The organism is Nisaea sp. (assembly GCF_039990255.1).
Taxonomy (GTDB): Bacteria; Pseudomonadota; Alphaproteobacteria; order Thalassobaculales; family Thalassobaculaceae; genus Nisaea.
In genome coordinates this window covers 227,172-284,842 of record NZ_JBDXGG010000018.1, presented here as the reverse complement: position 1 = coordinate 284,842, position 57,671 = coordinate 227,172, and the positions used below count along the sequence as shown (strand labels likewise).

The window sequence follows — 57,671 nt, the reverse complement described above, 5'->3', positions numbered from 1 at the left end:
GAGATCGGTCAGCCGAATCACCGGCACGATGGCATAAAGAATAATGGCGATGCCGTAGAGCTTCGGCTCAGTGACCGAGAACAGGAAGATCAACGGGATCAGATAAACGAAAGGCGGCAGGGTTTGCAGCATGTCGAGCACAGGGATCGTCATGCGCTGCATGGTATCGTTGCGCGACATGGCAATGCCGATAGGGACTCCAAACAGAACGCACAAAAAGGCGCATACGAAGATGATCGCCAGCGTCTGCATCGCGTGGTCGTAGTGATCAATCAATGCCAGGAAACCAAGGCACAGGGTAACGAACCCGACCAGACGCCATGATTTTGAGGCGAAATAGACAACCAGCATCAGGACCGGGAACATTACCCACCAGGGCGCGACCTCGAAGACCGAGAGGGTGAATTCGAGGATCCAGCTCAAGGGCTGTGTCATCGGGTCGAGCACGACCCGCAAGGCGTCCTTGATCGCAAGGAAACCGTCTTCGACACCTTTGGTGACGACCCGGGACTGCGGAAAACTGGCACAAGCCTTGTTGAGGGCATCCAGGGACGGGAACGGGAGCTCCCACCATGGCGTCTCGGCAACCTCCCCGCCCTTGGCCTTGGCCAGCAGGTCGGCCATGGAAAGCGGACCGTCATCGGTCTTGTCCGCGTCGCACCAGTCCCTCAGACCAAGGCCGTTGAAAAGCCCATCATAGGTCGCCAATGCCAGATTCCCCCTAAACGCAAGGAGTGCAGTCCAAAAAACCGCTCTCAGCCAAAATGGTGCCGGAGAAGCCTACCCCCGGAGACCCGCGAGGCCAAACGGCCCCGCGGGATTTGGCATCACTTACTTGATCAGCGCAGAGAGTTTCGTACGCGCATCATCGCTCACCCACTTGCTCCAGACATCGGACTGGGTGGAGAGAAAACGGACCGCGGCCTCTTCAGCTGAAGCGCCTTTGGCTTTCTTCCAGGCAAGGACTTCGTTCATCACATTGACGTCGAAGCTCACCTTGCTCATGAGCTCCGCCACGGCCGGTTCACGTTTCTTGAAATTGGCGGTGACGACAGTCAGCACCGGCGCCGGCGGGAAATCGGAAACACCCGGGTTGGCGTTGTCCTTGTTCTGGTTCCCGGTGTGGATTTCCTGGTTGATGGCGCCGATCTCAACCTTGGCCATCTTGTACTGGCCAAGCACGGCTGTCGGGCCCCAGTAGTAGCCAAACCACGGCTTCTTGTCCTCGTAGGCCGCAGCGATGGAGGTCGCCAGTGTTTCGCCGGAACCGTGGTTGAAGACCTCGATACCATTTCCGGGCAGATCCAGCGCCTTGATCAGATTGTCATTGACGATCCGGCAACCCCAGCCGTCCGGGCAGTTGTTGAACTGCGCGCCGACCAGTTTCGGATTGGCGAGGACGCCCTTCATGGTCAGCAGCTCGGGATGCTTGTCGGCAAGATACTGCGGAATCCACCAGCCCTCGACGCCGCCGGGGGCGAGAACGTCCGCCAGTGCCTCAACCTTGCCCTGGCTTGCCATCTTGGCATAGGCATCGCCCGTTGAATTCAGCCAAAGCTCGGTAACAATATCCGGCTCGCCATTCTCGGCCAGCGACGCGACAGCTGTGGTCGTGGCGGACGGGACCTTCTCGACAGTGCAGCCATAGCCCTGTTCCAGCAGGAACTTCGACACTTCGGTGATGATCTGGGACGATGCCCAGTTCATTTCGGTGATCGAGACTTTGCCACAATCAGCAGAGGCCGTCGTCGCGGAGGTCATTGCAGTGGCGACCACCGCGCCGACCGCCAGCATTTTCAGCATTTTCATGATTTCAGTTTCCTCCCTGTGGGCGTCATTTCGTCCGATATTCTTTGCTCTCCGGCTCGTCACCCGACAAAGAGGCCACAGCCAAAGCTGGTCGATGATGTGGCGCCGGACCGCTTCAATCAAACAGGATTAACTGATCTTCAGTTCAACAGAACTGAAATGACCAGTTGAATCACGACGTCTCAGTCCCTGGATGCGGGTCCGAAGGAGGTGCGAAAGAAGTCGAGCCAGTTGCGTTGAGCGATGCAGTCGATTTCGTCAGCACCAAAACCAATATCGCGTAGACCATTCAGGATATTGCCGAAATCCGTATTGCCGTGGAACCATTCTGGTTGATCCGGGAAGCCCTGAGCCGCCGCTGAACCTTCACCGTAATCAAGATCCCGAGTCCAGGTTCCATTGCGCATCCAGGTGACAACTCTATCCGGCTGATCCTGACAAAGATCGCTGCCAAAACCGATATGACCGACCCCGATGAGCTCTGCCGTGCGGGCAATCATCTCGCAAAAACTCTCAATTGTGCAGTTTGACTTGTCTTTCAGATGGTGTGGATAAAGCGAGAACCCGAGCATCCCGCCGCTCTCTCCGAGAGCCTTCAGAACATCGTCTGATTTGTTGCGAAGCGCCGGCATCCAGTGCGACGGGTTGGCATGGGTGATGGCGATCGGACGTTCGGAAATCTCGATTGCCTGCAGCGTCGATTTCTCCGCCGAATGGCTCATGTCGATGACCATGCCGACCCGGTTCATCTCCAAAATCACCTGGCGCCCCATACGCGTGACACCCGTATCTTCCGACTCATAACAGCCGGTCGCCAGGAGACTCTGGTTGTTGTAGGTCAGCTGCATGAAGCGGATGCCGAGCTGGTGGCAGATTTCCACCAGACCGATGTCGCATTCAATGGGGGACGCGTTCTGACACCCGAAGATGATCGCGGTACGGCCCTCCGCGACAGCAGCCTCGACATCTTCAGCAGTGTGTGCGGGCCGGATCAGATCGGGATGCGTTTCAAAATGCCGGTTCCAGGTTTCGATATTGCGGACGGTCTCGCGAAAGTCCTCGTGATAACAGATGGTTACATGAACAGCCCCGACGCCACCCTCGTGCATCTGTCGAAAGATTTTCTCTGACCAGTTGGCGTATTGCAGCCCATCGATAACAGTTTGCTTGGTCATGTCGTGCCTCCGGACTGCCTGCACAGATGCAGGACGTCTTTTCCTGGGTGCAGACTTGGCTGCACCACGCGACGGCGACAGGATCGCCGAGAAGCGCCTAGCTAATTTCACGGTAGCAGTTCAGGCAATCCGAAATTATTGTTTTGAATTTCAGCATTCCTGAAGCGAGATTGCCATGATCAAGCTGGAAGCGCTGCGCGCCTTCATCGCCGTCGCCGAGGCGGGGAACATCAAGGACGCAGCCGCACAACTCTGCCGCACGCCGTCAGCCGTATCGATGGCCCTGAAAAACTTCGAGGACGAGCTCGGGAGCCCCCTGTTCGAAACGGACAGGAAGAACAGCCTGACCGCTCTTGGTGGCTTCATCCTCGAAACCGGCCGGCTCCAGGTTCAGAGCTTCGACCGAACAGTTGGCCATATCCGGGCCTTCGCCGACAACAAGATCGGCAGACTTTCCATAGCGTCCGTTCCGTCAGTAGCAATACATATCTTGCCTTCCATACTGCCCGAGTTCATACGAATCAGATCGACTGTGGATATAGAGCTCCATGATATGGACAGCGGAAACGTTGGGGCTTTCGTTGAATCCGGACAAGCGGATCTGGGTATTGCAGGCCGGCCCTCGTCGCCCGCACTGATTCATTTCGAGGCCCTGTTCAGAGACCCGTTCAAGGTTGTCTGCGGGTCCGATAGCGCGCTCGTTGCCCTTGGACGACCGGTGAGCTGGCAGGATCTGTCGAGCGAGGTCCTGATCAGAAATGGCGCTTCAGAATCTATTGACCTGCCCGGATACCGCGCGTTGAGCGAGCGGGCGACGATCACGGTGCGGAACGTGACTTCCTTGCTAGCCCTCGCCCGGTCAGGTCTTGGCGTCACGCTACTGCCCGCACTCGCGACCAGAGACCTGCCGGATGGCGTGGTGGCGCTTGAACTTGCCGGGACGGAGAGTATACGCGAGGTCGGGTTACTCTCCCGAAAAGGAACCGCACTGAACCCGGTCGCCCTGGCTTTCAGGCGACTTCTTCTGGAAAGCATGCCCGAGCCGGAGCGTGTCGAACCGATGCTCGAGCGCTGAGAAGACAAGCGTTGACCTGATGAAATTGGGCCCGGAGCCGGTCCGGGCCAGATCAGGCCAGACCCGCCAGGCCGAGGGTCTGTTGCCATACTGCCGGCTCCAGTTCCACAGGGTCCCGGTCCTGTTTTCCCTGCCCCGGCATCCGCGCTCCTTCATCCAGCGCGACGGCGTCCACGACTTGCTGCAAGCGGTCAAAGAAAGCATCGGAGGTCCCAGGATCCATCAGCAGATAGTATTGCCCGAGATCATGCGGAGCGCCTTCGGGAGCCTTCAGCGGCTTTACGTCCCGGCTGACAACGCCGCCGGTCATTCCGGCGGCCAGCAGCTCCGCCATCAGACCGAAACCCCACCCCTTGGGGCCGCCCAGACTGACCAGAGAGCCGCCGATCGCCGCCGCGGGATCGGTTGTGGGCCGGCCTTCGGCATCAATCGCCCAGCCCTCAGGAATCTGCTCGCCCGCTGCCTTGGCCATGGTGATCTTGCCAAGGGCTACCGTCGTGGTGGACTGATCGAACTGCATCGCCCGCCCGCCCGCGCCATCCGGCACGGAAAAGGCGATCGGGTTGGTCCCGATCACACGCGTATTGCCTCCCGGCGGGGCCACGATCGGTGAGGCATTGGTCATCCCAAGGCCGATCAGACCTTCACGGGCGATCTGCTCGGTGAAATAGCCGAGAGACGTACAGGTATGCGCGTGCCCGACAGCGAGACTGGCCACGCCGCATTCACGCGCCGCCGCAACGGCTTCTGGCAAGGCGCGCTCGAACGCCGGCTGCGCAAACCCGAAGAGCGCATCTACCACGACCGCACCCGGACGCGGACGGGACACGACCGGCTCGACGTCGCCTTTCACCCGCCCGCTGTGCAGCTGCCTGCAGTAGCTTTCGAGATAGTAGAGGCCGCAAATCCGGTTCCCGACCGCTTCGGCCTTACGCACGGCCCGCGCCACGCTCGCCGCGATCCAGGGCACGGCACCGTGCCGCTGCAATGCCGCCGCGACCGTTGCCTCGATCTCATTCAGAGCTATCTGCGGCATCGGGCTCCCTTCCCTCGAAACGCCTTCAGTCGGTAATCTCAGTTCCTGCAATGCCTGACGTTGAATTGACACGCCACAAGTTTTGACAGTGCTACCCTCCCGAAGATCGGAAGGCTCTATCCATGAAACGCGTTTTTCTGGCCCAGCTCCTGTCTCTCGTGGTGAATCTGCCGGTGCGGGAGACGCACGCAAAACCCGTCAGTCATCTGGCAGGCAGCACCTCGCCCTACCTGCTGCAACATGCGGACAATCCCGTCGATTGGTATCCGTGGGGGCCGGAGGCGCTTCAGAAGGCCAGGTCGGAAGACAAGCTGATCCTGATATCGGTAGGGTACGCCTCCTGCCATTGGTGCCATGTCATGGAGAAAGAGAGCTTCATGAACGAGGAGATCGCGGCCCTGCTGAACCGCGATTTCATCTCGGTCAAGATCGACCGGGAAAGCCGTCCGGATCTGGACGAGCAGTTCATGACGGCGACGCAACTCATGACCGGCAGCGGCGGCTGGTCGAACATCGTCTTTCTCACATCAGACGGCGACCCGTTTTTCGCGGCCACCTACCTGCCGCCGGACAAATTCCGGACCGCGATCTCCTTTGTACAGGATGCCTGGACGGACGATCGCCGCCGCGTCAGGCACGAGGCGGCCAGGGTGACCCGCGCCGTCTCCGCGCAGTTATCACAGAAAGCCGAGACGCAAGAGATTACGCCGTAGATCGTCGAGACGCTGATGGCCGGGATCATCGACAAACTGGACCCGTTCAATGGCGGCTATGGCATCACCCCGCAGTTTCCCCGTGAGACGCTGTTCCTGTTTCTTCTGGACCACGCCGAGCGCACCGGCGACCGGGAGACGCTCTCCGCCGTCACCGGGATGCTGGACGGCATGATCCTGGGCGGTATCCACGACCATGTCGGCGGCGGCTTTCACCGCACCCCCGCCATTCGACCAGCACAGACGAACGTCCGCTCCCCACCCATTGCGGACTTTCGCGGTTGATTGATCGGCTTCGGAGGCTTTGCCGAAAGCGGCCAGCGCCCCACGCCGTTTAATAAGTGCACGTCCTAGACTTCTTCAGAGAGTAGATCAAACGTCCGCACCGGCGGGATTGGCCAGAGGTCGGCGCCGGGTTGGTCGTTCCAGTGCTGGTGGTTCAGGACCTGTCCGGCCCTCCGCGCTTCGGCGACCAGATCGAGATTGATCTCGGCGAAGAGCAGCATGTCCTCGTCGAACCGGCCTTCGGCGACGATCCCGGTTTCCGGGAAGCCGATATCGGGCGGACCATAGACACCGGCGACGCCACGGTTGATATCGACGGATGGGGACCAGGGTGCCTTGCCGACGGTCGGGCTGACGATTGCATAGCACTGGTTCTCCAGCGCCCGGGCCATGGCGCCGACGCGGACCCGGCCATGGCCGCGCAAGGTGTCAGTGCAGCTCGGGATCAGGATCAGCTCGGCCCCGGCCTCCACCATGGTGCGGACCAGCAGCGGGAATTCGCAGTCGTAACAGATGGCAATGCCGATACAGCCGAGATCGGTTTCGAAGACGGACAGCCCGTCGCCGCCGCCGATTGCCCATTCCTCCCGCTCGAAACGGGTCATGATGATCTTGTCCTGATGCCCGTTTCTGCCGTTCGGCGCGAACAGGCGCGCCCGGTTCACCGGCAGCTCCCTGCCCGGCACCCGAACCGGCAGGGAAGCGGCGAGAAAATGCAGGCCGTGTGCCGCCGCAAGATCCTGATGCAGCGCGTCCACTTGCGGCGCCAGCTCGTCGAGCGCACCGATCTGCCCCTGCAGGTCCGCCTCAACCTTCTCGCCGAAGAGCGACGCCAGCTCCATCGCGCCATATTCCGGGAACATCAGTAACGACGCTCCACCATGCGCGGCCTCTTCCGCCTTGGCGGCGATGCGGTGCGCATAGTCCTCGAAACTCTTCGGTCTGCCGATGCCGTATTGGGCGGAGGCGACCGTGAACTTTCGTATCCGGCCCATCAGAGCTCCCGGACCCAGAACTGCATCAGCTTCTCGCTCTTCTCTTCCTCGTTCAGGTCTTTCCAGCTGAAGCCCGTCGTCAGGCCCTCGATGCGCCGGTAGCCGAGCCGTTCCCAGACCGCCTCCACCGGGCGGGCCTCGTGATCCCGGAGCGGGTGATCGGCGGGCCTGACGACACCGCAGAATGTCTCCCAGCGAAAACCGCCGAGCCGCCTCGCATGCTCTCGGCGGCGCTCCAGAAATTCCCGGTAGAGGCCACGGCCGCGATATTCAGGCAGCGTGACGGTTTCCGCGCCATAGAACACTTCGGCCGGATCGTAACCGTATTCACTGAAAGGACCGATCAGCTCCTCATGCTCGGAAAGCAGCGGCATCCCAGTGGAGACACCGATAACGGTATCCCCGTCCTTCGCGGCGACGATGATCGCCCCCTCGGCTTCCGAAAGCTTGGCGATGTACCAGCGCTCAAATTCGAGTGTTCCGTCATAGAGGTAAGGCCATTCCCGGAACACGGCGATGCGAAGCGCCGCGACCTGCTCGACCGCTTCCGCGAAGCCCGGGCTTCCGGGGGTCAGAACAGACAGCGCGATACTCATGCCGCCTTCCCGGTCACCTGTGCGATCCAGTCCTCAAGATTGTAGTAAGTGGTCACCCGCGAGATCTTGCCGTCCGTGATGTCGAGGAAAGTGCCGCCGGGCAGCCGGTAGGTCTGGCCGTTTGCGGCCGGCAACCCCTCGTCATCGGCCAGATAGGTGCCGCTGACCGTGAATTCGGCCGCCGCCCTGCCGCCGTCGTCCGAGACCATGATGACAATGTCCGTCAGCTGCTCTTTGTAAGAGCGCTCCATATGGCCACAGAATTCCCCGAACAGCGCCTTGCCACTGCGGCGACCGCCCTGATTGACGTCATGCGCGACATCGTCGGAGAGACAGGCCAGCATTCCCGGCACGTCTCCAGCGTTGAAGGCATCATAGTAACGCTGCACGAGCGCTGCGGCGGCTGACTGACTGTTGGCGGACATGGTGGCGGCCTCTGGTTTTCAGTGAGTAGTGTGCGGCGGTCCGGCACAGTAATGCCGCCCGCTGCTTCATGAATCAATGCTGGCCACTCTAGAAATGCGCCGCCCGGCGCGATCCTCAGGAATCGACACTATTTTCGCAACAGCGACGGCGCCGCTTGACCGCCCCCCTCCCCGGCTCTATCTCTGGCGCTGATCAGGCGGTTGGATGGCCGCTGGCGGCGCAAGCCGCTGGAGGAAAGTCCGGGCTCCACGGAGACACGGTGCCGGGTAACGCCCGGCGGGGGCGACCCTAGGGAAAGTGCCACAGAAAGCAAACCGCCCGTCCGCTTCGGCCGACGGGTAAGGGTGAAAGGGTGCGGTAAGAGCGCACCGCGCGGACGGCAACGGACGCGGCATGGTAAACCCCACCGGGAGCAAGACCAAATAGGGATGGCCGGTCGCGCCGCAAGGTGGCGACAGGTGTGTTTTCGCATCGTCATCCGGGTAGGTCGCGCGAGGCGGTCGGCAACGATCGCCCCAGAGGAATGGCCATACAGGCATCTTCGGATGCTGGACAGAACCCGGCTTATAGACCGCCTGATCCTTCCTAGCAGACCAGCGTTTCACTTTGCCCGACACCTCATCGTGTGTCTTCTCGTAAAGTACGCAAGTCAAAATTAACAAGAACAAATCACGAACATTAATGTTTTCCCGCTATTTCAAGTCATTTGAAGCATGCGCGTTAACCAAAGACCCACAGCTCATCCGCGAGTTCTGAAGCTTTGTTTTGAATTAGTTCGAAAACCTTAGCAAAAACGCCGGAACTGCGCGGTTTTCCCAGCTCATTCCCATTGCGCTCCACTTTCTCCCATGGTATCCCATGTAATCCCATTCGGGACCGCACCAGACCCATGCGCACTCCATTGCGACGGGGTCGGCGGGCCCGAAGGGGCGGACGCCCAACCAATGGAGGGTTCGGTGTCTTTCAGGTGGAACGGCAGTCCAGCGGGTGGGGTGTCGGTCGAGAACGGGGGAAGTCGTGGCAGTTTTTCTGTCCACATTTGCGAACAAGGTTGACCGGAAGGGGCGTGTGTCCGTTCCGGCATCGTTTCGCAGCGTTCTCGAGCGGCAGGCTTCCTCGGGCCTGATCCTCTACCCGTCCTTCAAACACCCCTGCATCGACGGCTGCGGTGACGAGCGCATTCAGGAAATGGTCGACTCCATCGACCGGCTCGATGCCTTCTCCGAAGAAGCAGAAGATCTTCAGACGATTCTGGCCGACGCGCGGCAGCTCACCATCGACGGCGATGGTCGGGTGATGATGCCGCAGGACCTGCTCGATTATGCGGGCATATCCGAAACCATCATGTTCGTTGGCCTCGGCAAGAGCTTCCAGCTCTGGCAGCCGGACGCCTACGAAGCGCACCGGACCGAAAAACGCCAGCGGGCCCGCGACCGAGGCATCACTCTGCCCATGGTCGGGCGCGGGAGAGACACTTGAGTGGAGTCGTCCATATCCCGGTCCTGCGCGATGAAGTCGTCGGCGCCCTGAACATTTCTGACGGCAAGACGTTTCTTGACGGCACCTTCGGCGCCGGTGGTTACACAACCGCGATCCTGGAGACAGCCGATTGCCGCGTGGTTGCAATCGACCGAGACCCTGACGCCATCAAGCGCGGCGCCGCGCTCAAGGAGCGTTTCGGCGACAGGCTGATGCTGCTTGAGGGCCGGTTCGGCGACATGGATACCCTGGTCCGCGAAGCCGGCATCGAGACGGTCGACGGGGTTGCCCTCGATATCGGTGTCTCCTCGCCGCAGATCGACGAAGCGGAACGCGGTTTCTCCTTCCGCGAGGACGGCCCGCTCGACATGCGGATGGAGCAATCCGGGCCGAGTGCGGCCGATGTCGTGAATAACGAGACCGAAGAGAATCTTGCAAACCTGATTTACCGACTTGGCGAAGAGCGGCTTTCCCGCCGTGTCGCCAAAGCCATCGTCCTGGCACGGACAGGCAGCGCCATCCTCCGGACGTCCCAGCTTGCTGAGATCGTCCGGGGGGTGGTGCCGCGCACCCGCGTCAAGGGCCGGGAAGGCATCGACCCCGCCACCCGGACTTTTCAGGCGCTGCGCATTCACGTGAATGACGAGTTGGGCGAGCTTGACCGCGGCCTCGAGGCCGCCGAGCGGTTGCTTCATCCCGGCGGGCGGCTTGCCGTTGTCTCCTTCCACAGTCTGGAAGACCGGCGGGTCAAAACCTTCATCCGGACCCGTGCCGGCAAGACCGCGCGGCCATCCCGTCACATCCCGGAAACCGGCCAGACCGGACCGGCACCTTCCTTCATCGAAATCACCCGCAAGCCGATCGGCCCCGGCGAAGACGAGGAGAAGCGCAATCCGCGCGCCCGTTCCGCACGTCTGCGCGTCGCCGAACGGACCGATGCTCCGGCCTGGGACCGGGAAGCGGCATGATGCGGCGCTCCATGACCCTCTGGCTGCTGCTCGCCACCTGCGCCGGAATCACGCTTTTCATCATCAAGCATGAAGTGCAGGAGCGGGAAGACCGTCTGAACACCCTGCACCGGGGCATCCTCGCGGATCAGGAAGCTATCCAGGTGTTGAACGCGGAATGGAGCTACCTCAACCGGCCGGACCGGCTGGAGCATCTCATCCGTGAATTCAGCGAACACCGCGTCGCCAATCATCTGCAGCTGACGTCAGTCGAATTGCTGCCGCAGTGGCTAAACGAGCCGGGCGACCAGCCAGACGTCAAGACAGATAGCAATGGCATCATTCTGCCGATGATCCGGCCGATCTCGATCAAAGCGGGAGCGCAGCGATGACCCATACACGGATCGAGATGACCGATATTCCGGCTCCGGAGAAAACCTTGAAGATCGAGGGCAGCGGCAAGCAGGCACTCGAGCAGGGTCGCACCCGCCTGCTGATCGCCGGTTCCGTCTTCGCCCTGGCATTTTCAGTGATCGCTGCGCGGGTGATCGATGTTTCCGTGTTCGAGCGGGCCGAAGAACCCCGGCTCGCCGAAGAACGCGGCACCCTGACCCACAAGACCGGGCGGGCGGACATCGTGGACCGCAACGGTATGTTGCTTGCAACCACGTTGAACGTGCCGTCGCTCTACGCCGATCCGAAATACATCATGAATCCGATGGAATCGGCAACGAAGCTCCGCACTGTTCTGCCTGAGCTGGAGCACGCCGATCTGGTCGCCAAATTCTCCGACAAAAAGCGTTTCACCTGGATCAAGCGCAGCCTGACGCCACGCCAGCAATACGCAGTCAACAAGCTCGGAATCCCTGGCCTGTATTTCCAGAACGAGTCGAAGCGAATCTACCCGCAAGGTCAACTGACCGCCCATATCGTCGGTCGCGCCGGTTTCGACGATGTCGGGCTTTCAGGTATCGAAAAGAGTTTCGATTCGATGCTGCGCGACGGCTCAGATCCGCTGCGTCTTTCTATCGACATCCGTATCCAGCACATCCTGCGTGAAGAGCTTCAGACCCAGATCGACGCCTTCGATGGCATCGGCGCCGCCGGTATCGTCATGGATGTCAACACCTCCGAGATCGTCGCCATGATCTCACTGCCCGATTTCGACCCGAACCGCCGGGACAGAATCTCCGACGACGCGGCTTTCAACCGGGCGACGCTCGGTGTTTACGAGATGGGCTCGACCTTCAAGATCTTTAACACCGCCATGGCGTTGGATTACGGCACCACCACGCTGCGCAACGGCTATGACGCCAGCAAGCCGATCCGGGTCGCCCGTTTCACCATCAATGACGACCATGCCAAGAACCGCTGGCTGTCAGTGCCTGAAATCTTCATGTACTCGTCGAATATCGGCTCGGTGAAGATGGCAATGGATGTCGGGAGCGAGCGGCAGAAAAGCTTCATGAAGAAGCTCGGCTTCCTCGACTCTTCGGCGATCGAACTGCCGGAGCGTGGCCGCCCGCTGGCCCCAAGCCCATGGCGTCCGATCAACACCATGACGATCTCCTTCGGACACGGCATCGCAGTCAGTCCGATCCAGCTGGCGAACGGCGTGGCCAGCATCGTCAATGGCGGTGTCCGCCACCCCGCGACGCTGCTTCGCAGAGATACAACGGAAATGCTGATCGGTGAGCGTGTGGTTTCCGAGAAAACCTCTCGCGCCATGCGCCGCCTGCTGCGGCTGGTGGTCGAGAAAGGCACAGGCCGGAACGCAAATGCCAAGGGCTATCTGGTCGGCGGCAAGACCGGCACTGCTGAGAAACCGGGACGCGGCGGTGGGTATCAGCGCAAGGCACTGCTCTCCTCATTCGTTGCCGCCTTCCCGGTCAACGACCCACAGTATGTCGTACTGGCCATGGTGGACGAGCCAAAGGGCAACAAGAGCTCCTATGGATACGCCACCGGCGGCTGGGTCGCCGCACCGGCAGTCAAACGTATCGTCGAGCGCGCAGCCCCATTCCTGAATGTGGCGCCCGTGGACGAAGAAGCGCCTGAAATTCGCCGCGCTTTGATGATCAAGATCCCTCAAACAAAGGGGAAAAAGGCACTTGCGTCTTTCTGAGCTGATAAATGGCGACCTGATCCGCCACAACCCACGCACCGCCGCTCTGCTGGCATCGGGCGCGCTGGAGTGTGACGTCTCGGGACTGACCGCCGACAGCCGCCAGGTCCAGCCCGGCTATCTCTTTGCCGCGCTGTCCGGCAGCACGCTCGATGGACGCAAGTTCATCGGCGATGCAGTGCGCCGCGGGGCCGTTGCTGTGCTTGCTGAAGATGGCATCGACGCTGGCGCAGACGACATCACCCTGATCGCCGACGACAATCCGCGCCGCCGTCTCGCGCTGATGGCAGCCCGATTCTATGGCAGGCAGCCGGAGACGGTCGCCGCCATCACCGGCACCAGCGGCAAAACCTCCACAGCCGAATTCACCCGCCGGATCTGGGCCGCCCTCGGCAAGAAAAGCGCCAGCCTCGGCACTCTCGGCATCACCACCGATGACAGCACGGACGGCCCCGGTCTGACCACGCCGGATCCGGTGCAGCTCCATGCCGCACTCGCAAACCTCGCGGATTGCGGCATCGACCATCTCGCCATGGAAGCCTCCAGCCACGGGCTCGACCAATTCCGCCTTGATGGCGTGAAGGTCGGCATTGCGGCCTTCCTCAATCTCAGCCATGAGCATCTCGACTATCACAATGACATGGCCGCCTACCTGAAGGCAAAAGCCGGTCTGTTCGAGCGGGTGCTGCAGGCAGACGGCACTGTCATCCTGAATGCGGATTCGCCGGAAAGCGCTAGTATCGCAGCAATTGCAACGAGGCGCGGCCTTAGAACAATCCGCTTCGGGACCGCCCCGGATGCCGATCTCAGGCTGATCCGACGGGAGCCGACCGCAACCGGCCAGCACCTGACCATCGCATTTGCCGACCAAGAGCGCACCGTCGGGCTACCGCTGATTGGCGCCTTTCAGGCCATAAACGCGCTGGCCGCCAGCGCTATCGTCATCGCCTCCGGTGTCGATGCCACAAAGGTTTTCGAGTGCCTGCCTGCCCTCGCCGGCGTGCGCGGACGGATGGAACTTGCTGTCCGGCACCCGAACGGCGCACCCATTTTTGTTGATTACGCCCACAAGGCCGAAGCACTTGAAACCGTGCTGACAGCGGTCCGCCCACACGTCTCCGGTGCCCTGCATGTAGCGTTCGGTTGCGGCGGTGACCGGGACAAAGGCAAGCGCCCGATTATGGGCCGGATCGCCGCCGACCTTGCCGATAACGTCTATGTGACAGACGACAATCCGCGGACGGAAGACCCGGCAAAGATCCGTGCCGAGATCATCGCCGCCTGCCCCGGCGCGACAGAAATCGGCGACCGGGCAGCGGCCATTTCGACTGCCATAAAGGCCCTGGAGCTCGGCGATGCCCTGATCATCGCCGGCAAGGGTCACGAAACCTATCAAATCGTTGGAACCGAAACCCGGCCCTTCGACGACAGAGACGCCGCGCGCGCCGTCGTATCAGCTCTCCTGGGGGAAGTTCGATGACCGCTTCGCTTTGGACGTCGGACGAGTTGGTCAAGGCGACGCGCGGCAACCTTCACGGGCCTGCCTTCGAGATTGCAGACCTGGTTATCGACAGCCGCAAGATCACAGCCGGCTGCCTGTTCGTCGCCCTTCCGGGCGAGCGGGTCGACGGCCATGATTTTGTTGGCGCCGCGCTTGAAGCCGGAGCTGCGGCGGCACTGGTCAGCCGTATCCCGGAGGGGCTCAGCAGCGCGGCATCGCTGCTCGCGGTCAACGACGTTCTCAGCGGTCTCACAGACATCGCCGTGGCGGCCCGGGCCCGGGCATCGGCCAAAATTTTGGCCGTGACAGGCAGCGTCGGCAAAACCGGCACCAAGGATTCCCTGGCAGCAGCACTTGCCACCTTCGGTTCAGTTCATGCCAGCGCCGGTAACCTGAACAATCATATCGGGGCGCCGCTCAGTCTTTCCCGGCTGCCGAAGGACGCGGATTACGCCGTCCTCGAGCTCGGCATGAACCATCTCGGCGAGATTTCCGATCTCACCCGGCTCGTCCGGCCCCATCTCGCCATCATCACCAATGTCGAGGAAACTCATATCGGGCATTTCCGCGATCTGGAACAGATTGCCGAGGCCAAGTCAGAGATCTTCGAGGGTCTGGAAAAAGGCCGGGGACTGGCCGTTCTTAACCGGGACAACGCGCATTTCTATTTCTGCGCGGACAAGGCAGAAGCAACTGGCGCCCGGATCGTCAGCTTCGGCCGTAGCGAGGATGCGAGTGTCCGGCTGATCGGCGCCGAATGCGGCCCAGACGGCTCCAGCATCGTCGTCCGGGCTGGCGGCAAGCAGCTGGTCTACCGGATCGACGGTATCGGCATGCACTGGGCCTTCAATTCGGTGGGTGTGCTGGCCTGCATCCATGCCCTCGGTCTGGATCTCAACGCAGCCGCAAAGGCCATTAGGGACGTAACGGCGAAGGCCGGACGCGGCCGCCAGGAAGAAATCGCCTATGGCGAGAACGGCCTGCTGCTGATCGACGAAAGCTACAATGCCAGCCCTGCGTCGATGACCGCCGCGCTCGAAGTGCTGTCAATGACCAAGCCCAAAGGTCAAGGCCGCCGGATCGCTGTGCTTGGCGACATGCTGGAGCTCGGCGAACGGTCCGAATTCCTGCATCTCGATCTGCTGGCGAAAGTAAGCGGCTCCGCCGATCTTGTCTTCACTGTCGGCCCGATGATGGACCGGCTGAGGCGCAATCTGCCGCCGACGCTGTTCGGCGGCCACGGCAACACCGCTAGCGAGATTGCCGAGCAGGTCGTCAGCCAGCTTTCCGAGGGCGATGTCGTTCTCGTGAAGGGCTCCCTCGGCATGGCAATGGCGCCAATCGTCGGCGCTATCCGCGATATCGCCAATTCAGATCAAATCACGCCGCCCAGCGCGGCCTACGGAGGCTAAGGGGCGCACCATGCTGTATAACCTGCTCGTCCCACTCGCCGACGATTATCAGATCTTCAACCTGTTCCGGTATCTCACCTTCCGGACCGGCGGCGCAATAATGACCGCCCTGCTCATTGGCTTTGTGCTCGGCCCCTGGCTGATCGACTGGCTACGCGCCAAACAGCGCGAAGGCCAACCGATCCGCGAGGACGGCCCGGAAAGCCATCTGCTGACGAAGAAAGGCACGCCGACCATGGGCGGTCTGCTGATTCTGATCGCTCTTTCGGTCTCCACCCTGCTCTGGGCTGATCTCAGCAACGGCTTTATCTGGGCTGTTCTGGTGGTTACCGGCGGCTTCGGGCTGCTCGGCTTCGCCGACGATTTCCTAAAGCTGACAAAGCGAAACACCAAAGGCCTTCCCGGCAAGGTCAAGCTGGTCGGGCAGATCCTAATTTCCGTGATCGCCGTGCTGATGATTCAAGACAGCATGCCGGCCAATCTGGCAAACGGCCTTGCCGTGCCATTCTTCAAGGATGTGCTGATCGATCTCGGCTGGTTCTTCGCGCCTTTCGCCATCTTCGTCATGGTCGGCGCGTCAAACTCCGTGAACCTTACAGACGGGCTCGACGGGCTCGCCATCGTGCCGGTAATGATCGCTTGCCTGTGCTTCGCACTGATTGCCTATCTGACGGGCAATGCGGTGTTTGCCAACTATCTGCAAATCAACCACGTCCCAGGCACCGGTGAGCTTGCCGTGTTCTGCGGCGCCCTGCTCGGCGCCGGGCTCGGCTTTCTCTGGTTCAATGCCCCACCGGCCATGGTGTTCATGGGCGACACCGGCTCGCTGTCCCTCGGCGGCGCACTCGGCACCATTTCCATCGTCACCAAGCACGAGCTGGTGCTCGCCATCATCGGCGGCCTGTTCGTACTGGAAACCGCCTCCGTGATTGTCCAGGTCGCGTCTTTCAAGCTGACCGGCAAGCGCGTCTTCCGCATGGCCCCGCTGCACCACCACTTCGAGAAGAAGGGGTGGGCGGAGCCGACCATCGTAATCCGGTTCTGGATCATCGCCGTCATCCTGGCGCTGATCGGCCTTTCCACCCTGAAGCTGAGGTAGGAGCGATGGTCGTCTGCCGCAGCAAATCCGGAAAAAACCTGTTTGTCATGGGGCTTGGCCTCAGCGGACTGGCCACGGTCGAGGCGCTTGTCGCTGGCGGCGCGATTGTCATTGCCTGGGACGACAGGGAAGACCGGCGCGCCGAAGCGGCACGTCTCGGCGCCCGGATCGAAAATCCGGAACAGACGAACTGGAAAAGCATCGACGCTCTCGTGCTCAGCCCCGGTATCCCGCACACCCACCCGGCGCCGCATCCGGCCGCCGTGCACGCCAAGGCGGCGGGCGTTGCCATCATCGGCGATGTCGAGCTGCTGCTGGCGGAATGCCCCGACGCGAAAATCGTCGCCATCACCGGCACGAACGGAAAGTCCACCTCGACGGCGCTGATCGGCCATATCTTTGCCACTGCTGGAAAGCAGGCGGAAGTCGGCGGCAATCTGGGCACACCGGTTCTTTCATTTGCGTCGCTCGGTGCGGATGGCACCTATATTCTGGAGCTCAGCTCCTACCAACTTGAGCTGACGCCGTCGCTGGCGCCGGATATCGCCATTCTGCTCAACATCTCGCCGGACCATCTCGACCGGCATGGCGGGCTGGCCGGATACATCGCGGCAAAACAGCGGATCTTCGCCAACCAAGCAGCGGGCGCCACCGCGATCGTCGGTATAGACGATACCGATTCCGCCGCTATTGCGGACACGCTTGAGCGGGTCATCCGGATTTCTGGCGCGGACAACGCGCACGCCGATATCCATTCGTCCGGCACGCTGCTGATCGCAGGAGGCGAGACGTTGCATGACCTTTCGGCCGCACACACGCTTCCCGGCTCCCATAACCACCAGAATGCCGCCGCCGCCTTTGCCGCGGGCCGCGCAGCCGGTATCGGCGGAGATGTCATCGCGCAGGCCATCAACAGCTTCCCCGGCCTTGCCCACCGCCAAGAGCTGGTCACCGAATGCAGCGGTGTTCGCTATGTGAATGACAGCAAGGCGACCAATGCCGATGCGACAGAACGCGCGCTCGGCTGCTACGCGCCGATCTACTGGGTCGCCGGCGGCCTGGCCAAGGAAGGTGGTATCGCGCCGCTGAAACCCTATTTTCCGCGTATCCGTCATGCCTTTCTGATCGGAGAGGCCGCAGCCAAATTCGGCGAGACTCTGGGTGACGCCGTTCCGCACACATCCTGCGGAACCCTCGACAAGGCTGTCGCAGCCGCGCACGCACTGGCCAAGACGGAACATCTGGACGGTGCAACTTTGCTGCTGTCGCCCGCCGCCGCCTCTTTCGATCAGTTCGACAGTTTCGAGCAGCGTGGGGATAGGTTCCGTGACCAGGTACTGCAGCTGACCTCCGGCACATCCTGCGGGGAGGCGCGGCCATGAGCTCGATCGCCCGCACCGATACAAGTATCCTTGGCCGCTGGTGGTGGACCGTGGATCGCTGGACCTCCGGCGCGCTGCTGCTGATCATCCTGTTCGGCGCCCTGATGATCTTTGCCGCCAGCCCATCGGTAGCGGAACGCATCGGGCTCGACAGCTATCATTTCGTCCGCCGCCAGCTCATGCTGCTGCCAGTCGCCGCCGCCATTCTCTTCGTCTGCTCGCTGATGACGCCATTGCAGGTTCGCCGGATCGCTTTCGTCGGCTTTATCGGCTGTCTCGGCTTCATGGTCCTGACCCTGATGTTCGGCGCAGAAATCAAGGGCGCCCGGCGCTGGCTTTCCATCGGCGGCTTCTCGCTGCAGACCTCCGAGTTTCTGAAACCCTGCTTCGCAATCGTCGCCGCCTGGATGTTTTCGGAGTGGCGCAAGGATATCGGTTTCCCAGGACACTGGATCGCCGTCGCACTTTATGGCCTCGTGGTGGGTCTTCTCCTGATGCAGCCAGATCTCGGGCAGACCGTGGTGATCTCACTCGTCTGGTTCGGGCAGTTCTTCCTGGCCGGTCTACCAATGATACTGGTCGGTGGTGTAATGTTGTGCGGCGTCGGTGGACTGATTGCCGCCTATTTCCTGTTCCCGCATGTGAACGACCGGATCAACCGCTTCCTCGATCCCGCCGCTGGCGACAGCTATCAGGTCGATCGCTCGCTCGAAGCCTTCCGCAACGGCGGTCTGCTCGGAACCGGTCCCGGCGAAGGTCAGGTGAAAGCCTATCTGCCAGACGCCCACGCCGATTTCGTCTTCTCCGTCACCGGAGAGGAATTCGGCGCCATCGTCTGCATCCTGCTGATCTCCCTGTTCGCCTTCGTGGTGTTGCGCGGCTTCGCCCGGCTGTTCGCCGAACAGAGCCTGTTCGTGCTGCTGGCCGGTGCCGGTCTGCTCGCCCAGTTCGGCTTGCAAGCATTGATCCACATGGCCTCCGCCCTGCAGCTCATGCCTGCGAAAGGCATGACCCTGCCCTTCATCAGCTATGGCGGTTCCTCCCTCCTGGCGCTGGCGCTCGGTATGGGCCTGATGCTCGCTTTGACCCGCAGCCGCGCGGGCCGGATGGAGGCGCTATGACCGGCAAGACCGTCATCCTCGCCGCCGGTGGCACCGGCGGGCACATCTTCCCGGCACTCTCTCTTGGCGACGCCCTGCAGCGCCGTGGCGTCTCCGTTGCACTCGTCACCGATGACCGGGGCGGCCGTTTCGAGGGCGAGAACCCTGATATCGCCGTCCGCCGCATCCGCGCCGCCAGCCCGAGCAAGGGCGGCATGGCTGGAAAGGCGAAAGCGATTCTCGAGCTTGGCTTTGGCGCCGTGCAATCGGCGCTGCATCTGAAAAGCCTGAACGCCGCCATCGCGGTCGGCTTCGGCGGCTATCCCTCGGTGCCGACCGTGCGGGCCGCCGCCTTCCTTGGCCTGCCCGTGGTGCTGCATGAACAGAATGCGGTGCTTGGCCGGGCCAATCGATTCCTCGCTCCGCACGCCCAGAAGATCGCCACCTCCTTCCGCGAGATGACCAATCTATCCAAAGGCGAAATGGCGAAATGTTATTTCACCGGCAACCCGGTTCGCCCCACCGTCCTGGCCATGCGTGGTGAGAAGGCGAATACCGGCGACGGCCATCTCAATTTGTTGGTTTTCGGCGGCAGTCAGGGCGCAACCGTATTCTCGACAGTCGTTCCGGAAGCCATTGCAGGACTGCCGGTGGATCTGCTGCCACGCCTGCGCATCACCCAACAGAGCCGGGCCGAAGATGCCGAGCGGGTCAAGGCGCGCTACAGCACCCTCGGTGTTGCCGCCGACGTCCGGCCATTCTTCGACGATTTGCCGGACCGCATGGCATCGGCCGACCTTGTGATCGCCCGATCCGGAGCTTCCACCATCGCGGAACTGACCGCAATCGGACGTCCTTCTATCCTGGTGCCCTATCCGAGCGCAGCCGACGATCACCAGACCGCCAATGCCGAAGCCTGCCAGGCGACCGGCGCGGCCTGGATGATGCCGGAGCCGGATGAGTTCATCGCCGAGAAACTGGCGGGCTCCCTGCTTGGCCTGCTGAAAGCACCCGACCGGTTGCATCGCGCCGCGGACGCCGCGCGAGCAACCGGAACGCCCGATGCGGCAGACCGTCTTGCCGATCTCATCATTGCCACCGCGCCAGCCCTCTCGGCCACGGCGGCATCCGTCCAGCAAGGAAGTGCCGCATGAGAGAGATGCCGCTCAACATTGGCACCATCCACTTCACCGGTATCGGCGGCATCGGCATGTCTGGTATTGCCGAGGTGCTGCACAATCTCGGCTATTCGGTACAGGGCAGCGACCTGTCCGAGAACCCGAATGTCAGCCGCCTGAAGAAGCTCGGCATCACGGTGTTCGTCGGCCAGCAGGCATCGAATATCGACGATGCCTCGATCCTCGTAATCTCCACCGCCATCAAGCCGGACAATCCGGAGCTTCTAGCCGCCCGCGAACGCATGCTGCCGGTCGTCCACCGCTCCGAGATGCTGGGCGAGCTGATGCGGCTGAAATGGTCCATCGCCTGCGCCGGCACCCACGGCAAGACCACGACCACCTCCCTGGTCGCCGCTATGTTGGACGGCGCCGGGATGGACCCGACCGTGATCAATGGCGGCATCATCAATGCCTATGGCACCAACGCCCGGCTCGGCTCCGGCGACTGGATGGTTGTCGAGGCGGATGAGAGCGACGGCAGCTTCAACCGGCTGCCGGCGACCATCGCCGTGGTCACCAACATCGATCCCGAGCATCTCGATTTCCATGGCGATTTCGACAAGCTGCAGGAAGCCTTCCGAGCTTTCGTCGCAAACATTCCGTTCTACGGCTTCGCCACTATGTGTATCGACCACCCGACGGTGCAGAAGCTGATCCCGCGGGTCTCCGACCGCCGTATCATCACCTACGGATTTTCGCCACAGGCCGATATCCGCGCCAGCAACCTGGAGATCACCAGCTCCGGCGCGAAATTCGACGTCATCATCGCCGACCGAGCGCATGACAGCGAGCGGGTTCTGCAAGGCATCGCCCTGCCGATGTACGGCCAGCACAATGTCTCCAACGCGCTCGCCGCCATTTCCATCGCCCTTGAGATGGACATGAGCGACGAGCAGATCCGCAAGTCTCTTGCGGGTTTCAGCGGCGTCAAGCGGCGCTTCACCAAGACCGGTGAGACCAATGGCATTTCCGTGATCGACGATTACGGCCACCACCCGGTCGAGATCAGTGCCGTGCTCTCCGCCGCCCGCTCCGCCTGCCCGGACGGCCGGGTCTATGCTGTCGTGCAGCCACATCGCTATTCACGCTTGCAGGATCTGTTCGAGGATTTCTGCGCCTGCTTCAACGATGCGGACGGGGTGATCGTCGCGGACGTCTATGCTGCCGGTGAAGAGCCGATCGAAGGCGCCGACCGGGACAGTCTGGTCACCGGTCTGCGCGCCCGCGGCCATCGCCATGTCTACCCGCTGCAAGCACCTGAGGAACTGGCCGGAAGGATCGCCGAACTGGCCGAACCCGGCGACCTGGTGGTCTGCCTCGGCGCTGGAAACATTACCAACTGGGCGCAAGCACTGCCTGGCCAGCTCGCACACGTCATCGGCGGTAGCCCCGACGCTGCCGGGAAGGACGGGAAATGATCATGGCCGCCCTTCGCTCAGATACGCACACGCCCCTGATAGAGCGCCTGCCGGAAGTGCGCGGCCGCTATCAGGAGAATGTCGATCTGTCCGGGCAGACATGGTTCCGCGTCGGCGGCCCTGCCGAGGTGGTGTTCCGCCCTGCAGACGCCGAGGATCTGGCCGCCTTCCTGCGCGACAAGCCTGCGAACGTCCCGGTCACGGTAATCGGCGTTACATCAAACCTTCTGATCCGCGACGGTGGCATTCCTGGCGTGGTTATCCGGCTCGGCAAAGGCTTCAACCAGATCGACTTCAGTGCCGACATGGTGACCGTGGGCGCCGCCGTGCTTGACCTCAATCTCGCCAAAGCCGCCCTCTCCGAGGGCCGCACCGGCCTCGCCTTCATGTCCGGCATTCCCGGCTCCATCGGGGGCGGCCTGCGCATGAATGCGGGCGCCTATGGCGGTGAGTTCAAGGACGTTCTGTTTTCCGCCGAGCTGGTGACTGGCGACGGCATCCTGCGCCGGGTTCCGGCAGGCACGCTCGGCATGTCCTATCGCCACTCAGACGCTCCGTCGGACTGGATTTTCACCGCCGCTACCTTCAGTGCGCCCGCCGGCGACCGGGACGAGATCACAGCCGCTATGGATGAAATCAAGCGCTCACGCGAGGCCAGCCAGCCGATCCGCGAACGCACAGGCGGCAGCACCTTCGCCAATCCGGAAAGCCACAAATCCTGGCAACTGATCGATGCCGCCGGATGCCGGGGCCTGCGGGTCGGCGGCGCCATGGTGTCCGAGAAGCATTGCAATTTTCTGATCAACACCGGTACCGCCACCGCCGCCGATATCGAGGTGCTTGGTGAGGAAGTCCGGCGCCGGGTGAAGCAGACCAGCGACATCGAGTTGCGTTGGGAAATCCGCCGCATTGGTGTCGGCGGCGTTGCACACAACACGACCCAGGGAGATGGCTCATGAGCAAGCATGTCGCAGTTCTGATGGGCGGTTGGTCCGGTGAACGTGACGTCTCCCTCTCCACCGGTCACGAATGCGCCAAAGCACTGCGCGAGGCCGGTTACCGGGTGACCGAGGTTGATGTGGATCGGCAGATCCCGTTCCGACTTGCCGAGCTGAAACCGGATGTCTGCTTCAACGCCCTGCATGGCCGGATCGGCGAGGATGGCAACATCCAGGGCCTGCTGAACATTCTCGACATTCCCTATACCCATTCCGGCGTCGAGGCTTCGGCCATCGCAATGGACAAGCCGCGTGCCAAGGAGCTGTTCATGCGGGCCGGGTTGAAATGCCCGCCCGGTGTCGTCCGTTCCCGCGCCGACGCCTTGAGAAGCGAGTCCCTGAAACGGCCCTATGTGCTGAAGCCAATCGACCAGGGTTCCAGCCTCGGCGTGCATATCGTCCACCCCGGTGACAATTACCGTCCGACCGAGGAAGACTGGCCGTTTGGGGACGTCGTACTGGAAGAAAAATTCATTGCCGGGCGGGAACTGAGTGTCGCTGTACTGGACGGTGCTGCCCTCGCGGTGACCGAGATCACCTCTGAGCACGGCTTCTACGATTACGATGCCAAATATGCTGATGGCGGCTCGATCCACATTCTTCCGGCGGCACTCCCGGAAACGGTCACGCGCCATGCCCTGAAGATGGCCGAACAGGCACATGCGACGCTCGGATGCCGGGGTGTCAGCCGGGCTGATATCCGGTTTGACGATACCGGCGAGGATGTTGGACCCGACAATCTCTACCTGCTGGAAGTCAATACCCAGCCGGGCATGACCCCGACCTCGCTCGTTCCGGAACAGGCAGGCTTCCACGGCATGAATTTCGCCGCGCTCTGCGCCAAGCTGGTGGAGGACGCGCGATGCGACTGATGGGCGCCGGCAAAGGCAAAGCCGGCAAGAAATCCGCAACCGCTCGGCGGCGCCAGACCCGGCGGCCGCGGATGTCGGCCCGGCGCATGCGCCAGGTACTGATCGGCACCGGTTTCGCGACGCTGACCGCCATCGTTGCGGCCAGCGGCTGGCACGCGGCCCGTACCGGCGCTGTAGACGAAGCCAGCCGGATGATCGACATGGTCGGCACGGACATCTCGAACGAGCTCGGCCTCGTGGTCTCGGACATTCTGGTTGAAGGCCGCTACAGGACAGAGCGCAGCAATCTGGTCACCGCGATTGCGACCGACCGCGGCACGCCGATCCTCGGTATCGACCTCGCGGCCCTGAAAACCCGTGTCGATGCCCTGCCCTGGGTACGTTCCGCCGCAATCGAAAGACGCTTGCCGGACACGCTGTTCGTCAAGCTAGAGGAACGCACACCGCTCGCCTTGTGGCAGCGCGACGGAGACCTGTCCCTGATCGACGATCGTGGCGTCGAAATCCCGGGCCAGAACCCGCGCCGTTTCGCAGACCTGCCGATCGTGGTCGGGGCGGACGCACCTGCCCGCGCCCATGAATTTCTCGATCTGCTCTCAGGCGAGCCGGACCTGAAACAGCGTGTCCGTGCCGTAACCTGGATCGGCGAGCGGCGCTGGAATGTCCGGCTGGACACCGGCGTCGATATCGAGTTGCCGGAGCATGCGCCGGACAAGGCCTGGTCACACCTCGCCAAACTGCAGCGCGACCATGGAGTGCTGAACCGCGACGTCATCGCCATCGATCTACGCCTGCCGAACCAGTTGGTGGTCCGGGTTGCCCCAACAGTCTCCAACCGCCTCCGGAACCCGGGGAAAGACACCTGATGCGCAAGAGCCTCGCCAAGCCCCGGACCGGCACGGTCGCGATCCTCGACATAGGATCGACGAAGATCTGCTGCCTGATCGCTCGGATCGGCGAGAACGGCACGCGCGCGGACCATAATGGTGAACAGGCGCCGACCCTGCCCGGCATTCGGGTCATCGGCATCGGCCACCAGGTCGCCAGAGGGATCCGCAGCGGCATGATCGTCGACATGGCCGAGGCAGAGGAATGTGTCCGCGCCGCCGTGCATGCCGCTGAAAAAATGGCAGACGAGACCATCCAACGCGTCTTCGTCAATCTCTCCGGCGGCTACCCGCATTCCCAGACTGTCGGCGTCGAAGTCTCAATCGGCGGGCAGGAAGTCGGCGATTCCGATGTCCGCAGGATCCTCGGCCAGTGGCAAAAGGTCGAGGTTGAAGCCGACCGCCAGCTGATTCATTCGATCCCGGTCGGCTTTTCCATTGACGGCAGCCGGGGCATCCGCGATCCGCGCGGCATGTGCGGCGACCGGCTTGGCGCCAACATGCATCTGGTGACAGCCGCCTCCAGCGCGGTGCGGAATATCACCAGCGTGGTCGAACGCTGCCATCTCGGCATCGAGGCCTTCGTGGTCTCCCCCTACGCGGCCGGACTGTCCTGCCTGGTCGAGGACGAGCGGGACCTTGGCGTCACCGTTATCGATATGGGCGGCGGCACCACCACCATGGCCGTCTTCTTCGACGGCAGCGTGATCTATACCGACTGCGTTCCGGTTGGTGGCGCCCACATCACCAGCGACATCGCGCGCGGCCTTGCCACACCAGTGCACGAAGCAGAGCGCCTGAAAACACTCTATGGCAGCGCTATTCCCTCCAGCCTCGACGAGCGCGAAGTGATCGACGTGCCGCTGGTCGGCGAGCAGGACGAAAACCATCCCAATCACGTTCCGAAATCCCTCCTGATCCGGATCATCCATCCGCGTCTTGAGGAAACCTTCGAGCTTGTCCGCAACCGGCTGGAAGCCAGTGGGTTCGACAAGGTCGCCGGCCGCCGCGTGGTCATCACAGGCGGCGCAAGCCAAATGCCGGGAATCCGGGATCTGGCACAGGAAATCCTGGACAAGCAGGTCCGACTGGGCCGGCCGATCCGGGTGAACGGGCTGGCGGATGTTGCCAGCGGTCCGGCCTTCGCTACCAGCGCCGGACTGCTGGCTTATGCCGCCGACCCGGCACTTGACGCGTCCCGCCAAGGGCACGTCGCCAACAAGGAGACCGGAGGCGGGCTGTTTGGCCGCGTCGGCTCCTGGCTGAGGGAGAACTTCTAATGCAGCAATTCCGGTTCACACCCAACGCAAGCTCCGGCCCGTGCCCGACACACCCGGCCGAACGGCCGCGCTGTGACCATAAGCAAACCATCGACCAACAGTACCCGGCCAGAAGGCCCAAATCCCGCGTGCTCCCCCAGGCACGCATCCCCCAGACAACCCTCTAACGCGAGATCAGGAGGCCACCCATGACCATCAATATCTCAGTCCCCAACGATGAAGATAATGAACTGAAGCCGCGGATTAGTGTCGTCGGCATCGGCGGCGCAGGCGGCAATGCCGTCAACAACATGATCCGCTCCAACCTTGAGGGTGTCGAATTCATCGTCACCAACACCGACGCTCAGGCGCTGAAACAGTCGCTGGCGGATCGCACGATCCAGCTAGGCACCGGCGTGACCCAGGGTCTCGGTGCCGGCTCCCGGCCGGAAGTTGGCCGTGCGGCCGCCGAAGAGGCGATCGAAGACATCATGGACAACCTGCGCGAAAGCAACATGGTGTTCATCACGGCAGGCATGGGCGGCGGCACCGGTTCCGGCGCCGCTCCGGTGATCGCGCAGACTGCTCGCGAAAACGGTATCCTGACCGTCGGCGTGGTGACCAAGCCGTTCCACTTCGAAGGCCAGCACCGGATGCGGATCGCGGATCAGGCGATCGAGGAGCTGACACAGTATGTCGATACTCTGATCATCATCCCGAACCAGAACCTGTTCCGGGTGGCAAACGAGAAGACCACCTTTGCCGACGCCTTCAACATGGCCGACGACGTGCTGCATTCCGGTGTGCGCGGCGTCACCGACCTGATGATCATGCCAGGCCTGATCAATCTTGATTTCGCCGACATCCGCACGGTGATGAGCGAAATGGGCAAGGCGATGATGGGCACCGGCGAGGCCAGTGGCGAGAAGCGCGCCATCGACGCCGCCGAGGCCGCGATCAACAATCCGCTGCTGGAGGACACCACGATGAAGGGTGCCCGCGGTGTGCTGATCAACATCACCGGCGGCATGGACATGACCTTGTTCGAGGTCGATGAAGCCGCCAACCGCATCCGCGAGGAAGTCGATCCGGAAGCCAACATCATCTTCGGCTCCACCTTCGACGAGAAAATGGAAGGCACCATGCGGGTCTCCGTCGTCGCCACCGGCATCGCAGCCGAGGGCATGGCGCAGAAACGCCCGCCATTGACCGTGGTTCCGACCAAAGCCAAAGCCGCGCCGATAAAGCCGGCTGCCGAAAGCACCGCTACCGCGGCTGCAAAAGCTCCGAGTGCACCTGTCGGCGACATCCCGGCAATCTCGGCATCCAGCGACACGGTTCATGTCGCAGGCAATACCCTAGTGATCGGAGAGGCTGATCTGGACAATGCTGCACTGACCGCCCAAATCCAGGCCGACACCGCCCGGGCCGAAGCTGAAGAACCGGCACCGGTTGCAGCCGAGCCGAAGGCTGACGACACCTTCATTGCACCGCCGCCTGCGGTTCCTGAGACCACGGCGAACCACGAGCCCGACCCGTTCCAGGCTGCGGCGATGGCGAATGCCGGCCATCGCGAAGACACCGGCGCAGACAAGTCGCCGAGCCTGTTTACCCGGATGACCGGAATGGTCGGCAAGAAACCGTCCGAGCCGGCCCCGGAGGCCAATCCGCAGCGCTTCGTGGACGTCAATGCGGCTGAACCAAAACAGGCCCGCCTTGGGGCTCTGGACCAGTCTGAACGGGTTGCACCGGCACGCCAGGACGACGATCTCCTGGACATTCCGGCCTTCCTGCGCAGACAGGCGAACTAACCCTGAATTTACGCCGTCAAATCAGTGCATTACGGCGTAACATTCAGTCATAAAGAGTGATTTGAGGGCCCCGGGAGATATTGATACATCTTTCGGGGCTTACTTTTTTATTTACCAATATTCCGATCCTAATTTTCCGAGAAATCGGGACTAACTGCCTGGGTCGGCGTCAGGAGCATCCTTGTGATTGCGCAACAGACTTTGAAGACGAGCATCTCCTGCAGGGGTGTCGGACTCCATGGCGGCGTCGACTGCATCATGACGATGCATCCCGCTGCTGCCGATCACGGCATCGTTTTCAAGCGCACCGATGTTTCCGACAAGAACCCACTGGTTCCCGCACGCTGGGACATGGTGCATGACGCCACCATGTGCACCAAACTGCAGAACAATGAAGGTGTGACGGTCTCCACGGTCGAGCATCTGATGGCGGCGCTTGCCGGCTGCCATATCGACAATGCCCTGATCGAAATCGACAGCCCTGAAGTGCCGATCATGGATGGCAGCGCCGAGCCATTCGTGCTTCTCATCGAGTGTGCGGGCACAGCAACGGTCGCTGCGCCACGCCGCGCCATCCGGGTCCTGAAGACCGTCAGCGCCCAGGACGACAAGCGCCGGATCCAGATTACCCCGGACGATCACTTCTCGGTTAATTTCGAGATCGAATTCGACAGCGCCGCGATCACCGAGAAACAGCTCGATGTGAAGTTGGTCAACGGTACCTTCAACGAGACCATAAGTGGCGCCCGTACATTTGGTTTCATGCAGGATATTGATCGTCTGCGCGCTGCCGGTCTTGGCCGGGGCGGCAATCTAGACAACGTCGTGATCGTCGACGGCGACACGATCCTCAACGAGGGTGGCCTGCGCTTCAAGGATGAGTTCGTGCGGCACAAGATTCTCGACTGTGTTGGCGATCTTTATCTCGCGGGCGCGCCGATTCTCGGCCGCGTCGACGCCTCGAAATCCGGACACCTCTTCAACAACAAGCTGCTTCGGGCCCTGTTCGCGGATGAGACCGCGTGGGAACTGGTAGAGATAACCCCGGAAATGGCAGCAGCAGACCACGATCATCCGTTGCTTGCCGCGACTGCGTAACTCCTCTATCCCAACAGTGTTATTCGGCGGGTACCGGCCGGGCTTGCGATTTCATCCGCAAGCCCCTTGGCGTCGGCGCCCGGGGACCGTATTTTCTTATGGACACATGTCCGGGGAAATTCGATGAAATTCGCCTTTGGTGATTTTAGCCCGTTGCGGCTGAAAAACCTTGCTCTGCTGTCCTGCGTTGTGGCGCTCGCCGCCTGCAGCGACGACAAGCCTAAACTGGAATATGTCGAGCGCCCGGTAGAGCAGCTCTACAACGAGGCTGTCGATAGTGCGCTAGAAGGCGACTACAAGAAAGCCGCGCCTCTGTTCGACGAGGTCGAGCGCCAGCACCCCTATTCAGTCTGGGCGACTCAGGCGCAGATCATGGCTGCCTATTCTCTTTACCAGAGCAACAAGTACGACGAAGCGGTCAACGCGCTCGACCGGTTCATCCAGCTGAACCCAAGCAACCCGAATGTCGATTATGCCTATTACCTGAAGGGGCTCAGCTACTACGAGCAGATCGTCGATGTCGGCCGCGACCAGAAGCTGACCAAGAACGCCATGGATACGCTGCAGGAGCTCGTGCAGCGCTTTCCTGAGAGCCAGTATTCCCGAGATGCGTTGCTTAAGCTCGACCTGACCCGGAACCACTTGGCCGGCAAAGAAATGGAGATCGGACGCTTCTATCTCCGCCAGGGCCAATATCTCGCTGCCATCAACCGCTTCAAGCGCGTAGTCGAGAATTACGACACCACCGCTCAGGTCCCTGAAGCGCTGCACCGGATGACAGAAGCCTATAGCGCGCTTGGCCTACACCAGCAGGCAGAACGCACCGCCGCCGTTCTCGGACATAATTATCCGGGAAGCGAATGGTATCAGGACAGCTACGCCCTGATGACCACCGGCGCCAATCGAGGCGCGGAAGCGAACGACGACGGGCTCCTCGGCCTTGATCTCTGGATATTCTGATCAGCCATGCTGACCGGCCTCACGATCCGCGATGTGGTGCTGATCGACAGGCTTGACCTTGCGTTCGGGCCAGGCCTTGCCGTGCTGACCGGGGAAACCGGGGCCGGTAAATCCATCCTGCTTGACGCGCTCGGCCTCGCGCTCGGCGCGCGGGCAGACAGCGGCCTCGTCCGCAACGGTGCGAAACAAGCCGTCGTCACCGCAAGCTTCGATGTACCGGAGGGGCACGGCTCCTCCGAGATCCTGGAAGAAATGGGCATCGAGGTGGACGGCCCGGTAATTCTGCGGCGTGTCGTCACTGCGGACGGTCGCAGCCGCGCCTTCGCCAATGATGAGCCGGTCAATGTCGCCACCCTAAAGCGCCTCGGCGAGACCCTGGTGGAGATCCAGGGCCAGTTCGACCAGCGCGGCTTGATGGACCCGGCGACCCATCGCGACACCCTTGATGAATATGGTGGCCACGGCCCGCTGCAAGCAGCTATCCGCAATGCGCACCGTAGCTGGAGCGACGCACGGGCAGCCCACCAGCGAGCCCGCGAGGAACTGGAACGTGCGCGTACAGAAGAGGATCTGCTGCGGCACAATGTCGAAGAGCTCGACGCCGCGCAGCCTGAAGATGGCGAGGAAACCCGTCTCGCCCAGGACCGCACCATACTGGCCAACGCCGCCCAGATCCTGGAAGCAATGAATACCGCCGTCGGCGCCCTGCAGAACGAGCACGGTGCCGACCGGGCTGTTGCCGGAGCGCAGCGCAGCCTGGAGCGGGTGCGCGACCGGGCCGGGGACAAGCTGGACGTTGTGTTGGAAGGGCTGGAACGGGCCGCCGCCGAGATCCAGGAAGCCCAGCACGCCCTGACACAGATCGCCTCCGACGTGGAAGCGGATTCCGGCCGGTTGGAAGAAGTCGACGACCGGCTGCATGTACTACGCGGTCTTGCCCGTAAGCACGATACGGAAGCCGACCGTTTGCCAGAAATACACCGTGCTTTGTCCTCCCGTCTGGCCGCGCTGGACGATGCCGGTGGCGGGCTCGCCGATCTCGCCCGGGCGGAGCAGGATGCGCGCGAGGCCTATGCTAAAGCCGCCGAAACCCTGAGCGCAGCACGCACGAAAGCAGCCGACAAGCTGGACAAGGCGATCACCACGGAGCTGGAGCCACTGAAGCTGGACAAGGCGACGGTGAAGACCCAGCTCGACACCTTGCCCGAAAGCGAATGGAGCGCGGGCGGCATGGAGCGGGTCAGCTTCCTGATCTCGACCAACCCCGGCGCCCCACTCGGCCCGCTCGGCAGGATTGCCTCTGGCGGCGAGCTTTCCCGCTTTTTGCTCGCGCTGAAAGTCGTGCTGTCCGAAGCCAACCCGGTTTCGACACTGGTATTCGACGAGGTCGATAGCGGGGTCGGCGGTGCCGTCGCAGCAGCCGTCGGCGAGCGTCTGGCCCGTCTCGGCGCCGACACGCAGGTTCTCGTTGTCACGCATTCCCCTCAGGTCGCCGCCCGCGGTATCCGGCACTGGCATGTCGCCAAGCAGGCCGATGGAGAGCAGGTGAAGACCGCCGTCTCCCAACTTGAGACCAGCGATCGCCGCGAGGAATTGGCCCGCATGCTGTCCGGCGCGACTGTGACGGACGAGGCGAGGGCAGCAGCCGACAGCCTTCTCAACCCAGCCTGAGGACAGATGTGCAATGAGCGCCCCGGAAACCATTAAACCGGTTGAGGCACTGAGTCGCGACGACGCGGATTTCGAAATGCGCTTCCTCGCCGCTCAGATCGAGAAACACGACACGCTCTATCATCAAAAAGATACACCGGAGATTAGCGACGCAGATTATGACGCGCTGCGCCGCCGAAACGATGCGCTCGAAGAAGCTTTCCCGGACCTGATCCGTCCGAACAGCCCATCGAAACGGGTTGGCGCCGCGCCGTCCGCCGGTTTCTCAAAGATCCGGCACAAGAAGCCGATGCTGTCCTTGTCCAACGCCTTCTCGGACGAGGATGTTACAGACTTCGTCGCCCGCATCCGGCGTTTTCTCAGCCTCGGCGAAGACGCGTCCGTATCTCTCGTCGCCGAACCGAAGATCGACGGCCTGTCTGCCTCCCTGCGCTATGAGAACGGCACCTTCGTTCAGGGCGCCACCCGGGGCGATGGTACTGAGGGAGAAGACATCACCCGCAATCTGCAAACCATCGGCGATATTCCGCAAAACCTGCCCGCCGGGGCGCCGGCGGTGTTCGAGGTTCGCGGCGAGGTGTTCATGGGCAAGGCGGAGTTCCGCACCCTGAACGAGCGGCAGGAAGCAGCTGGCAAGAAGATCTTCGCCAACCCGCGTAACGCAGCCGCCGGATCACTGCGCCAACTCGACCCGAACATCACGGCGGAGCGGACTCTGCATTTCTTCGCCTATTCCTGGGGCGAGGTTTCGGAGATGCCGGCTGACAGCCAGACCGGTTTTCTGGAGAAGCTTAAGGAATGGGGCTTCGTGACCAATCCGATGACGAAGCTCTGCGACGGCTCAACCTCGGCAATTGAGGCTTACAAAGCCATCGGCGCCGCCCGCGCCGCGCTTGATTACGATATCGACGGCGTCGTCTACAAGGTGGATCGGCTGGACTGGCAGGATCGGCTCGGCATGGTCAGCCGCGCACCGCGCTGGGCCATCGCCCACAAATTCCCGGCCGAGCAGGCGGAAACAATTCTGGAAGGCATCGACATCCAGGTCGGCCGCACCGGCGCCCTCACCCCCGTTGCCCGATTGACGCCAATCACGGTCGGCGGTGTCGTGGTGTCGAACGCAACGCTGCATAACGAGGACGAGATTCAGCGCAAAGGCGTGCGGATTGGAGATACAGTTGTCATTCAGCGCGCTGGCGACGTGATCCCGCAAGTGGTTCGCGTGATCGAAGCAAAGCGCCCCGACGATGCCGTCCCTTATGTATTTCCAGACCATTGCCCGGTCTGCGGCAGCGAAGCCGTGCGGCCGGAAGGTGAAGTCATCCGGCGCTGCACCGGCGGCTTGATCTGCGCCGCCCAGGCGGTCGAGCGACTGAAACATTTCGTCTCCCGCGATGCCTTCGATATCGAGGGTCTGGGCGCCAAACAGGTCGAAGCATTCTATGAGGATGGCCTGATCGCGCAGCCGGGCGACATCTTCCGCCTGAAGGACCGAGCCGAGGAGATCTCAACCCGCGAAGGCTGGGGAGAGAAATCCCTGACCAATCTCATGGCTGCCATCGAGGAATGCCGGGGGATCGGCCTCGACCGTCTGATATATTCTCTCGGCATTCGCCAGATCGGCCAGGCGACCGCCAAACTTCTTGCCGCCAATTACGGCACACTCCCGGCTCTGACCGGAGCCATGCTGGAAGCGGCGGACCCGGAGTCGGAAGCCTATGCGAGCCTGATCAATATCGATCAGATCGGCCAGTCCGTGGCGGGTGACCTCATCGCTTTCTTTCATGAAGACCATAATCGCGCGGTCCTGGAGGATCTCGATAATGAGTTGGAGATCGAAGCCTTCGAGCTGACCGTGTCTGACGACAGCCCGATTGCGGGCAAAACCGTGGTCTTTACCGGCACCCTGACGACAGTCAGTCGGGGCGAAGCAAAGGCAAAAGCGGAGTCTCTCGGGGCAAAAGTAGCCGGGTCCGTCTCAAAGAAAACTGACTTTGTAGTGGTTGGCGCCGATGCCGGATCAAAGGCGCGGAAGGCTGAAGAGCTCGGCTTGACGATTTTGAGTGAGGAAGAATGGCTCACCATGATCAGCGCAACCGCTTCATTTTAAAGAACTTTCCTTAACGGCACACGCGTTATGTGAAGGCAGTGGGCACCTCATGCCAATCGCCATGCTTAAAGCGCATACCAACCCTGATGTTTCTCGATTACTCGCGCAACACTAGATCGCCTATTTGAGGTTTGTGCCGCACAGCGGAACAAACCCGGGCCCGTTGCCCCTCTCACCCCCCTAGGAGGATGCGATGACGACGTTTCATTATGTTGGACTGACGAACATGGCCGCGATCGGCCTCTTCACGCTGGTTCTTGCCGTCATCGGTTGAAGAGCCCGGGTTGGATTTTCCCCTCCCGCAAAAACGGGCTTCGGTTTACGGAGCCCGTTTTTGTTTGTCCGGACTCAGCTTTGCAGCTTCGCTCCCTTGGTGATCTTGTCGACCAGCTTTTTCTCGTCACGCACGGCAATACCGACCACCGGCATATCCTCCGGGTTGTAGTTTTTCACTGTCCCCCGGTTGGCCGCATCGTGACCGGTCGAGAACATATCCTCAATATAGAGTGACATGGTGACATCGCGGGACAGTGCCCGGGCATAGATCTTCTTCAGCCCGACCGCATCGCTGGAAAGAACGATCACCGGCTGAACCAGCAACGGATTGTAACGGTTCCCCGCCGCATCCTCATATGCTGCGCCTATGAGCTCATTTCTGCCGCCGACAATGCCGCTGGTCAGAAAAGCCGTGACATTCAATTTCTGCCAAAGCGCCAGATCGTCTCTCAGGACCAGCGCGACCTTGGTATCGAACATTCTTTCATCTACCTCTTAATCTCGGCCTCAATCATTCGGCCTCTAGCGCCCGGAAAGGGTTTTCAGCCCCTGGTAAACCGTTTCCGCAGACTCCCCGAGAAGCACCCGCGATTCTTCGTTCAATTGATCCATCGCTGCGTCGAGCGGCCTAGCGAGACTCTTCGCCCGCTCGGTCAGAGCAAGGCGGTAAACCCGGCGGTCCAGCGGATCGGCGCGCCGTTCAAGCAGATCCGCCTTCTCCAGACGGTCGACGATCCCGGTGATCGTTGCGCCATCGATTGCCAGACGCTCACCTATTTCCCGCGCAGTCAGTCCGTCACTCTCGAAAAGAACCTTCAGCACGGCATATTGCGGCGAGGTGACATCGAAAGGAGAAAGCAACTCCTTTGCCCGCCGCGATATCCGCTGCGCCGCCTTGCCTACTAGAAAGCTGACACACTCTTCCACCCGCTCCATGCGACCAATCCACTCCAAATTGAGAGCGCCAAATTAGCATCCATACAAATATTTTGTATACGAATTATTCGCGCACATGAAACAACCGAATGCCATAGCCGCTTTTAGCGTCCCTTGAAGACCGGCTTGCGCTTGTTCAGAAAGGCATCGAGACCCTCGCGACCGTCCTCGGTCTGGGCAAGTTCCGCAATCACCCGGGTCTCATCTTCCATTTGCGATTCAACCGACTGCTGGAAGCTTGAGGCAAGCAGACGCTTTACACCGCCATAGGCCCGGGTCGGCCCGGAGGCGAATTTTGCTGCCAGCTTAGTGGTCTCTCCAACCAGATCGTCATCCTCGATCACGCGCGTGACGATGCCCCAGTCCTGAGCCTCTTCCGCACTCAGGGTCCTGTTGGTCAGCATCAGCTCCTGCGCCCGGCGCATGCCGACGATGCGCGGCAGAAAGTAGGTGGAACTGCCGTCCGGCGACAGGCCGGCGGATGTGTAAGCCATCTTGAACTGCGCCGATTGCGCCGCCAGCACTATATCGCCGATCAGAGCCGTGCTGAAGCCGGCACCGGCCGCCATTCCCTGCACGGAAACAATGACCGGCGAGTTCATCCGGTACAGACGGGAGATCGCGGCATGGAAATATGCTGTTGTCTCTTTCAGACAGGCGCCGATCCGGTCGCTCTGGGATTCAAAGTATTTCAGATCCCCGCCGAATCCGAAGACCGAGCCGCTGGCATCAAGAATGACGGCACGGACATCCGGGTCCTCACTGGCATTGATCGACGCTTCCAGTAGCTCATGCGCCAGCGCGAGATTCACGGCATGACCTGCTTCCGGCCTGTTCAGCGTGATCCGCGCAACACCGTCGACCGCCGAATAGAGAATGGTCTCATAGGCCATTTTTACGTCTCCCTTTGCCCCTTAAACCTGCGCAATTAATCCTGGGCACCCTGCGGCGCCAAAGGCGCCGTCGCATCCGCCAGCCAAGCCGCGGTTTCCGGATCAAGATCCGGGCTCAATGTCTCCCGCACCCGTGCATGATAGGCGTCAAGCCATGCGATCTCGCCACCGTCGAGCAGAGAGAGATCGATCAATGCACGGTCAATCGGCGCCAGTGTGAGCGTCTCGAAGCCAAGCATCGGCCGTTCGGCACCCGGCACCTCGCGGGCCTCTACCGCGACAAGATTCTCGATCCGGATGCCGAAAGCGCCTGCCCGGTAATAGCCGGGCTCGTTCGAGATAATCATGCCCGGTTTAAGCTCGGCACCGCCACCCGATTTGGATATCCGCTGTGGCCCTTCATGCACACCGAGATAGGCGCCAACGCCGTGCCCCGTGCCATGATCGTAATCGAGCCCGGCTTCCCAGAGCGGCCGCCGGGCCAGCGCATCGAGCTGACCGCCGGTCGTGCCTTTCGGGAAGATTGCGCGGGAAAGCGCGATCATGCCTTTCAGCACCAGAGTAAAACAACGCTGCTCCTCCTCGCCGATGACACCGGTCGAAAGGGTGCGGGTGATGTCCGTGGTGCCATCGAGGTATTGCGCTCCAGAATCGACCAGATAGATCTCGCCCGGCTCCAGATCCCTGTTGCTCTCTTCGGTCACCCTGTAATGCACAATGGCGCCATTCGGCCCCGCGCCGGAAATCGTATCGAAGCTCGGCCCCCGGAACATTTCGTGCTCCGCCCGGAAGCCATGCACCCGTTCCACCAGCGTCATCTCGTCCAGCCCGCCCTGATGTGCCCGGCTCGCAAACCAGCAAAGGAAGCGGGCATAGGCAAGTGCATCCCGGCAATGAGCGGCCCGCACACCGATCATCTCGATATCGTTCTTCGCGGCCTTTGCCGAGACGATCGGGTCTTCCTGAAGATCTAATTTACCGTCGGCTTTCCGGACACGCTCCATGGCCCAGACTGGCGCACTCGCCGGATCGACCCGGACGACAAGCCCGTCCCCGGCAAGCCTATCGAGCGCATCGCCAAGCTCATCTTGCGGGCGTACGGTCACGGCATTGCCAAGATGCGCCAGAATCTCGGGACTGAGTTTTTTGCCGTCGATAAAGAGTTCAAGTGTCTCGTCAGCCGACAAAACCGCAAAACACAGGCAGAGCGGTGTGTTCTCAACATCGTTGCCCCGCACATTCAGCAGCCAGGCGATGGATTCCGCCGAGGTGATCAACAGTGCCTCGGCACCTGCCTCCTTCAACGTCCCGGCGATTTCCGCCCGCTTCTCTTCCGAGCGCTTCCCGGCATAAGCAACCGGGTAAGGCTGCATAGGCTCTGATGGCGCCGCCGGTCTGTCCGCCCAGACGGCATCGAGCGGATTGGCATCGAGCAGAACCAATGTGCCGCCGGCCTTCTCGATCGCCTTGCAAAGCCGCTCCACCTGATGGTCCGTATGGAGCCAAGGATCGATTCCAAATCTTTGGCCGCTGCCAAGCTCTTCACTGATCCAGTCCGTCGCGGTTTTGTCCGCAATGTTGAAACGTTGATACAGACTTCCGTCGACCTGGCTTTCGATCTGCAGGCTGTAGCGGCCATCGGTAAAGACCGCGGCCTTGTCCCGCAGCACCACGGCCGTGCCGGCGGAACCGGTGAAGCCGGTCAGCCAGGCCACCCGCTCGGCTCCGGCCGGCAGGTATTCGCTTTGATGCGCGTCTGCCCGCGGCACGATCATCCCGTCAACTCCAGCTTCCGCCAAAGCCGCCCTGAACGCACTAAGCCGTTCCGCTGCCGTACCCGTTGCGGACATATTTCGTGCTCCCTGCCTTGCCTCTATCCCGGTCTGTAACCGGATCTGTCTGACGCCAGATTAGGCACCGCGCCGGATCGGAACAAGAGAAGGAGCGAAATGCGTCGGATTAGTTTTATTAACAATCGATTAAGATCCGCGCATGGCAAACACCGTAATGCATGCACAACACGCATAACTGAGCTGCAAACACACCGCTCCTCACATGTCAAGGCCGGATCTATATTCTCACCATCAGAACACAACACCCCCTCAGGGACGCCGAAGATGAACTACTACAAACTCAACCGCAGCCTCGATGACCTGGAAATTCAGGAAGCGGGTCCCTTTGTCGCCCGGATCACGGATCCCGGCGACACAGTGCTCCGCCGTCACAGCCTTTATAGCGCAGAGATGCAATTGCGGGCCGAGTGGAACCGTTACATCGGTAGCCTGATTGCCAAAGGAGCCAAGTCCATGTTCAAGAACATCATCAACCGCCTGCGCATCTCCCGCACCATGTTTGAGCTGAACAATCTCGACGACCGGATGCTGGCAGATATCGGTCTGACCCGCAGCGACATCACCGCGGTTGCCCGCCGGATCTCCAACGTGTCGACCCAGCCGGTCGCCGCGCAGACGGTCATTACGCCGACAGCCACGATCACTGAAATTCCGGCTGGCTTCACTACCGAAGCCGCCAACACTGACGAGCAGCGGGAAGCCGCCTAATTCCCCCTCCCCTCAGGAGGCTTCTCTAGCGCTCGAAAGTCGGCGGTTCCGAAACTCCTCCCGTTCGGAACCGCCGCCCCAACTTGAAGTACGCTTCTACCGGTGTGGTCCCGAGACCACGCCGGTTTTCTTTTTCAGCATCAGTGTCATCCAGTCGCCGAACCGCCACTTCCCGGCCAGCACCAGCCCCTGCTGGCGGTGCGCCGAAAGCACGGCAGACGTCTGGTGATAAAGCAGCCCCGACAGAACGGCGGTTCCGCCAGGCTTCAGCGCGCGGTTGAGCGACGGCGCCATCTTGCAGAGCGGACGTGCCAGGATATTGGAGAGGATCAGCTCGTAAGCGCCGTCCGGGCGATCCTTCAGAACGGCATATCCATTCCCGGAACGGGCATCGACTCGTTTCGCTACCCCGTTCGCAATCGCATTTTCCAGGGCCGTCTCCACCGAAACAGGATCGATATCGACGGCCATGACCCGGGCCGCAGGCCAGATTTTCGCCGCCGCCATGCTGAGAATTCCGGACCCGCAGCCCATATCGAGCACCTTTGACGGATTCATCCGCTTGGAAAGCCTGTCGATCGCCCGCAAACAGCCCTCGGTCGTGCCGTGCGAACCAGAGCCGAAGGCCTGTGCCGCATCGACTTCGATATTCAAGGTTCCAACCGGCGCCTTGCCGCGCAAGTGCGAGCCATGCACGAGAAACCGGCCGAACCGCATTGCCGGGAAAGACTCCCTGTTGAGACGCAGCCAGTCGGTATCCGGCAACAGTCCGATCTCGACCTCCGGCAGATCGTATCCGCCCAAGGTCGCGGCAATAGAAAGAGCGCCGACGATCTTGCTTCGGTCCGGCTCCACGGTCGAAACGCCCTTAAGAATCCAGATCTTGTCTTCTTCCTGCTCGAAAACCGAAATGGCCTCGACAAAAGGCTCAAGGACATCCGACAGCGGCAACGCGGCTTCGGCTGAGGTTTCCAGCGAAATCTGCCAGATAGGCTTCATAGTCTGCTCACTAAATGGTCATTGATTAAGGCTTGCTTACAAAGCTGGCGACGAGCTTTTTGCTACCGGCCTTGTCGAACGCGATTTGCAGCTTGTCGCCATCGACGGATGACACGGTGCCCATACCAAATTTCTGGTGGAACACCCGCTCACCGACCGCGAAAGGTGGCGGTTTGCTGCGGTCAACGACATATCCCTTGCCTTCAAGCAGCGGTGGTTTGGCCCGGCTCTCGCCCCCGCGCCGGCCGTATCCAGGCCCGCGCCCGCCCTGGGCCGATCCATAGCCGAAGCTGCTCCCGCCCCAATCGTCAACGTCGCCGGCAGAACTTCCGAATCCGCCATAACGCGAGCCCTGAAATCCGGTCTCGCTGCTGACTTCGACCTGATCAGCTGGTAATTCATCAACAAACCGGGAGGGGATCGAACTCTGCCACATGCCATGCACCCGACGGTTCGCTGCGAAGCTAATATGGATTTGTTGGCGCGCCCGGGTCAGCCCGACATAGGCCAACCTGCGCTCCTCCTCCAGGCCAGATGCACCGCTCTCGTCGAGCGCGCGCTGATTCGGGAACATGCCATCCTCCCAGCCGGGCAGGAAAACCTGATCGAATTCCAGCCCCTTGGCGGCATGCAGGGTCATGATGCTGACCTGATCCTGATCAGTACTCTGGGCGTTTTCCATGACCAGGCTGATATGTTCAAGGAAACCAGCGAGGTTCTCGAACTCCTCCATCGCGCCACAGAGTTCCTTAAGGTTCTCCAGCCGTCCCGGCGCTTCCGGCGTTTTGTCCTTTTGCCACATCTCCGTATAGCCGGACTCGTCCAGCACGATGCGGGCAAGGTCGCTGTGATCCTCGACATCGATCAGGGAACGCCAGCGCTCGAAATTGCCGATCACTTCAGCCAGCTTGCGCTTGGCTGCGGGCTTCAACTCGTCCGTCTCGATGATCCGGGACGCCGCCCTGTAGAGCGACATGCCATCATTCCGGGCCAGATGATGCACCACCTGCATAGTGGCATCGCCAATGCCGCGTTTCGGTTTGTTCACGATGCGCTCGAAGGCGAGATCGTCATCGCGCTGGTTGACCACTCTCAGGTAAGCCAGCGCATCACGGATCTCCATCCGCTCATAGAAACGCGCGCCGCCGATCACCCGATAGGGCAGACCGATGGTCAGGAACCGCTCTTCAAACTCGCGCGTTTGGAAGCCGGCCCGGACCAGCACTGCCATCTGGGCAAGCTTCACGCCCTTGCGCTGCAGCGCCTCCATCTCCTCGCCAACGTGCCTGGCTTCCGATTCCCCGTCCCAGAGGCCACGCACATCCAGCTTTTCGCCTTCCGCTCCCTCGGTCCATAGCGTCTTGCCGAGCCGACCCTCATTATGGGAGATCAGCGAAGAGGCGGCCGCCAGGATGCGCGAGGTCGACCGGTAATTCTGCTCCAGCCGAATGGTCGCAGCGCCCGGAAAATCCTTCTCAAACTTCAGGATGTTCCCGACCTCGGCACCCCGCCAGCCATAGATAGACTGGTCGTCATCGCCAACACAGCAAATGTTCCGGCTTTTCTGCGCCAGCAGCCGGAGCCAGAGATACTGCGCGACGTTTGTGTCCTGATATTCGTCGACGAGAATGTATGTAAACTGATCGTGATATTTCGTGAGCACATCGGGATGGCTCTGAAACAGGTCGACACACAGCAGAAGAAGATCTCCAAAATCGACCGCATTCAGGACCTTCAGACGCTCCTGATATTGCCGATAAATCTCCACCAGTCGGCCGCCCGCCATGTCGCCCGCTTCTTCGCGTCCGACCTTATCCGGGGTCAGGGCACGGTCCTTCCAGCGCTGGATGACTCCCATCATGGCCCGTGCCGGCCATTTCTTGTCGTCGATGTTTCCGGCCTGCAGAAGTTGCTTCAGGAGGCGCTGCTGATCGTCCGAATCAAGAATGGTGAAATCCGACCGCAACCCCGCGAGTTCCGCATGACGCCTCAGAATTTTGGCCCCAAGAGCATGAAAAGTACCGAGCCAGACCTGCTCCGCCATGGGGCCGATCATGCCGCCGACACGCTCGCGCATTTCCCGCGCGGCCTTGTTCGTGAAGGTCACTGCCAGCACGTTCCAGGGCCGGGCGCGACCGGTCGAGATCAGATGAGCGAGACGGGTTGTCAGAACCCGTGTCTTGCCGGTCCCGGCCCCCGCGAGGACCAGCAACGGCCCGTCGACAGTGCGAACGGCCTCGGCCTGTCGCTCGTTCAGGCCGTTCAGATAGGGCGCGTCGGTATCCTGTCCCGCAGGCGGGACTTCAGGCTCATCGTCGAAAAACAGATCAGACATACGGTGCAGCAGGAAAAATTTCGGTTAAGATGGAGTCCATAGGCCTTTAACAAAATTTTAGTGAATCCAGATCTATCTTATCAACAACAGCCCGCCGGGCTCCGAAGATTTGGATGAACGCCTATGTAAAAACGAGCCCGATCTATTGCCGGAAACGCTTCTGAAGCTACCCTTATCACAATAGATCCTGTCTCGCTTTACTACTGACTAACGGATCCGTTGTCGCACCTTTCAAGAGCCGGTCCCAAATGGTCGCGACAAACGGTAGACGGGGTGCCAATCCCCTGCTTGTCCCCAACGAGCAGACGGAGGCACCCCGTCGTGCTTTTCAGCCGAGATACCCGCCACGTTTACTCTGATCACCGTGCTCTTCGTCGCGCAGTTGCTCCAGAGCGCGATTATAGGCACGCATCACGTCAGTTTCTTCAAGCCAACCGATCAGAACTGGCGCATCCCGCCCCCTGACAACTGGGAGAATGCCATCGCCGACCCCGGCAAAACTATCAATCACCGGTCCAACCTTTTCCGATGCGAGCAGCACCGGGCGGGAATTATCAAGAAATGGTCCGAGCTCGAACACCCGCTGGGAATCGCCGGTAAAAACATCAGGCCCGAGCGCCGCAAGTGTCAGGGTTCCCGCCAGCTGCCCGCCCCCGTCCGTTACGAAAACAACACCGCCATTCGCTTTCAGCAGAGCAGCACGCACATCTTCTAGCCCGGCATCGTTCCGGATCACGGTCACATCCTCATGGAGCAGGTCCAAAACGGTCATTCCGCTCAACACCTCGACATCATGGCCACCACGAACCGTGACGCCACGGGCCTCCAGCTGGTTGTGAAAAAAGGACGGCCCATGCAGCGTCCGTGTCAGCAGGGATGCGATGACGACCGCCACCATCACGGCGATTGTCAGGCGATAGTCGCCAGTCAACTCCACGATGATCAGCATGGTCGAGATTGGCGCGCCGAGAACCGCACCGGAGACAGCGCCCATTCCGACCAGCGTGTAGGCGCCATGGCCCGAAGAGAGTTGCGGATAGGGGATAGATGCAATGATCCCGAACGCCCCGCCCACCATCGCTCCGATAAAGAGGCTAGGACTGAATATCCCGCCGCCAAAGCCGAATCCGAGCGAAATCGCAGTCGCCAGCATTTTCAGGAGTGCCAACCCGATAAGGGCGGCCAACACATAATTCTCATTCAGGGCATTATCCATCGCCTCGTAACCGACACCGAGAAGCTCGGGGAAAAAGATCGCAAGCGCGCCCACGGCAAGTCCGCCGACAGCTGGTCGTATCCAGCTCGGCAAGCGGGTGTGGTTGGCGAGAGACTGTATAGCCGAAACCAACCGCATGAAAGTGATTGCCGCCCCCGCTGCGACAACTCCGAGGAGGGCGAAAGCACCGAATTCCAGGAAGGAAGCGATCTCGTGCGGAGGCACAATAAAAGCTGGAACGTCCCCGAAATAGGCGCGTGAGACAATCGTGCCTGCGACCGAGGCAATGACGATCGGCGCAAACGCGGTCAGAGCGTAATGCCCGATCACCACTTCCAGAGCGAAAAACACACCGGCCACGGGCGCGTTGAACGATGCGGCAACCGCCGCTGCAACGCCACACCCGAGTAATGTACGCGATTGCGACCGGGCCAGCCTGAAGCGGCGGCCCATATAGCTGGCAATGGTCGCACCCAGATGAACTGCTGGGCCTTCACGGCCAACGGAGGCGCCGGAGCCGATGGATGCGGCACTGAGCAGAGCGGCCCCAAGGCCCGCCCGACCGGACATCCGGCCAGCCCTGAGGGCGTTCGCCTCAATCACGTCGGCCACACCCTGGGGCCGCCCGCCCGGCATCAGAAAACGGACATAGAGGCCGATCAAAAGGCCGCCCAGAGCCGGAGCCAGCAACACATGCCACCAGGCGAGCCCGGCGACACCCGAAGCGACGCGCTCATGATCAAAGCCAAAGAAACCGGTCTGGATCAGCCCGATCAGCTCACGAAACAACACGGCTGCAAATGCGGCAGCGATACCGACAGCAACGGCAAGTGCGGAAAGCAGGACCTGATCGTTCCAGATCCCGGCTGACGCCCGTCCCCGCAATACCCGCAACCAGGCGGTCAGCCGATCAGTCACCGCTAAGATCTCCTGATCGCGATTACGCGACCCGCCGCATCGGGCTTCGGCAGCGCGTCATGATCGCGCTTCAGATCTTGCAGGCGTTCCAGAACCGTCTTGGAAAACGGCGACGAACGCCGGGTTTTCAGGTCGATATGCATGATCATCAGCTCGTTTGTCGCGGCAAGATAGCCCTCGTCCGCATGATACATCCGGTGGAAAACATGCATACGTTTTGCATCGTGGTCGAGGATTTGCGTGCTGAAACGGAGCCCGTCGCCGAGCATCACCTCGCGATCATAGGTTAAATGTGCCTCCAGCACGAAGACCGAGGCATCACATTCTTCGCGGTAGGATGCACCGATGCCCAGATGATCCAGCAGAGCATCGGTCGCCTTGTCAAAGGCAACGACATAGTAGCCGACATTCATATGACCGTTATAGTCGACCCATTCCGGTTGGACCGTCAGTTCGCCGGAAGCGAAACACTTGTTCAAATCAACCTGTTCCATAAGCCGGACATTAGCGGCAATTGTTTTGTCCCGCCACGGCGCACAAACGGAAGTTCATCGGTGAGGCTTTTACAGTATCTCGGACGGCGCGCCGCGCTGGTAATGGCGCTCGGAGTCTTTATCGGGCTAGCCCTGCCGGAGCTGGCCGCCGTGGCAAAGCCCCTGCTCTCGCCGACAGTTCTGGTCATGCTGACCGTCGCCATGACCAGAACCGACGCTTCCTCCCTCGGCCAGACCAGCCGCCGGGCCGGAACCCACTTGGTCGCGCTGCTCTGGTTGCTCATTGTCACACCGTGCCTGATGTTCGCCGCTTTGGTCTTCATTGATGTGCCGCCGGAACTGGCGACGCCGATGCTGATATGGAGCGGCAGCCCGCCTTTGGTCACCGTTCCGATCATTGCCCTGATCATCGGGCTGGACTCAGCGGCAGCCCTGTTCCTGATGGTGGTCTCGACTTTCGTCTTCCCCTTCATCCTGCCGGGACTGCTGTTCTGGCTAATCGGCGTCGAGGTCCAACTGAGCGCTGGCGCCCTGACCCTGAAACTAGCGCTCATGATTGCTGGTTGCGCCCTAGTCGCAACCATTATCCGGCGCAAACTCGGCCCGGAAACCCTGCGGGAGAAATCCGCGATTTTTGATGGTGTCGCGGTTGTCCTGATGCTGGTTTTCGCTGTCTCGGTTATGGATGGCGTGCGCGATTGGCTGGCCACCGACCCGGCGACAGTCATGCTTTACGTCGGGGCGGCGTTTGCCGGCAGTCTTGGCCTGCAGCTGATTGGCGGACTGGTGTTTTTCTGGACCGACCGTCAAAATCAACTCTCTGTTGCCTTGTCCTCCGGAAATCGCAACATGGCGCTGTTCATGGCAGCGGCAGGATCGGCGCTCGGACCGGAGGCCTTTCTGTTTTTTGCCGTCGCCCAGTTTCCTATCTATATACTGCCCGTTGTGCTTAAACCCATTTATCAGAAACTGTCCGCGCGAAATCATTGATTATCGCCGAGATGTTTCCCAAATGATCTAGCGATATTAATGAATTAGCGTTTATTGCAAGTTAGACTGCCGAACATTCCGATAACGCCTTCTAAGGCAAAAAGGAGAACGCCTTTGCGTTCTGCGATCACACGGGCAAAGCGACGGGGTCGGCTTGGCCTCTGGCAAAGGCGGCTGACGATTATTGCGCTGACCGCCATTGCGGTGTTGGCGAGTTACTTTTTTACCCTCGGAGCAGCCAAAAACTATCAACATCTGGTTGGTATCACGATCAGCGTTTTCGGGATCTGCGCCCTGATCGCGGACTGGGTGGTTTCCCGCGACATCAAGAGAGGCGGCGGTGTCCAGGCGATGCGCTCGGGCGGCACCCTCAGCACTGGGCCCGGCGCAATGGCGGGGCGACTCTGGGCCCAGGGCGAAGGGTTCCGGTTACATGGTCTCAACACAGAAGCGCGCGAAAACTTCAACGAGGCGGAAAGCCTGTTCAAGGAGGCCAAGGACGCGGACGGCGTGACCGAGTGCAAGATCAGCCTCGGAAAGCTTGATCGCGCCCGTGATCAGACAGACGACGCCTCCAAGAAATTCGAGGCTGCCTACAACACAGCGAGCGAGGCCAAGAACCGGACGGGAATGGCCAACGCCCTGCTGCAACAGGGCTATCTGCTGATCAACAAGAAAAGCGCCGATGGTGCGCGGCAAGCCTTCGAAGAAGCCGGAAAACTCTATATCGATGAGAACAGCCGGTTTGGTGAAGCCAATGCAGCACTCGGTGCGGCAGAGGCATCCATGCAGCTCACCAAGTCGGACGAAGCGGCCGGAGCCTTCGAGCATGCCCATTTTCTGTTCAGCCAGGTCGGCGACCGTAACGGCGAGGCGCATGCACTTTATTGCAGGGCAGAGATCGACCGGCAGCAAAGGCGCTCCGCTGAAGCCCAAAACCGCTTCGAGCGCGCCCTCACCCTCTACCGCCGGACCGGCGACTTTCTTGGCGAGGCGACCGTTCGTCTTGCTATGACCGATATCCTGCGCCGCCTAGGGCGAGCGCCGAATGCGCAAGCCACAGCGCTTGAAGCCGCAGACCGATTCCGTGACGCAGCCCGGCGGGTCGGCAACAGTCCGATGCTGGCCGGGCGCGGAGACACCAGACGAGCGCCGATCCGGTTTGAAATAGCACGCTCCCAAGGCGGCATCGCCCGCACCATGCTCGCCGACTCGCAAGATGACTCTCTGGAAGCCCGGCTGCTTGTCGGGCTTGGTGAAATGGAACGGATGGGAGGTCGGCTTGAAGACGCCCGGATGAACTTCGAGCGGGCAATTCAACTTTCGAAAGGCACCGACAAGCTGGCGATCCTGGCCGACGCTCTGAAAGGCAAGGGACGCGTCGAAATGCAGAAAGGCAACTCGCGCGGCGCCCGCGAAGTGATGAAGGAAGCGCAGAACCACTATAAGACTGCTGGCGGCGCCCGCGACGCGGCGCAAACCCTGATGGATATGGGCCAAATCGACCTTTTAGTGGAAAACCCAGATCGGGCACGGGTTACATTCGCCCAAGCTAGGACCATGTATCGTGGGCTTAATGAGATCGGACTGGAAGGCGCGGCCCTCAGAGCCATAGGAGATTTGGAATCACAACTCGGACGATTACCGCAGGCACAGCAGGCGTACGCGGAAGGACGCGGATTGTTCCGGCAGGCCGCCGATCATATCAGCGAAGCCGATTCCCTTTTGATGATCGGGCTGCTGTCCATCAATGTGGACAATGCGACCGCGGCTGCCTTCACAATTCAGGCAGGTCGCCTTTACAAAGCGGTCGGTACGGTCGAGTGGTATCGGCGTGCTTTTTCTCTGGCGCGCCGGATCAAATAGCACACGAGAAAGACAGCGGGAGAACGCGATATTTTTGCAACATCATCGCGGTAAGAAATTGACGATAAATTGCGAAGCCTTGGCCTCGAGAAGACCTCTGTGGTACGAGCTTACATTCCAGATTGAGGATTTCGGGTCGATGGAATGCATTTTGCGCAAGTTAAATGCATTCGCCGATTCTGAGGCGGTTATTCGCTGAAACGCGCAGGTAACGGATTGAGATATATGACTTTTCTGTCTCGCATTCACCGGACCGCCGGTGTTTTTTTCGTGCTGGTCGCGCTCGCAGGCTGCGCGACACCGCCGGAACAAGATTCCTCCGGGCCACAGATCTACGACCCCATTGAGCCGGTCAACCGCATGTTCTTCGCCGTCAACGATACGGTAGACATCTTTGTGCTGCAGCCAACGTCGTTCGTCTACAAGACTGCCGTTCCGGATCCGATGCGGGAGATGGTCCGCAACTTCCTTCACTGGCTGCGCTCCCCCGTTGTGATTGCCAACAGCTTGTTGCAAGGCGACGCGGACAATGCCGGCAATGCGACCCGTCAGTTTTTTGTCAACGGCATCACCGCCGGAATGATCGATTGGGGCCAGGGCCAGAACTGGGCTTACCGCGACGAAGATTTCGGCCAGACCCTTGGCGTGCACGGAGTCAGCGGTGGTCCTTATCTTGTGCTGCCTCTTCTCGGCCCCACGAACGGTCGTGACCTTGCCGGTCGCGTCGTCGACATGTTCTTCGACCCACTGACCTATATCGTCAGCGGCCAGGACGCACAAAACGCGATCTCTATCGGTCGCGGCGGCACCGAAGCCGTCGATTTCCGTGCCCAAAACTTTGATCAGATCAATGAGCTGAAAGCGTCTTCGATCGACTATTACGCCCGCCTGCGCTCCATCTATCTGCAGCGCCGGGAAGCGTTAATCCGGAACGGCGAGCCGACGGCCGCCCCACTGACGGCAGACGGCAGCCAGGAGTTCGAGGACTTCAATCCTTCCGACCGGCCGAATTCCGTTACCGGCGAACTACCAGCCAAATCGAATTGAGAAAGGCAGACACGATGACCGTTTTCCATCGCGCGATTACCCTGCTTTTCCTTTGTTTAGCGGTTCCATCGGCACCTGTACTGGCCGACGACAAAGGGGCCGCTGCGGAAAAATTTGTGGCTGTCCTCGGTGATTCGGCACTGGCGCTGGTGACAGACAAAGAGGTCGTCGGCAAAGAGCGCCGGGAAAAGTTCCGCATGCTGCTGGATGAACATTTCGATCTTAACTGGATCGGACAGTTCGTTCTTGGCAGGAACTGGCGCCGAGCCAGCCCGGAGCAGCGTGAACTCTACCTGAAGCTTTTCGAAGAGAGCATCGTTTTCACCTACACGAACCAGTTCGACAGCTATTCCGGGCAGATATTCGAGGTCACCGGTAGCGGCGAAAAGGGCCGCTATACAGTGGTGAAGAGCAAGATTGTCGACCCTGCGAACCCGAACGGCAATGTGCTGATCGACTGGCGTCTGATCGAGGACGGCGGGAAGTTCCGGATCGTCGATGTGGTGGTTGAAGGCATCAGCATGGGCATCACCCAGCGAAACGAATATGCCTCTGTGATCGAAAGCAACGGCGGCAAAATCGCTCCACTGCTAGTACGCATGGAAGAGATCCTCGCAGGGTTGCGCAGACGCACCTGATCATTATCGAATTCCGCCCATAAAAAACGCCGGCTTCGAAGCCGGCGTTTTTCGTTTATGCGAGAGAGCGATCAGGCACGTGCGATCGGCTTGTACTTGATCCGGTGCGGCTCCACCGCTTCGGCGCCAAGACGGGCCTTCTTGTCTTCCTCATAAGCCTGATAGTTGCCCTCGAACCACTCGACATGGCTGTCGCCCTCAAAGGCTAGGATGTGGGTCGCAATCCGGTCGAGGAACCACCGATCATGGGTGATGACCACGGCGCAACCGGCAAATTCCAGAAGAGCCTCTTCCAACGCCCGCAGCGTGTCGACGTCGAGATCGTTCGTCGGCTCATCAAGCATCAACAGATTGGCGCCGGATTTCAGCATCTTGGCCAGATGCACCCGGTTGCGCTCACCGCCCGACAGCTGGCCGACCTTCTTCTGCTGGTCGCCGCCGCGGAAGTTGAACAGGCCACAATAGGCACGGCTCTGCATCTTGCGCTTGCCGAGATCGATCTCGTCCAGCCCGTCAGAGATTTCCTCCCAGACGGTTTTCTTCGCGTCCAGGGAATCGCGGGACTGGTCGATATAACCGAGTACGACAGTATCGCCGACCGTGAAGCTGCCGCTGTCTGCGGTTTCCTGGCCGGTGATCATCCGGAACAGCGTGGTCTTACCAGCACCGTTCGGGCCGATCACGCCGACAATGCCGCCCGGAGGCAGCTTGAAGGACAGATCGTCGATCAGCAGACGCTCGCCGAACCCTTTGTTCAGATGATCGGCCTCGATCACCTGACCGCCGAGACGCGGACCGGCCGGGATGACGATCTGCGCCGTGTCGGTGCTCTTCTCCTCGCTCTTCGCCAGCAACTCTTCATAAGCATTGAGGCGGGCCTTGCTCTTCGCCTGGCGGGCACGCGGCGACTGCCGGACCCATTCCAGCTCTTGGTTGAGGGAGCGCTGACGAGCATCTTCGGTCCGGCCTTCCTGCTCCATCCGCTTCTGCTTCTGTTCCAGCCAGCCGGTATAATTCCCCTCGTATGGAATGCCCTTGCCGCGGTCCAGTTCCAGAATCCAGCCGGCCACTTCGTCAAGGAAGTAGCGATCATGGGTCACGGTCACGACGGTGCCCGGGAAATCGTGCAGGAAGCGCTGCAGCCAGGCGACGGACTCAGCATCCAGGTGGTTGGTCGGCTCATCGAGCAGCAGCATGTCCGGGGTGGAAAGCAGCAGCTTGCAGAGCGCCACCCGGCGGCGTTCACCACCGGACAGCTTGGTCACATCCGCATCGCCCGGCGGCAGCCGCAGCGCGTCCATGGCGATCTCGACCTTGCGGTCCAGATCCCAGGCGTCGGCGGCGTCGATCTTCTCTTGCAGCTCTCCCTGCTCTGCCAGCAGGTCGTTCATCTCGTCGTCGGTCATTTCCTCGCCGAACTTGGCGCTGACCTCGTTGAAACGATCGAGCAGGTCCTTGGTCTCACCCATGCCTTCCATGACGTTGCCATGCACGTCCTTGTCGGCATTCAGCTCCGGCTCCTGCGCCAGATAGCCGACCTTGATGCCGTCGGCCGCCCAGGCTTCGCCCACGAATTCCGAATCGACACCCGCCATGATCTTCAACAACGTCGATTTACCGGCGCCGTTTCCGCCGAGCACGCCGATCTTGGCGCCGGGCAGGAAGGACAGATGAATGTTCTTCAGAACCTCGCGCCCGCCGGGCCAGGTCTTGCTCAGACCTTTCATCACGTAAATGTACTGGTACGCAGCCAAGGCGACGCTCCTATGAAGTATGAGAATGAGGCCAGAGTTGTATCCAAGTGCAGCCCCGGCGGCAATGGGCGGGTTACGGTGGGCTGATTGAAGGCTCCTGCGGGAGCGGTTCCATAGCCTTTTCCCGGACTTGATCCGGGACCTTCCGGCGAAGGGCGGTACCTCTTGATCTGACAATTTCGGACACGACACCATGATCGAAAAGGTCCCGGGTCGATGCCCGGGAAAACACATCTGTTAAAGTGGCGGAGTGGTGAGTGCTGGGGGCGTTCAAAACAGCTCTTCGAACCTGTCGCGCCATTCAGGGTTATGCCGTTCGATCATTTCGACCTTCCAGCGTCTCCTCCAGCGCTTCACTTGATATTCCCGATAGCGCGCCTCCTCCATGCTCTGGTGCGGCTCGAAATAGACCAGGTCATGTACATTGTAATGCCTGGTGAAACCGGCGATGGCGCCGCTCCTGTGCTCGGGCCATGCGCCGGGGCAGGCCGGAGGTGACGCCGGTATAGAGCACGCCATCCGGTTTGCTCGCGAGGATGTAGACGAAAGAGCGCATGTCCCGTTTATGGAAGGGGTGTATGCGTTTTTTTCCCGGACTTGATCCGGGACCTTTTCGATCATGGGGTGGTGTATGGAATAGAAAGGTGGTGCCTTGTGTTGAAAGGTCCCGGATCAAGTTCGGGAAAACGATGAGAGGGATCCGGGAAAACGGCCCAAGGGCCAGACGCCCTACCCCCTCCGCGTGATCCGGTCGCGCAGCACGCGCCGCGCCCGCTCAACCACCGGGACATCGATCATCTTGCTGCGGAAGCTGACGGCACCGAGACCTTCGGCCATGGCCTCGTCATAGACAGCGACCATCGCTTCCGCCATCTCAACTTCCTCCGGCCTTGGCGAGAACAATCAGCACCTGAGCCGGGTGGACGTAGGAGCCGCCTTTCATGCCGAGCTGACGGGCGCTCATCGCACTCGCCAGGAAAGCTTCCATGTCGGTGATCTAGGCGATGGAGCCGGCATAACCGAGCGGCAGGATGTCCGCCTCTAAGCCATGCCGGTGGACCAGTATTCGCGCGGCGGAGACCAGCGGCTGTATCAGCATCGACCATCCGTCCCACCGTCTGGTATCCAGACCCGCAGCTCTACAGCGCTGACCATTGCGACAAGAACGATCGGAAATACTGCAAGCAAGCGCCGGGACGATAGCGCATGATAATGGCGCACCTGAGTGGTGAGTCCTTCTGACGTGGGATGCCCGGTATCAGGCAGTTGCCCTGGTTGCATCCGGTCTATGTCGCCTGATTATTTTTCAGTATCCGGTTTTATCTGATGCCCTGACTGCACGATTATAGCGTTATAGGTATGCTTCCGGTCCAACTGCAGAGCGAAATCTCGCATATGGTGTATGACTTGATAGGACAGATTCTCGGACGGTAAGGGAAAGCCCGTAGCAGTCTCCGACCGTTCCGTTCTTAGGAGGTGTCGAGCAACTCTGGGAATGGCCTGCTTTTCTGAGAATTTGGAAGCACATCGAAATCGGAGGGAACCGTGCTTAAAGCTGCAATTTATTTCTTAGTTCCGATCCTGCTTGGATCTGTACAGGTCCACGCTCAGGAGATGCCAAAGCCTGCTCCCGTTCAAAAAGCCCTTGATGGCTGGAGCAACAAAGAGGCCCTTGATTTCCTTCGCAACTTCAATGTGAACGACCTGACCATCGGCGCGCCGGCCGCGCTCTGGTACCATCGATATGCCGCACAGACGAACAAAACAGCCATTCTCGTGCGTCGCCAACCCATCATGGAAATGCCCAAGGCAACTCTCCGCGAGATCGGGAAAATCACAGCTACGACCGAACTTGGCACCATGACGCTTGATGAGTTTCTTGTGCACCCAGACAGCTACGCACAAGGCTTCATCGTCGTCCACAAAGGGAAAATCGCCTACGAGACCTATCCAGGTATGGCTGAACTTGACCCGCACTTCTGGGCCTCGGTTGCGAAGATCTTGGCCTCTATGGCTGTCGACATCCTGATCGACGACGGCCGGATCGACGAGAATATGACGCTCGGCCACTATGTCCCGGAGTTCAGAGGATCCGTTTGGGAGACCATAAAGGTCGTCAACGCGCTCGACATGTCGGCCGGACTGGATGTGCGAGACGATGCCACTCAATTCGCCGATCCCGACTCTGTAACCTCGAGGCTGTTCAGGGCGGAGCTTGGAGAGGAGCGGGACGGCAAGATCGAATACATGCTCGACGTCTTGCTCGACGCCAAACGCGTCGAAGAATCCGGGAAAAACTACATCTACTCTTCTGGTGTCACACAATCCCTGGTTTTTCTCGCCGAAGCGGTAAGTGGCCGGCCATGGTCCGATTTCTTTGACGATCGTGTCTGGTCGAAAATAGGCGCAGAAGGACCACTTCAGGTGCATCTCTCCCCGGATGGGATCGCCATTGTACATGGACCGGTTTCATCGAACCTTCGCGACCTTGCTCGTGTTGGCTTGCTCTATACGCCGAGCTGGAGCGCGATCTCGACCGAGCGCATCGTTTCGCCGTCGGCGCTCGACAGGATTCAGAATTCTCCGCGAACGAAAGAATTCTATTTTGGAGGAGAGGCCGGGTCGGGTCAGAGATTTTCGAAGAGGCTCGGCGACAATACGATCAGGACGGCGGCGCGCCAGTGGGATGCTGTTTTCGAGGACGGTGATTTCTTCAAATCGGGTCTAAACACCCAAGGAATTTACGTTTCCCCGGATCGCGATCTCGTGATTGCCTATTTCTCCACGGAACGCTCACAACAGATCCAGAAATATCTCCGCCCCATCGCATTATCCGAAGCCTTCGACTAACGGAAAAGCGGGAGCACCGATCCGGGCTCCCGCTTTTGCCAATACGGTCGTTGCGGCCGTCGTATCTGGATCGCGTCCCGGGTTCATCTTACTTCCGAAGCCGCTTTAACTCCGCGCCGCGATCCTGTCGTGCAGCACCAACACGCGCCTCGCCCGCTCAACCACCGGGACATCGATCATCTTGCCACGGAAGCTGACGGCACCTAGGCCCTTTGCCATGGCGTCGTCATAGGCAGCGACCATCGCTTCCGCCATCTCAATTTCATCCGGCCTTGGCGAAAACACCTCGTTCAGGATCGGAACCTGGGCCGGGTGAATGCAGGAGCCACCTTCCATGCCGAGGGCGCGGGCGCGTTTCGCACTGCCACGGAAGGCGTCCATGTCGGTGATCTCGGCGATGGAGCCAGCATAGCCGAGCGGCAGGATATCCGCCTCGCGGGCCGCGCGCTGGACCAGACGCATGTCTTCCAGCAAGTCCTCCGGGCCGAGGGACGGCATGCCGAGGGCGGCGGAATAGTCTTCCTGGCCAAGGGACAGGCCCATCAGGCGCGGGCTGGCCTTTGCGATCTCGCGCACGTTATTCAGACCACGCGGGGTTTCGATCAGCCCCATGAAACGGATGGAGCCGACAGTCATATCGCGCTCGCGCTCAAGCTCCTCGACGATCTCGTCAAGAAAGCCGAGATGATCGGCGGATTCCAGCTTCGGCAGGCATAGTCCGGAGACTTCCGGCCAGACAGCGGCTTCGAGATCCAGCGAAGCCATGCGCCAGGGCCGGTTGATGCGGACCAGCACTTCCGTGCCCGCGTCCGAGATCAGCCGGGCTGCATCGCGCACAGCCGCCCGTGCGGCAGGCTTTTCGGCTGGCGGGATGCTGTCCTCAAGATCGAGCTTGATGACATCCGCACCGCGCGCTGTGGCTTTCTCGATAAAGCGCTGGTTGGTCACCGGCACATAGAGCAGCGAGCGCCAGAGCGGCAGAGCGCGCGACATGTCAGATCACTCCCTCGTCAGTCAGTTTAGCCTGCTCGGCCACATCGACGCCAAGCGCGGACCAGATCTCTTCATTGTGCTGGCCCAGTTCCGGTGCCGGACTGCGAACCTCGCCCGGCGTGTCCGACATGCGCGGGATGACCGCATGCATCGGCAAGGTCCCGATATCGACATCCGGGAAGCTCTCGACCACGCCGCGCCCTTCCATGTAATCGTCATCAGCAAGCTGGGCGACATCGGCGACGGGACCGACAGTCACACCCGCTTCCTCGAAGATGGCGAGGCATTCGGCCTGGGTCCGCTCGCCCATATAGTCGGCAATGATCGGGTCCAGAATGTCGTTATTCTTCACCCTGTCGGAATTTGTTCTGAAGCGCGGATCGTCGATCAGTTCCGGTCGCCCGATGGTGCGGAACAGCCGCTCCGCCATGGCCTGGATAGAGCCGGACAGCGCCACATATTTGCCGTCCTTGCATCGATAGGTGTTACGCGGGGCAGTCAGGTTGGACCGGCTGCCGGTGCGTTCCGGCACCTTGCCGCTGAGCGCGTAATTCGCCGCTTCGGGGCCGAGGATGGCGTGGATCGGCTCGAACAGGGAGAGATCAATGCTCTGCCCCTTCCCGCCCGACACCTCGACATTCCTGAGCGCCACCATGACCGAGAAAGCGCCGTAGAGGCCAGCGATCATGTCTGCCAAAGCAAGCGGCGGCAGCACCGGCGGCCGGTCGCCGAAACCGTTCAGGGCGGCGAACCCGCTCATCGCCTCGACCAGCGAGCCGAAACCGGGCTTATGCATCCAGGGGCCAGTCTGGCCCCAGCCGGAGACGCGGACCAGGGTCAGATTTGGGTTCAGCCCTTGCAGAACGTCAGGCCCGAGACCCCAGTCTTCCAGGGTGCCCGGCTTGAAGTTCTCCACGATGGCATCGGCGGTTTCCACCAGCTTCAGGAACAGCGCCTTGCCTTCCGGCTTTCGCAGATCGAGCGTGATACTCTTCTTGTTCCGGCAATAGACTTTCCAGTGGGTCGCCACGCCCTCGGTTTTCCAATTACGCAGGTCGTCACCGAAGCCCGGCCGCTCGATCTTGATCACCTCAGCGCCGTAATCAGCCAGCACGTGCGTCACCATGTTACCGGCGACAAGCCGGGAGAGATCGAGCACCCGCACGCCGTCCAGCGGCAGCTTGGCGTCACTATTGTAATCGCTTTCGGGATACCGTCCTGCGGTGGTCATCCGGCAATCTCCCCTGCACCAACTCGGGCAGCAGCCAGGAAATGCTCGATGTCCGCATCGGTCGTATTGAACGCAGTGACGAGGCGAATACCCACACTGCCGTCATCCGCCTCGGCAAAGGCGTAATACTGGCACCCAGCGGAGCGCAGGGCCTGATGCACCGGCCCCGATATCCGAGCGAAGATCTCGTTGCCCTCGACAACATGCAGAAGCTCCACGCCAGGCAGAGGCGTGAGACCGTCCGTCAAGCGGCGGGCGGCATCGTTCGCGGTCTTGGCGTAGCGCAGCCAGTTATCATTCTCGAGATAGGCAGCGAGCTGGGCCGACAAAAAGCGCATCTTGGAGAACAGATGGCCGCCCCGCTTGCGCCGGAATTCGAAATCCTTCGCCGCTTGCGGATCGAAGAAGATCACCGCTTCCGCCGCAAAGGCACCGTTCTTGGTGGCACCGAAAGACAGGGCATCGACGCCGGCCTTCCAGGTCGCCTCGGCGGGTGAGCAGCCAAGGCTGAGCATCGCATTGGTGAACCGGGCGCCATCCATGTGAAGCTTCAGCCCATGCGCATGGGCGACATCGGCAATGGCCCGGATCTCGTCCAGGCTGTAGGCCGTGCCCTTCTCCGTCAGCTGGGAAATACTGACCGCCGCTGGCTGGGCGTGGTGCACCGCTGACGCCGCGCTCGGATCACCGAGTTTATTCGCCAAGGTCTCTGCGGAGAACTTGCCGTTATCGCCAGCCAGTACAGTCAGCTTGCCGCCACCGATATAGAATTCCGGTGCCGCGCACTCGTCTTCCTCGATATGCGCGCCTTCATGACAGAAAACCACGCCATAAGGCGGCGAAAGTACCGACAGGGCCAGAGAATTGGCAGCAGTACCGGTCGCGACGGGATGGGCGACCAGGTCGGTTTCGAAAATCTCCATCGTGCGGCGGCAAAAAGCCTCTGTCAGGTCGTCATTGCCGTAAGGCATGGCGAAACCGGTGGAGGCTTCCTGCAGCGCGGCCATGATTTCCGGCGCCGCACCGGCGACATTGTCGCTGGCGAAATTGACGGTCCAAGCGTTGGGGGTGCTGCTCATTCCTACTTTTCCCGGGTGATATTGAAGAGGCCAAGCTCCTTACCGGTCGCAAGATCGTAAACCAGGAGCCGAACCTTACCGTTCTGAAGGTTCATCCGAAGGATCATCCGGCCGTCTTCAAACTGGACCGAGCCAAGACGGGCGCCGTTCGGAATAGTTACATCGACAGTGCCGAATCCAGTCGCAACCTGCCGCACTGTCGGGGCTTCCACTGGCGGAGAAGCAGGCGCTGCCACCGGCGCCTCATCTCCGGCGCTCAGCCGGGTGGCAACCGTATAGGCGATCACACCGAGGCCGCCTAGGATCATCAGCCCCATCACAACCACGGCTATTTTCGCCGGCAGAAGCCAGCCCGGTTCAGCCTGCTTTTTGTTTTCATCGCTATCGGGTAGGTTCGCCGCCATGGATCCTGCTTCAGAAAATTTTCAGATAGAGATCGTGTCCGGCGATGCCGACGCACGGGAAGAGAATATCGACCGCATTGACCGCTGGCTCGCCGGGCGTCTGGCAGAGATGCCGGATACCCCAAACCTGTCCCGGAGTCGCCTGAAAAACCTCATCCTGGAAGGCCGCGTCAGCTGCGGAGACGGGACGATAACCGACCCCTCGGGAACGGTCAAACCAGGCCAATCCTATCGCGTCGATATTCCGCCACCGGAACCGGCGGAACCCGAAGCCGAAGAAATCCCGCTTACGATAATCTACGAAGATGCGGATCTGATCGTGGTCGACAAGCAGGCTGGGCTGGTCGTGCATCCCGCGCCCGGAAGTTGGGACGGCACCCTGGTCAACGCACTGCTCTCCCATTGCGGCGGCAGCCTCTCCGGAATAGGCGGGGTGAAACGGCCCGGCATCGTGCACCGGATCGACAAGGACACCAGCGGCCTGATGGTCGTAGCCAAGAGCGACGATGCGCATCAGGGTCTGGTGGTCCAATTCGCCGCCCACACCATCGAGCGCCGCTACCAAGCGGTCGTGCGCGGCGTGCCGACGAAATCGTCCGACCGGATCGAGGGCGCCATCGGCCGGAGCCAGCGCAACCGGAAAAAGATGGCGGTTACCGCGACCGGCAAACCGGCTGTCACTCATTACAAGATGATTGAACGGTTCGGCATGAAAGCCGCACTGGTCGAATGCCGCTTGGAGACCGGGCGCACCCACCAGATCCGTGTCCATTT

The 57,671-nt window shown here is 60.9% G+C and carries 52 protein-coding genes and 1 other RNA gene (2 of these 53 cut by a window edge); 31 read left to right on the top strand and 22 right to left on the bottom strand.

Features of this window, described 5'->3' with window-relative positions:
- From ABJ076_RS11560 to ABJ076_RS11550, 3 genes are all read right to left on the bottom strand, one after another.
- On the bottom strand, positions 1-708 hold the 5' portion of the coding sequence (locus ABJ076_RS11560; protein WP_348194330.1) for an ABC transporter permease subunit. 330 nt of this gene lie to the left of the window's left edge; the window shows 708 of its 1,038 coding nt (coding positions 1-708); the start codon lies at positions 706-708; its stop codon lies off the left edge, out of view.
- Positions 709-831: 123 nt separating this feature from the next.
- Positions 832-1,809, bottom strand: a complete 978-nt coding sequence (locus ABJ076_RS11555) for an ABC transporter substrate-binding protein (RefSeq protein ID WP_348194332.1) — start codon at positions 1,807-1,809, stop codon at positions 832-834.
- A gap of 182 nt (positions 1,810-1,991) precedes the next feature.
- The gene (locus tag ABJ076_RS11550) at positions 1,992-2,984 is read right to left on the bottom strand and encodes a membrane dipeptidase (RefSeq protein ID WP_348194333.1); all 993 of its coding nucleotides are present in this window, start codon (positions 2,982-2,984) and stop codon (positions 1,992-1,994) included.
- A gap of 175 nt (positions 2,985-3,159) precedes the next feature.
- On the opposite strand from ABJ076_RS11550, the gene ABJ076_RS11545 reads away from it, so the two are divergent.
- Positions 3,160-4,059, top strand: a complete 900-nt coding sequence (locus ABJ076_RS11545) for a LysR family transcriptional regulator (RefSeq protein WP_348194335.1) — start codon at positions 3,160-3,162, stop codon at positions 4,057-4,059.
- 52 nt (positions 4,060-4,111) lie between these two features.
- Here the strand turns inward: ABJ076_RS11545 and ABJ076_RS11540 are convergent, their stop codons facing one another.
- Entirely contained in the window at positions 4,112-5,095 is a 984-nt protein-coding gene (locus ABJ076_RS11540) for an Ldh family oxidoreductase (RefSeq protein WP_348202602.1), read from the bottom strand.
- Between the two features lie 122 nt (positions 5,096-5,217).
- Between ABJ076_RS11540 and ABJ076_RS11535 the strand changes: the two genes are divergently transcribed.
- On the top strand, positions 5,218-5,808 hold the full coding sequence (locus ABJ076_RS11535) for a thioredoxin domain-containing protein (protein WP_348194339.1): 591 nt from the start codon (positions 5,218-5,220) through the stop codon (positions 5,806-5,808).
- A gap of 15 nt (positions 5,809-5,823) precedes the next feature.
- Positions 5,824-6,093 carry a hypothetical protein gene (locus ABJ076_RS11530; protein ID WP_348194341.1) on the top strand — a complete coding sequence of 90 codons (270 nt, stop codon included), beginning with the start codon at positions 5,824-5,826 and terminating at the stop codon, positions 6,091-6,093.
- A 65-nt stretch (positions 6,094-6,158) separates the two neighbouring features.
- Here ABJ076_RS11530 and ABJ076_RS11525 read toward each other — a convergent pair whose 3' ends face one another.
- Genes ABJ076_RS11525 through ABJ076_RS11515 form a run of 3 tightly spaced genes read right to left on the bottom strand, consistent with a single transcriptional unit; the run spans position 6,159 to position 8,109 of the window.
- Positions 6,159-7,088, bottom strand: coding sequence for a carbon-nitrogen hydrolase family protein (locus ABJ076_RS11525; RefSeq protein ID WP_348194343.1), 930 nt, complete (start codon positions 7,086-7,088; stop codon positions 6,159-6,161).
- The gene (locus ABJ076_RS11520; RefSeq protein ID WP_348194345.1) at positions 7,088-7,684 is read right to left on the bottom strand and encodes a GNAT family N-acetyltransferase; all 597 of its coding nucleotides are present in this window, start codon (positions 7,682-7,684) and stop codon (positions 7,088-7,090) included. The genes ABJ076_RS11525 and ABJ076_RS11520 overlap by 1 nt, the downstream gene beginning before the upstream one ends.
- Complete coding sequence (locus ABJ076_RS11515) at positions 7,681-8,109, bottom strand: ketosteroid isomerase-related protein (protein ID WP_348194347.1); 429 nt, start codon at positions 8,107-8,109, stop codon at positions 7,681-7,683. Before ABJ076_RS11515 ends, ABJ076_RS11520 begins: the two co-directional genes overlap by 4 nt.
- A gap of 193 nt (positions 8,110-8,302) precedes the next feature.
- On the opposite strand from ABJ076_RS11515, the gene rnpB reads away from it, so the two are divergent.
- The 21 genes from rnpB (at position 8,303) to ligA (ending at position 33,417) form a co-directional block, all read left to right on the top strand.
- An RNA gene (gene rnpB, locus ABJ076_RS11510) (RNase P RNA component class A) lies at positions 8,303-8,693 on the top strand.
- A 434-nt stretch (positions 8,694-9,127) separates the two neighbouring features.
- Entirely contained in the window at positions 9,128-9,589 is a 462-nt protein-coding gene (gene mraZ / locus ABJ076_RS11505) for a division/cell wall cluster transcriptional repressor MraZ (protein WP_348194348.1), read from the top strand.
- The gene (gene rsmH / locus ABJ076_RS11500; protein WP_348194349.1) at positions 9,586-10,557 is read left to right on the top strand and encodes a 16S rRNA (cytosine(1402)-N(4))-methyltransferase RsmH; all 972 of its coding nucleotides are present in this window, start codon (positions 9,586-9,588) and stop codon (positions 10,555-10,557) included. The genes mraZ and rsmH overlap by 4 nt, the downstream gene beginning before the upstream one ends.
- Positions 10,554-10,928: a hypothetical protein gene (locus tag ABJ076_RS11495; RefSeq protein ID WP_348194351.1), complete on the top strand. Its 375-nt coding sequence runs from the start codon at positions 10,554-10,556 to the stop codon at positions 10,926-10,928. The genes rsmH and ABJ076_RS11495 overlap by 4 nt, the downstream gene beginning before the upstream one ends.
- Positions 10,925-12,661 (top strand): penicillin-binding protein 2, encoded by a 1,737-nt coding sequence (locus ABJ076_RS11490; RefSeq protein WP_348194353.1) that lies wholly within the window; start codon positions 10,925-10,927, stop codon positions 12,659-12,661. The genes ABJ076_RS11495 and ABJ076_RS11490 overlap by 4 nt, the downstream gene beginning before the upstream one ends.
- Positions 12,648-14,141 carry a UDP-N-acetylmuramoyl-L-alanyl-D-glutamate--2,6-diaminopimelate ligase gene (locus ABJ076_RS11485; protein ID WP_348194354.1) on the top strand — a complete coding sequence of 498 codons (1,494 nt, stop codon included), beginning with the start codon at positions 12,648-12,650 and terminating at the stop codon, positions 14,139-14,141. Before ABJ076_RS11490 ends, ABJ076_RS11485 begins: the two co-directional genes overlap by 14 nt.
- Positions 14,138-15,574, top strand: coding sequence for a UDP-N-acetylmuramoyl-tripeptide--D-alanyl-D-alanine ligase (murF, locus tag ABJ076_RS11480; protein WP_348202601.1), 1,437 nt, complete (start codon positions 14,138-14,140; stop codon positions 15,572-15,574). Before ABJ076_RS11485 ends, murF begins: the two co-directional genes overlap by 4 nt.
- Before the next feature lie 10 nt (positions 15,575-15,584).
- Positions 15,585-16,673, top strand: coding sequence for a phospho-N-acetylmuramoyl-pentapeptide-transferase (mraY, locus tag ABJ076_RS11475; RefSeq protein ID WP_348190852.1), 1,089 nt, complete (start codon positions 15,585-15,587; stop codon positions 16,671-16,673).
- 5 nt (positions 16,674-16,678) lie between these two features.
- Complete coding sequence (gene murD, locus ABJ076_RS11470; RefSeq protein WP_348190849.1) at positions 16,679-18,055, top strand: UDP-N-acetylmuramoyl-L-alanine--D-glutamate ligase; 1,377 nt, start codon at positions 16,679-16,681, stop codon at positions 18,053-18,055.
- A complete protein-coding gene (locus ABJ076_RS11465) occupies positions 18,052-19,176 on the top strand; it encodes a putative peptidoglycan glycosyltransferase FtsW (RefSeq protein WP_348190846.1) in 1,125 nt (374 codons plus the stop codon). Before murD ends, ABJ076_RS11465 begins: the two co-directional genes overlap by 4 nt.
- Entirely contained in the window at positions 19,173-20,309 is a 1,137-nt protein-coding gene (gene murG / locus ABJ076_RS11460; protein ID WP_348190843.1) for an undecaprenyldiphospho-muramoylpentapeptide beta-N-acetylglucosaminyltransferase, read from the top strand. Before ABJ076_RS11465 ends, murG begins: the two co-directional genes overlap by 4 nt.
- The gene (murC, locus tag ABJ076_RS11455) at positions 20,306-21,751 is read left to right on the top strand and encodes a UDP-N-acetylmuramate--L-alanine ligase (RefSeq protein ID WP_348190840.1); all 1,446 of its coding nucleotides are present in this window, start codon (positions 20,306-20,308) and stop codon (positions 21,749-21,751) included. The genes murG and murC overlap by 4 nt, the downstream gene beginning before the upstream one ends.
- 2 nt (positions 21,752-21,753) lie before the next feature.
- A complete protein-coding gene (murB, locus tag ABJ076_RS11450) occupies positions 21,754-22,710 on the top strand; it encodes a UDP-N-acetylmuramate dehydrogenase (RefSeq protein WP_348190837.1) in 957 nt (318 codons plus the stop codon).
- A complete protein-coding gene (locus tag ABJ076_RS11445; RefSeq protein WP_348190834.1) occupies positions 22,707-23,621 on the top strand; it encodes a D-alanine--D-alanine ligase in 915 nt (304 codons plus the stop codon). The genes murB and ABJ076_RS11445 overlap by 4 nt, the downstream gene beginning before the upstream one ends.
- On the top strand, positions 23,612-24,487 hold the full coding sequence (locus ABJ076_RS11440; RefSeq protein ID WP_348190831.1) for a cell division protein FtsQ/DivIB: 876 nt from the start codon (positions 23,612-23,614) through the stop codon (positions 24,485-24,487). The genes ABJ076_RS11445 and ABJ076_RS11440 overlap by 10 nt, the downstream gene beginning before the upstream one ends.
- Positions 24,487-25,788 carry a cell division protein FtsA gene (gene ftsA, locus ABJ076_RS11435; protein WP_348190829.1) on the top strand — a complete coding sequence of 434 codons (1,302 nt, stop codon included), beginning with the start codon at positions 24,487-24,489 and terminating at the stop codon, positions 25,786-25,788. The genes ABJ076_RS11440 and ftsA overlap by 1 nt, the downstream gene beginning before the upstream one ends.
- A gap of 188 nt (positions 25,789-25,976) precedes the next feature.
- Positions 25,977-27,578 (top strand): cell division protein FtsZ, encoded by a 1,602-nt coding sequence (ftsZ, locus tag ABJ076_RS11430; RefSeq protein WP_348197874.1) that lies wholly within the window; start codon positions 25,977-25,979, stop codon positions 27,576-27,578.
- A 183-nt stretch (positions 27,579-27,761) separates the two neighbouring features.
- A complete protein-coding gene (gene lpxC, locus ABJ076_RS11425; RefSeq protein ID WP_348187376.1) occupies positions 27,762-28,676 on the top strand; it encodes a UDP-3-O-acyl-N-acetylglucosamine deacetylase in 915 nt (304 codons plus the stop codon).
- A 123-nt stretch (positions 28,677-28,799) separates the two neighbouring features.
- On the top strand, positions 28,800-29,636 hold the full coding sequence (locus ABJ076_RS11420) for an outer membrane protein assembly factor BamD (protein ID WP_348187374.1): 837 nt from the start codon (positions 28,800-28,802) through the stop codon (positions 29,634-29,636).
- A 6-nt stretch (positions 29,637-29,642) separates the two neighbouring features.
- Complete coding sequence (gene recN, locus ABJ076_RS11415) at positions 29,643-31,307, top strand: DNA repair protein RecN (protein WP_348187372.1); 1,665 nt, start codon at positions 29,643-29,645, stop codon at positions 31,305-31,307.
- Between the two features lie 31 nt (positions 31,308-31,338).
- A complete protein-coding gene (ligA, locus tag ABJ076_RS11410) occupies positions 31,339-33,417 on the top strand; it encodes an NAD-dependent DNA ligase LigA (RefSeq protein ID WP_348187380.1) in 2,079 nt (692 codons plus the stop codon).
- Between the two features lie 348 nt (positions 33,418-33,765).
- Here the strand turns inward: ligA and ABJ076_RS11405 are convergent, their stop codons facing one another.
- From ABJ076_RS11405 to ABJ076_RS11390, 4 genes are all read right to left on the bottom strand, one after another.
- Positions 33,766-34,173 carry a DUF2000 family protein gene (locus tag ABJ076_RS11405; RefSeq protein WP_348187370.1) on the bottom strand — a complete coding sequence of 136 codons (408 nt, stop codon included), beginning with the start codon at positions 34,171-34,173 and terminating at the stop codon, positions 33,766-33,768.
- Between the two features lie 42 nt (positions 34,174-34,215).
- Positions 34,216-34,629: a MarR family transcriptional regulator gene (locus ABJ076_RS11400; protein WP_348187368.1), complete on the bottom strand. Its 414-nt coding sequence runs from the start codon at positions 34,627-34,629 to the stop codon at positions 34,216-34,218.
- Between the two features lie 104 nt (positions 34,630-34,733).
- Positions 34,734-35,522 carry an enoyl-CoA hydratase-related protein gene (locus tag ABJ076_RS11395; protein WP_348187366.1) on the bottom strand — a complete coding sequence of 263 codons (789 nt, stop codon included), beginning with the start codon at positions 35,520-35,522 and terminating at the stop codon, positions 34,734-34,736.
- 35 nt (positions 35,523-35,557) lie between these two features.
- Positions 35,558-37,372, bottom strand: a complete 1,815-nt coding sequence (locus ABJ076_RS11390) for an aminopeptidase P family protein (protein ID WP_348187364.1) — start codon at positions 37,370-37,372, stop codon at positions 35,558-35,560.
- 267 nt (positions 37,373-37,639) lie between these two features.
- Between ABJ076_RS11390 and ABJ076_RS11385 the strand changes: the two genes are divergently transcribed.
- A complete protein-coding gene (locus tag ABJ076_RS11385; protein WP_348187362.1) occupies positions 37,640-38,083 on the top strand; it encodes a DUF1127 domain-containing protein in 444 nt (147 codons plus the stop codon).
- 96 nt (positions 38,084-38,179) lie between these two features.
- Here ABJ076_RS11385 and ABJ076_RS11380 read toward each other — a convergent pair whose 3' ends face one another.
- The 4 genes from ABJ076_RS11380 to ABJ076_RS11365 form a co-directional block, all read right to left on the bottom strand.
- Positions 38,180-39,082, bottom strand: coding sequence for a 50S ribosomal protein L11 methyltransferase (locus ABJ076_RS11380; protein ID WP_348187360.1), 903 nt, complete (start codon positions 39,080-39,082; stop codon positions 38,180-38,182).
- Positions 39,083-39,107: 25 nt separating this feature from the next.
- On the bottom strand, positions 39,108-41,417 hold the full coding sequence (locus ABJ076_RS11375; protein WP_348187358.1) for a UvrD-helicase domain-containing protein: 2,310 nt from the start codon (positions 41,415-41,417) through the stop codon (positions 39,108-39,110).
- A 328-nt stretch (positions 41,418-41,745) separates the two neighbouring features.
- A complete protein-coding gene (locus ABJ076_RS11370) occupies positions 41,746-43,551 on the bottom strand; it encodes a chloride channel protein (protein ID WP_348187356.1) in 1,806 nt (601 codons plus the stop codon).
- 2 nt (positions 43,552-43,553) lie between these two features.
- Positions 43,554-44,030, bottom strand: a complete 477-nt coding sequence (locus tag ABJ076_RS11365; RefSeq protein ID WP_348187354.1) for a thioesterase family protein — start codon at positions 44,028-44,030, stop codon at positions 43,554-43,556.
- 75 nt (positions 44,031-44,105) lie between these two features.
- Here ABJ076_RS11365 and ABJ076_RS11360 point away from each other — a divergent pair, with 75 nt between their 5' ends.
- From ABJ076_RS11360 to ABJ076_RS11345, 4 genes are all read left to right on the top strand, one after another.
- A complete protein-coding gene (locus ABJ076_RS11360; RefSeq protein ID WP_348187352.1) occupies positions 44,106-45,035 on the top strand; it encodes a hypothetical protein in 930 nt (309 codons plus the stop codon).
- Between the two features lie 114 nt (positions 45,036-45,149).
- Entirely contained in the window at positions 45,150-46,901 is a 1,752-nt protein-coding gene (locus ABJ076_RS11355; protein WP_348187350.1) for a tetratricopeptide repeat protein, read from the top strand.
- A 225-nt stretch (positions 46,902-47,126) separates the two neighbouring features.
- Positions 47,127-47,948: a VacJ family lipoprotein gene (locus tag ABJ076_RS11350; protein ID WP_348116224.1), complete on the top strand. Its 822-nt coding sequence runs from the start codon at positions 47,127-47,129 to the stop codon at positions 47,946-47,948.
- A gap of 14 nt (positions 47,949-47,962) precedes the next feature.
- Entirely contained in the window at positions 47,963-48,586 is a 624-nt protein-coding gene (locus tag ABJ076_RS11345; protein WP_348116226.1) for an ABC transporter substrate-binding protein, read from the top strand.
- Between the two features lie 71 nt (positions 48,587-48,657).
- Here ABJ076_RS11345 and ettA read toward each other — a convergent pair whose 3' ends face one another.
- From ettA to ABJ076_RS11330, 3 genes are all read right to left on the bottom strand, one after another.
- Positions 48,658-50,340, bottom strand: a complete 1,683-nt coding sequence (gene ettA, locus ABJ076_RS11340) for an energy-dependent translational throttle protein EttA (RefSeq protein ID WP_348187347.1) — start codon at positions 50,338-50,340, stop codon at positions 48,658-48,660.
- A 270-nt stretch (positions 50,341-50,610) separates the two neighbouring features.
- The gene (locus tag ABJ076_RS11335; RefSeq protein ID WP_348187345.1) at positions 50,611-50,859 is read right to left on the bottom strand and encodes a GIY-YIG nuclease family protein; all 249 of its coding nucleotides are present in this window, start codon (positions 50,857-50,859) and stop codon (positions 50,611-50,613) included.
- Positions 50,860-51,069: 210 nt separating this feature from the next.
- Positions 51,070-51,213, bottom strand: coding sequence for a hypothetical protein (locus ABJ076_RS11330; protein ID WP_348187343.1), 144 nt, complete (start codon positions 51,211-51,213; stop codon positions 51,070-51,072).
- A gap of 672 nt (positions 51,214-51,885) precedes the next feature.
- Here ABJ076_RS11330 and ABJ076_RS11325 point away from each other — a divergent pair.
- Positions 51,886-53,190, top strand: a complete 1,305-nt coding sequence (locus ABJ076_RS11325) for a serine hydrolase domain-containing protein (RefSeq protein ID WP_348187341.1) — start codon at positions 51,886-51,888, stop codon at positions 53,188-53,190.
- A 105-nt stretch (positions 53,191-53,295) separates the two neighbouring features.
- Here ABJ076_RS11325 and ABJ076_RS11320 read toward each other — a convergent pair whose 3' ends face one another.
- From ABJ076_RS11320 to ABJ076_RS11305, 4 genes are read right to left on the bottom strand one after another with little or no spacing between them, the layout of a single operon-like run.
- On the bottom strand, positions 53,296-54,183 hold the full coding sequence (locus ABJ076_RS11320) for a CoA ester lyase (RefSeq protein ID WP_348187339.1): 888 nt from the start codon (positions 54,181-54,183) through the stop codon (positions 53,296-53,298).
- 1 nt (position 54,184) lies between these two features.
- The gene (locus ABJ076_RS11315) at positions 54,185-55,414 is read right to left on the bottom strand and encodes a CoA transferase (RefSeq protein ID WP_348187337.1); all 1,230 of its coding nucleotides are present in this window, start codon (positions 55,412-55,414) and stop codon (positions 54,185-54,187) included.
- A complete protein-coding gene (locus ABJ076_RS11310; protein WP_348187335.1) occupies positions 55,411-56,493 on the bottom strand; it encodes a low specificity L-threonine aldolase in 1,083 nt (360 codons plus the stop codon). Before ABJ076_RS11310 ends, ABJ076_RS11315 begins: the two co-directional genes overlap by 4 nt.
- Positions 56,494-56,495: 2 nt before the next feature.
- Complete coding sequence (locus tag ABJ076_RS11305) at positions 56,496-56,897, bottom strand: hypothetical protein (RefSeq protein WP_348187333.1); 402 nt, start codon at positions 56,895-56,897, stop codon at positions 56,496-56,498.
- Between ABJ076_RS11305 and ABJ076_RS11300 the strand changes: the two genes are divergently transcribed.
- Positions 56,896-57,671: the 5' portion of an RluA family pseudouridine synthase gene (locus tag ABJ076_RS11300; RefSeq protein WP_348187331.1), read on the top strand. 217 nt of this gene lie beyond the right edge of the window; only the first 776 of its 993 coding nucleotides appear in the window; it begins with the start codon at positions 56,896-56,898; its stop codon lies off the right edge, out of view. The two genes, ABJ076_RS11305 and ABJ076_RS11300, sit on opposite strands and share 2 nt — an antisense overlap.

Excerpts from the sequence above, each read along its gene's own strand:
- ABJ076_RS11440 (WP_348190831.1), top strand. The coding sequence starts at position 23,612 with ATGCGACTGATGGGCGCCGGCAAAGGCAAAGCCGGCAAGAAATCCGCA.
- ABJ076_RS11390 (WP_348187364.1), bottom strand. The coding sequence starts at position 37,372 with ATGTCCGCAACGGGTACGGCAGCGGAACGGCTTAGTGCGTTCAGGGCG.
- ABJ076_RS11545 (WP_348194335.1), top strand. The coding sequence starts at position 3,160 with ATGATCAAGCTGGAAGCGCTGCGCGCCTTCATCGCCGTCGCCGAGGCG.
- ABJ076_RS11375 (WP_348187358.1), bottom strand. The coding sequence starts at position 41,417 with ATGTCTGATCTGTTTTTCGACGATGAGCCTGAAGTCCCGCCTGCGGGA.
- ABJ076_RS11555 (WP_348194332.1), bottom strand. The coding sequence starts at position 1,809 with ATGAAAATGCTGAAAATGCTGGCGGTCGGCGCGGTGGTCGCCACTGCA.
- murG (WP_348190843.1), top strand. The coding sequence starts at position 19,173 with ATGACCGGCAAGACCGTCATCCTCGCCGCCGGTGGCACCGGCGGGCAC.
- ABJ076_RS11350 (WP_348116224.1), top strand. The coding sequence starts at position 47,127 with ATGACTTTTCTGTCTCGCATTCACCGGACCGCCGGTGTTTTTTTCGTG.
- ABJ076_RS11380 (WP_348187360.1), bottom strand. The coding sequence starts at position 39,082 with ATGAAGCCTATCTGGCAGATTTCGCTGGAAACCTCAGCCGAAGCCGCG.
- murF (WP_348202601.1), top strand. The coding sequence starts at position 14,138 with ATGACCGCTTCGCTTTGGACGTCGGACGAGTTGGTCAAGGCGACGCGC.
- ABJ076_RS11540 (WP_348202602.1), bottom strand. The coding sequence starts at position 5,095 with ATGCCGCAGATAGCTCTGAATGAGATCGAGGCAACGGTCGCGGCGGCA.
- ABJ076_RS11515 (WP_348194347.1), bottom strand. The coding sequence starts at position 8,109 with ATGTCCGCCAACAGTCAGTCAGCCGCCGCAGCGCTCGTGCAGCGTTAC.
- ABJ076_RS11400 (WP_348187368.1), bottom strand. The coding sequence starts at position 34,629 with ATGGAGCGGGTGGAAGAGTGTGTCAGCTTTCTAGTAGGCAAGGCGGCG.
- murD (WP_348190849.1), top strand. The coding sequence starts at position 16,679 with ATGGTCGTCTGCCGCAGCAAATCCGGAAAAAACCTGTTTGTCATGGGG.
- ABJ076_RS11420 (WP_348187374.1), top strand. The coding sequence starts at position 28,800 with ATGAAATTCGCCTTTGGTGATTTTAGCCCGTTGCGGCTGAAAAACCTT.
- ABJ076_RS11345 (WP_348116226.1), top strand. The coding sequence starts at position 47,963 with ATGACCGTTTTCCATCGCGCGATTACCCTGCTTTTCCTTTGTTTAGCG.
- ABJ076_RS11525 (WP_348194343.1), bottom strand. The coding sequence starts at position 7,088 with ATGGGCCGGATACGAAAGTTCACGGTCGCCTCCGCCCAATACGGCATC.
- ABJ076_RS11335 (WP_348187345.1), bottom strand. The coding sequence starts at position 50,859 with ATGGCGTGCTCTATACCGGCGTCACCTCCGGCCTGCCCCGGCGCATGG.
- ABJ076_RS11405 (WP_348187370.1), bottom strand. The coding sequence starts at position 34,173 with ATGTTCGATACCAAGGTCGCGCTGGTCCTGAGAGACGATCTGGCGCTT.
- ABJ076_RS11550 (WP_348194333.1), bottom strand. The coding sequence starts at position 2,984 with ATGACCAAGCAAACTGTTATCGATGGGCTGCAATACGCCAACTGGTCA.
- ABJ076_RS11315 (WP_348187337.1), bottom strand. The coding sequence starts at position 55,414 with ATGACCACCGCAGGACGGTATCCCGAAAGCGATTACAATAGTGACGCC.
- ABJ076_RS11465 (WP_348190846.1), top strand. The coding sequence starts at position 18,052 with ATGAGCTCGATCGCCCGCACCGATACAAGTATCCTTGGCCGCTGGTGG.
- ABJ076_RS11495 (WP_348194351.1), top strand. The coding sequence starts at position 10,554 with ATGATGCGGCGCTCCATGACCCTCTGGCTGCTGCTCGCCACCTGCGCC.
- ABJ076_RS11445 (WP_348190834.1), top strand. The coding sequence starts at position 22,707 with ATGAGCAAGCATGTCGCAGTTCTGATGGGCGGTTGGTCCGGTGAACGT.
- ABJ076_RS11320 (WP_348187339.1), bottom strand. The coding sequence starts at position 54,183 with ATGTCGCGCGCTCTGCCGCTCTGGCGCTCGCTGCTCTATGTGCCGGTG.
- ABJ076_RS11530 (WP_348194341.1), top strand. The coding sequence starts at position 5,824 with ATGGCCGGGATCATCGACAAACTGGACCCGTTCAATGGCGGCTATGGC.
- ABJ076_RS11310 (WP_348187335.1), bottom strand. The coding sequence starts at position 56,493 with ATGAGCAGCACCCCCAACGCTTGGACCGTCAATTTCGCCAGCGACAAT.
- ftsA (WP_348190829.1), top strand. The coding sequence starts at position 24,487 with ATGCGCAAGAGCCTCGCCAAGCCCCGGACCGGCACGGTCGCGATCCTC.
- ABJ076_RS11305 (WP_348187333.1), bottom strand. The coding sequence starts at position 56,897 with ATGGCGGCGAACCTACCCGATAGCGATGAAAACAAAAAGCAGGCTGAA.
- murC (WP_348190840.1), top strand. The coding sequence starts at position 20,306 with ATGAGAGAGATGCCGCTCAACATTGGCACCATCCACTTCACCGGTATC.
- ABJ076_RS11490 (WP_348194353.1), top strand. The coding sequence starts at position 10,925 with ATGACCCATACACGGATCGAGATGACCGATATTCCGGCTCCGGAGAAA.
- ABJ076_RS11535 (WP_348194339.1), top strand. The coding sequence starts at position 5,218 with ATGAAACGCGTTTTTCTGGCCCAGCTCCTGTCTCTCGTGGTGAATCTG.
- murB (WP_348190837.1), top strand. The coding sequence starts at position 21,754 with ATGGCCGCCCTTCGCTCAGATACGCACACGCCCCTGATAGAGCGCCTG.
- ABJ076_RS11520 (WP_348194345.1), bottom strand. The coding sequence starts at position 7,684 with ATGAGTATCGCGCTGTCTGTTCTGACCCCCGGAAGCCCGGGCTTCGCG.
- mraY (WP_348190852.1), top strand. The coding sequence starts at position 15,585 with ATGCTGTATAACCTGCTCGTCCCACTCGCCGACGATTATCAGATCTTC.
- ftsZ (WP_348197874.1), top strand. The coding sequence starts at position 25,977 with ATGACCATCAATATCTCAGTCCCCAACGATGAAGATAATGAACTGAAG.
- ABJ076_RS11385 (WP_348187362.1), top strand. The coding sequence starts at position 37,640 with ATGAACTACTACAAACTCAACCGCAGCCTCGATGACCTGGAAATTCAG.
- recN (WP_348187372.1), top strand. The coding sequence starts at position 29,643 with ATGCTGACCGGCCTCACGATCCGCGATGTGGTGCTGATCGACAGGCTT.
- ABJ076_RS11395 (WP_348187366.1), bottom strand. The coding sequence starts at position 35,522 with ATGGCCTATGAGACCATTCTCTATTCGGCGGTCGACGGTGTTGCGCGG.
- ABJ076_RS11330 (WP_348187343.1), bottom strand. The coding sequence starts at position 51,213 with ATGGCGGAAGCGATGGTCGCTGTCTATGACGAGGCCATGGCCGAAGGT.